This is a genomic window from Streptomyces cellostaticus (genome assembly GCF_001513965.1).
In the GTDB taxonomy this organism is placed as follows: domain Bacteria; phylum Actinomycetota; class Actinomycetes; order Streptomycetales; family Streptomycetaceae; genus Streptomyces; species Streptomyces cellostaticus.
In genome coordinates, this window is the sequence record NZ_KQ948022.1 from 194,850 (window position 1) to 252,520 (window position 57,671).

Here is a 57,671-nt window from a genome sequence, read left to right on the forward strand (position 1 = left end):
TCTTTGTGGTGATGGCCGGTGCCTGGGTGCTTCGTGCTGGGCGGCCCGGAGGAGTTGGGCTCGGGTGGGGGGGGGTGTCCTGGCGGGATGGGCTCGGTCAGGGCTGGCGCAGGGCCGACGGCAGGCCGGGGATGTCCGCCGCCGGGCCATATCGGTCCCGGCTACGACCTTGGCTGTCTGGCCGCCGCCTCTGCCAGGACCTCCCCGGCGACTGGCAACGCCTCGGTGCGGTCTTTGGGGACGAGGCCGATGCGGGTGCGTCGGTCGAGGAGGTCTGAGGTGTCGAGGGCGCCTTCGTGCCGGGCGGCCCAGAGGAGTTCGGCCCGGGTGACCGGGTGTCCCGGCAGGACCGGCTCGGCCAGGGCGGGATCCCGCTCGGCCAGGGCGTGGACGGCCGGGGCCTCGGTGCCGTAGCGGCGGACCAGACGGCGGGGTGCGGGCAGGGCGCGCAGCCGTTCGGGTGAGGCGGCACCGACCAGCGGCAGGGCGGCGGTGGGGGAGGGGTGTGTGGGCAGGCCACGGGCCTCGACGGCGGCGTCGACGGCGTCCTGCGCCATCCGCCGGTAGGTGGTGAGCTTGCCGCCGACGATCGTGGTCACGCCGTCGGCCGAGGTCAGCACCGCGTGCCGGCGCGAGATGTCGGAGGTGCGGGCCGGTGTGTCACCTGTGCCGTCGTGCCCGCTGGTGTCCAGCAGGGGGCGCAGCCCGGCGAAGGCGCCGACGACCTCGTCCCGGCGTACCGGCGTGTCCAGTGCGGAGCCGAGCACGTCCAGCAGGAAGCCGATGTCGGTCTCGGGTACCTCCGGCACCTCGGGGACCGGGCCGTCGACCGGCTCGTCGGTGAGACCGACGTAGACCCGGCCGTCGCCCTGGGGCAGGACCAGGACGAAGCGGTTGGTCTCGCCGGGGATCGGGATGTGCAGACCGGCCGGCAGCGTGCCGAGCCGTTCCGAGCGCAGCACCAGGTGGGTGCCGCGGGAAGGACGGATGCGGATGCCGCCGACGAGGTCGCCCGCCCACACCCCGGTGGCGTTGATCACGGCGCGGGCGCGGATCTCGCCCTCCTCGCCGGTGAGTTCGTCGCGGATCCGCGCGCCCGTCCCGGTCAGCTCCAGCACCCTGACCCGGGTCAGCACCCGGGCGCCGTGCGCGGCCGCGGTCCGCGCGAGGGCGGTCACCAGCCGGGCGTCGTCGGTCACCCGGCCGTCCCAGGACAGCAGCCCGCCGCGCAGCCCGTCCGTACGTACCGAGGGCGCCAGGTGCCGGGCCTCCGTCGCCGACAGCCGGCGCGGGGCGGGCAGGATCTGCCGCGGCGTCCGGGCGGCGAGCCGCAGCATGTCGCCGGCCCGGAACCCGGCCCAGGCCAGCGAGGCCTGAGCCCGTGACACCAGCGGGGTCAGCGGCAGCACGAACGGCTGCGCGGCCACCAGGTGCGGGGCGGTACGGGTCATCAGCACCCCGCGTTCGACCGCGCTCTCGTGCGCCACGTCGAACTGCGCGGAAGCCAGGTAGCGCAGCCCGCCGTGGATGAGCTTGGAACTCCAGCGGGAGGTGCCGAAGGCCAGGTCATGGGCGTCGACCGCGACGACGTCAAGACCGCGGGCGGCCGCGTCCAGGGCGGCTCCGGCTCCGGTGGCACCGAGCCCGACGACCAGCACGTCGGCCACCGTGCCGTCCGTCGCCTCGGTCAGTTCCCGGGTACGCCGGCCCGCGCTGAGCGACGAGTCTCGTACGGCCTTGGTGTGGCTCATGGCGTCAGGGTCCTCTCCAGAAGGGCGCGCAACTCGCCGAGGAAGGCCGGGGAGTCGAGGTCGGGGTCGTCCTCGTCGGTCATCGTGCGCAGGGACAGGGTGAAGGACTGCACGAGCAGCAGCAGGGCGCGGGCCTGCCGCTCGGTGTGGGCGGTGCGCACCGATCCGTCCGCGTGGCCCTCGCGCAGCGCTCCGGCCAGCAGGGCCAGCAGCGCCTCCTGGCTCGCCCCGCGCCGGTCGAGCACGTAGGGGAGCAGCAGTTCGGGATCGACGTCGACGATCTTGCGGAAGAGGGGGTGCGCACGGAACGCCTCCACGCCCGCCACCAGCCCCTCCACGATGCGGGCCCGCGTGTCCGTGCCGGGCGTGGGCTCCGGTATCGCGCGGGTGGCCACGTCGATCCACTCACGGGTCATCAGATCGCCCACCAGCGTGCGCAGGTCGGGCCAGCGCCGGTACAGCGTCATCCGGGACACGCCGGCGCGGCGGGCCACGTCGGCGAGGGTGGTGCGGCGGACCCCGACGGCCAGTACGCAGTCGCGCACCGCGTCGAGCACGTGATCACTGCCCGAGCTGTCGGGACCGTTGTGACGAATAGGCGTCATGTGTCACAGTGTAACGCCCCGGGGGCCGGGCGGAGACGCCGCCGCGCGAACCGAGCACACCGACCTGTGAGGACGACCCTTCGATGGACATGCTGTGGAACGGCTGGGGTGACCCGGCCAAGGCGGCACCGCTGCCCGACTCGGTGACCGGACTGCTGCGCGACCTGCTCGGCGTCAAGCCGCGCAGCACGCCGGCCCTGGCCCTGGAGGACATCCGCCTGCCCGGGGCCACGGCGGGTCCCGTGGCCCTGAAGGCGCTCGCCCTGGCCGCCGGCGGCGAGGAGCACGTCCGCACGGACGCGGAGAGCCGCATCCGGCACACCCGCGGCAAGTCCACACCCGACCTGCTGCGCCTGCGCGCCGGCGACCTCTCCGACGTCCCGCAGGCCGTGGTCCTGCCCGCCTCCCACGACGAGGTACTCGCCGTGCTGCGGGCCTGCGCCGCACACGGCCTGGCCGTCGTGCCGTTCGGCGGCGGCACCTCCGTCGTGGGCGGACTCGCCCCCGAACGGCGCGCCTTCGTCGCCCTGGACCTGCGCCGGATGAACGGCCTGCTCGACCTGGACCCGGTCTCCCGCACCGCCGTCCTCCAGCCCGGCCTGCGCGCCCCCGAGGCCGAAGCCCTGCTCGCCGCACAGGGCTTCACCCTCGGCCACTTCCCGCAGTCCTTCGAATGGGCCACCATCGGCGGCTTCGCCGCCGCCCGCTCCAGCGGCCAGGCCTCCGCCGGCTACGGCCGCTTCGACGAGATGGTGCTCGGCCTCACCCTCGCCACCCCCGAGGGAACCATCGAGGCGGGCCGCGCCCCCCGCTCCGCCGCCGGACCGGACCTGCGCCAGCTGATCCTCGGCTCCGAGGGCGCCTTCGGCGTCATCACCTCCGTCACCGTACGGATCCGCCCGCTGCCCGAGGTGCGCGTCTACGAGGGCTGGCGGTTCGCCTCCTTCGAGGCGGGAGCCGCGGCGCTGCGCCGGCTCGCCCAGGACGGGCCGCGGCCGACCGTGCTGCGCCTGTCCGACGAGACCGAGACGCTCATCGGCCTCGCTCAACCCGACGCGATCGGCGCCGGGTTGGCGCAGAGCGACGCCGGATGCCAGGCGATCACCGGCTACGAGGGCACGGCCGAGGACATCGCCCGGCGCCGCGAGCAGGCGGCGGCCGTCCTGCGGGCCGCCGGCGGAACGCTGCTCGGAGCCGAACCGGGCGAACGCTGGGCCCACGGCCGCTACTCCGCGCCCTATCTGCGCGACGCCCTCCTCGACGCGGGAGCCCTGGCCGAAACGCTGGAGACCGCCGCCTTCTGGTCGCGCATCCCCGACCTGTACACGGCCGTGCGCACCGCACTGACCGACACCCTCACCCAGGCCGGCACCCCGCCCCTGGTGATGTGCCACATCTCCCACGTGTACGAGAACGGCGCCTCGCTGTACTTCACCGTCGTCAGCGCCCAGGGCGAGGACGCCGTCGCACACTGGACCCGCGCCAAGCACGCCGCCAACGACGCCGTACTCGCCGCCGGGGGCACCATCACCCACCACCACGGAGTGGGCACCGACCACCGCGACTGGTATGTCAGGGAGGCCGGACCGCTGGGTATCGAGGCCCTGCGTGCCGTCAAGCGCCGCCTGGACCCCGAGGGACTCCTCAACCCCGGCGTCCTGCTGCCCACCGACTGATCCGCCCCGCCAGCCCGTCTCTCCCGTCACCGCCCGGAGGCACACCGATGCGACAGTTCACCGCCGTCGTCAACCCGACCGCGGGCGACGCGACCGGGGCGGCGTCGCTGCTCCACCTGGCCCGTCTGCTCCGCGAAGCCGGGGCCGAGCTGGAGACGGAGTACAGCCACAGCCTCGCCCACGCCCAGGACATCGCCCGGCAGGCCGGGGAACGCGGCCGGGTGGTCCTGGCGGTCGGCGGCGACGGCATGGCCGGCGGCATCGGCGGCGCGCTCAGCGGCACCGGCACCGTCCTCGGCCTGGTACCCGCCGGACGCGGCAACGACTTCGCCCGCGCCCTGAACCTGCCGACCGACCCGGCCGGCCTCGCCGACATCCTGCTGAACGCCGAGCCCGGACGCGTCGACACCATCGAGGTGGAGTCGGCCGTCCACCGGCGCACCGTGGTCCTGGGCAGCGTCTACGCCGGAGTCGACGCGCTGGCCAACCGGCACGCGAACCACGCCCGTCTGCTGCGCGGCGCCGCCTCCTACTACGCGGGCGGCCTGCGCGCCGTCACCACGTGGCGGGCGGCGGACTACCGCGTCACCGTCGACGGCACGGAACACGCCCACCGCGGCTACACCGTCGTAGCCGCCAACTCCCCCTACTACGGCTCCGGCCGGCTCATCGCCCCCGGCGCACGGGTCGACGACGGACTGCTCGACGTCGTCATGATCCGCGACGCGCCGCGCCGGCTGTTCTTCACCCTCATGAACGAGCTGAAGACCGGCGCCCACATCCACCGCCCCGAAGTGCAGGTCCTGCGCGGCAAGGAACTGCGCATCGAGGCCTCCCGACCCGTCCCCTACGGCGCCGACGGCGAGGTGGAGGCGACCTTGCCGGTGACGGTCCGGGTACGGCCCGGCGACCTGCCCGTGCTGTACCGCCCGGCCGGCGCCGAGGGGCACTGAGGCGCCGTACCGGGCCGCATGGCCCGGTGCTTCACCGGTCGTACGGGCGGTTCCTGCGACGGCTGCGGGGGAGCGCGACGGCTGATGCGCACGGGGGATCTCCCCTGTCGTGCGCTGGGGTTGCCCCTACCCGCGAACCGGCGGCCAGCAGGAGTGATCCGGCCGCGGCGCGTGCCTAGCGTTGTTGCGCATGGCGACCTTCCTCACCCCCTCCACGCTGGGCAGACGGGCATGCGTGGCGGCCCTGTTGGCGGCGTTCGTCGTGCCGTCCGCTGCGGCGGCCGCCGCCGAGCCGCCGCCCGATGCCCGACAGCACGCCCCCTGCGGAGCCCACAGCGAGCTGCGCCGGTCGCTGCGCACGCTCACCGACCGCGATGGTCTCGCCGGCGCGGCGGTTCTGGTCACCGAGGCCGGCGGCGGACCGTGCGGGCGCTGGACCGAAACGGCGGGTACGGCGGACCTGCGCAGCGGCCGCCCGATGAACACGACCGACCGGCTGCGCGCAGGCAGTGTCACGAAGATGTTCACCGCGACGGTCGTGCTCCAGCTCGCCGCCGAACACCGCCTTTCGCTCGACGCCCCCGTCGACCGCTACCTTCCCGGAGTGGTCCGCAAGAACGGCTACGACGGCCGCCGGATCACCGTACGGCAACTACTGCAGCACACCAGCGGGTTGCCGGACTACCTCGACGCTCCCGAGTGGGAGCACCCGGAGCGCCTGCGGTACCGCCACTTCACACCGCGCGAGCTCGTCGCCCGCGCACTGGACCTGCCGCGCCCGCGTGGCGGCTGGCACTACGCCACCACCAACTACCTCCTCGCCGGCCTGATCGTCCGCGAAGTCACCGGGCACTCTCCTGAGGGGGAGATCACCCGTAGGCTGATCCGGCCCCTCGGGCTGCGCGACACGTACTGGCCCGGAGACCACACCCGCATCCGGGGACCGCACTCCCGCAGCTACTTCGCCGCGGGCGACGGGCACCGCGTCGACGGCACCGCCTGGAACACGACCTTCGGCGGGGTCGGCGGCGCCCTGGTCTCCACACCCGGAGACCTGACACGGTTCACCACCGCTCTCCTCGGCGGCCGGCTGCTGCCCCCGGCCCAACTCGCCGAGATGCGGCGGACGGTGGCGGCCGACCCCGACCGGCTCTGGCCCGGCGCCCGTTACGGACTGGGCCTGATCGCCTCCCCGCTGCGCTGCGGCGGCATGTGGTGGGGCCATGCCGGGACCGTGCCGGGAGGCCACCGGGCGCTGACCGCCACCGGCCCCGGCGGGCGGAGCGTCGCCCTCGCCCTCAACCAGGTACCGGCCACGCTCCAGGCCGAACAGGACTTCCTGGACGTCGTCGAGACCGCGTTCTGCGAAGGCCGGTCTTCCGCAGAAACAGCAACCGCAGAAGGGACGAACCCATGAACCGCTTGGCAACCTCCTTACAGCCGGGCAGGGCACCAAGGGCAAAGAGGGCCGCCCTGGGCCTGGCCGCCACCGCCCTCGCCCTGACCGCGCTGCCCGCCACCGCCGTTTCGGCCCAGGCAGCGGCCTCCGACCCTCTCGCCCGCTACCACCACCAGCACCTCACCTGGAAGAGCTGCCTGCTCGGCCCCGATGACGCAACCGGAAAGGAACTGGAACAGGCGGGCGCCCGGTGCGCCGACGTGACCGTACCGCTGGACTACGCCGCTCCGGGCGGCCCTACGATCACGGTTGCCGTCTCCCGGATCCGCGCGACCGACACCGCCCACCGCGTCGGCCCGCTCCTGCTGAACGGCGGCGGCCCCGGCGGCCAGACGATCGGTGACCCGCCGTGGGTGCACAAGGCCATGAAGGATGTCGGCCGACGGTACGACGTGGTGGGCATGGACCCCCGTTTCGTCGGCCGCAGCACACCGCTGGACTGCCACTGGCCGACCGGGTCCGCGTTTCGCGGAGCGGGCGGCGACCGCGCCGGCTTCGACCGCATCGCGACCTTCTCCGAAGACCTGGCCCGGCGCTGCCGGACGCATGCGGGCGATGTGCTGCCCTACGCCACCACGCGAAACACCGCGCGCGACATGGACGTCATCCGCGCCGCGCTCGGCGAGCGGCGGATCTCCTACCTGGGCTATTCGTACGGCAGTTACCTCGGCCAGGTGTACGCCACGATGTTCTCCGGCCGCACCGACCGGGTCGTGCTGGACGGGGTGATCGACCCGCACCGCTACGGTCCCCGGCTGCTGCGCGGGGTCGGGGCGGCCAACCGGCACGCCCTGGAAGGCTGGGCTTCATGGGCCGCCGCCCGCGACACGACGTACGGTCTGGGCCGCACCCGTGGGGCGGTGCTGGCGACCGTGGACCGTGTCCAGGCCGCGGCCGCCCGCACACCGCTGCGGCTCGGTGCCTACCGGGTGGACGAGCACATGGCGCCCATCGTCCTCTTCAACGGCCTCTCGCAGGACAACGACAGCGCCTACGGGGACTTCGCACAGGGGATACAGGACATGCGGCGCGCGGCGGACGGGCAGCGGGTCACCCCGTCCCCGTGGCTTGCCGGCGTGCTGGAGTTCGAGCTCACCGGGGCCGAGTCGCAGTACGGCAGTGTGCAGACGTCGATCCTGTGCGGCGACGCCGCCGCTCCCCACGACCCGGAGGTCTACTGGCGCGACGTCCAACGCGCCCGTACGCAGGACCCGTTGTTCGGCCCCGTCACGAACAACCTCAACCCCTGTGCCTTCTGGGACCGGCCCCGTGAGCGCCCGACCACCGTCCGCGGCGACCTGCCCGCGCTGCTCGTCAATGCCACGGGAGACCCGCGCACCTCCTACGAGGGTGCCACCGCCGTACACCGCAAGTGGCACTCCTCCCGCCTGGTGACCCTGCGCGGTGCCGACCAGCACGCGGTGTACGGCGTGTACGGCAGCCGCTGCGCCGACGACACGGTCAACGCCTACCTCGCCACCGGCCGCCTCCCGGCCACGGACATCACCTGCAGGGCGCGCGGACCGCAGGACACCTTCAGCGCCCCAGGAGCAGTCCCGTCCCCGTGACGTCCACGTGAATGCCCGCCTTGTCCACCGTCACACCCTGTAGGCGCAGAGTGCCCGCAGACGGCTTCGGGATCTGGAAGGAAAAGGAGAACCGGTCGGCGATCTGCGGGCGGGTGAGCTTGGTCAGGGCCGTGAGAAGGGACAGGTCCAGGCCCATCCGCTCGAGGAGCCTCGGGTGGGCGAGCGCCGCGTCCACGAGGTTCACGCGGGTCAGGTCGTGCAGGAAGCGGGGCGCGCCGGTGAGGCGGTGGAGCTCGTCCTCGTCGTTCAGCGCGGCGCGCACCGCGCTGTCGGGCACGCCCAGGCGGTGCACGATCTCCGGGACGGCCAGGAAGGCCTTGATCTTCTCCGTCTCCCGGGTGAGCCGACGTGCTGAGGCGCGGGTCAGATGGAGGCCTTCTGTGGGCCTGGTGCCGGGCCGGTACGTCGCGAGGTCACCGATGGCGAGCTGTATGCCGTCCACGGAGGTGGCGATGCCGCGCTCCCCGTCGCGGCGTATCCGGGCGTCGGCCTGCAGACGCAGGTCGTGCCCCGCGAGGCGAAGGGCGCCGTGGGCCTGGATGCGGCCGGGCCCGTGGGCGGTGAAGGCCACCTGGGAGGCGCCGAGTTCGCGGTTCATGTCGGCGAAGGACAGCAGGACCTGCCCGTGCACCTGCCGGACGAGTGCGCCGCTCACGGCGGTGAGTCCGTCGCCGTCGATGCGTATCTCGTCTGCCGTGGCGGTGACCTGGGTGAGAGTGACCCGGTGGGCCGGGATGTCCGGGACGGTGACGCGCACCGAGTCCAGGCGCCGTGCAGCCACCTGGGTGAGAAAGGGAAAGCCGCCGATCCGTACCTCGGGGGCCGCCGTGAGGTGCAGTTCGTCCTTGAGTCGTTCGGAGGCCTTGTGCTCGGCGTAGAGGAGTGCCCAGCGGTCGGCGAGGGCGACGAGGCAGGTGAGGGTGAGCACCCAGGCGAGGCCTCTGACCACGGTGGGCAGGCCGGTGGCGCGGTTGCGACGGCGGCTGCCGCGCCTGTGGTTGGGCGGCGACCAGGGCTTGTCGGCGTCGTCGTCCTGCAGGCTCGGCGTGCTGTCCTCGGTGAGGAAGTCGTCCAGCGGATGGTCTGCCAGCGATGCCAGTTCGTCGTACGGATTACGGCCGCGTGGAACCCTTTCGGTGGGAGGTCCGTCCGACTGAGCAGGATGATGCGTCTGTATGTGGGGGGTACGCATCGGGAGATTTGATCACATAACCCCACCCGCCCTGCAAGCCCTACCCGAAGTAAGGCGCGAAATCAGTCACTTCGTCATCCGCCGTTCCGGCCGCGCCCGAGGATCGCACCTCGAGCGCGGCGAAACGCGAGCTCATCGCTGCCTGGCGGTGTGATCAGAAGCGGGGCGCACCCGGTGCCTGCTGCGGCGCCGGAACGATGCGCTGGTTCACGCCCTCGTTCTGGCGAGCGGGCGCCTTGCAGGTGACGTCCTGTGCCGGAAGTTTTCCGGTGCTCAGGTAGGCGTTGACGGTGCGGTTGGCGCACCAGCGCGGGTCGTCGGAGTAGACGCCGTGACCCTCGCCGCCCTTGACGTACACCATGCGCGAGCCCTTCAGGGCGTGGTGCATGCCGAGGCCGCTGGTCAGGGGTGTCTGGGAGTCCCACTGGTTCTGGACGGTGAGCAGGCCGACGTTGTTGTCCACCGTCGTGACGGGCTCGGCCGTCCTGCTCCAGAACGCGCAGGGCGTGATGTTGGAGCCGAAGTCGCCGTACAGCGGGTACTTGGCCTTGTTCCGGATCGCGTCACGTCGGTACTGGTCGGGGTCGCGCGGCCAGGCCGCGGTGTCGCCGCAGACCACGGTCCAGAAGGCGGCTGAGCTGTTGTCGTCCGGCGGCTGCGCGGCGGGAGCCGCGAAGCGGCGCGGTCCCTGTTCGTCGTCCGGCGCGGCGATGCGGGGCGAGGCCGGTGTGCCGTCGGCGGCCTTCTTCAGCTCGACGACGTTCTCGGCCGCGTTCCTGGGGCTGAAGAACTCGGCGCGCAGGGCGGCCCGGATGTCGTCCCCGGTGAGCTTCTCGCCACCGGACTCGATCGGATCGCGGTCGGCCCGGGCGATCAGGTCCCAGAACGTCTTCTTCACCTTGGCCGGGGTGTCGCCGAGCTGGTAGGTGCGGTGGTGCTGGGCGGTCCACTTCGTCCAGCGGGTGAACGCGGGCTCGGTGCCCTCGGCCCACACCTGGAGCATGCCCCGCCAGACCCGGGCCGGGTCGACGGCGCTGTCCAGCACGAAGCGATCGGTCCGCTCGGGGAACATCTGCGCGTAGACGGCGCCCAGATACGTGCCGTACGAGTAGCCCAGGTAGGAGATCTTCTTCTCGCCCAGTACGGCGCGGATGACGTCCATGTCGCGGGCGGTGTTGCGGGTGGTGATGTGCGCAAGCGTGTCGCCGTTCTTGGCACGGCATTTCCCGGCGACGGTTCGGGCCCACTTGACGTCACGGTCGAACGTCTTCGGCCTGTAGGCGTGTTCGATGTTCTGCTCCGCGGTCGTCAGACCGCAGGTGACCGGGCTGCTGCGCCCCACGCCGCGCGGATCGAACCCGATGAGGTCGTACTGCTCGCGGACCTTCTTGGGCATCGTGTCCTTCATCATGACCGGCATGTCCAGGCCCTCGCCGCCGGGACCACCGGGGTTGAAGAGGATCGCGCCGTGCCGCTTGCCGGGGACACTGGTCTTCATTCGGGAGACGGCCAGCTTGAGCGTCTTGGCGGTGGGCCGGCTGTAGTCGACCGGGACCTTGATCGTCGCGCACTGGAATGCGGCGGGCATCGACCTGTCGCAACGGTGCCACGAGGGCTTCTGGTTCTCGAATCTCTTCAGGGGTTCCGCCGCGGATGCCTGCGTCGGGGCGAGGGCGGGGACCAGCGTTGCCGTGATCCCCACCGCGAGCAAGGGCGCCATGCGTCCTATCCGCACGATGGGCCGTTCCTTTCGATCAACTTCCAGGACGGAACGACCTTTTCGTGCCTGCGGACGTGGGCGAATCCATCTACAGGGCGGTCTTGCTACGACTCCCGGCGGACACAGAAAGAGACGTGCGGAGGAGAACCCGACCGGGCTGATTGCCGTCCGCACTTACTGGAGGGGCCGACGTGACTGTCACCTGGCGCAGCGCCGACTGGTTCAGCAGCCGCGGACCGGGCGGCAGTCGGGTCTCAGATGCGCCGCTCTTCAACAGCGCCCTCGTGCCCGCCCTGAGGGGCGGGTGGCGGGGCCGTGGTGGCTCGTGGGATCAAGTGCGTGGGCAGGACGACGTGGCGCGTGTGGTCGGCGTCGGAGTCCTGGATGAGCTGCAGGGCCAGTTCGCCGGCCAGGCGGCCCATGTCCGAGGGTGACTGGGCGACCGTGGACAGGTCCGTCCACTCGGCCATCTGGTGGTCGTCGAAACCGATGACGGAAATCCGCTCGGGCACCTGGATCTGTGCCTTGCGCAGGAAGTAGATGATGGAGATGGCCAGCTCGTCCGTCTCGGCGAAGATCGCGGTGGGCGGCTCCCGCAGGCTGAGCAGTTTTCCGACCCCCTGCGTGATGTCACGCTTGTCGTCGGACGACATGGTGACCACCAGGTCGTCGTCGAGAGGGATGCCCGCCTCGGTGAGCGCCTGTTGGTAGCCGAGCAGACGTTCGCGCGAGCTGAAGCAGAAGCCGGTGGCGCCCAGGGTCGGCGCGAAGGCGATCCGGCGGTGCCCGAGGTTGAGCAGGTGGCGGGTGGCCTTGCGGGCTCCGTCCGCGTCGTCGACGTACACGCTGGGGCGGCCGTCCGCGTGCTGGCTGACGTAGATGACCGGCATCCCGAGGTCGTCCAGCCGTACGGTCTCCTCGTCGGTGAGGTCGAACCCGAACACCGCCAGCGCGTCGGCGTTCCGCCGGGCCGGGAGGCGCTCGAAGAACGCGGTGCGCTCGCTCATGTCGGGTATCACGTAGACGGTCAGTTCCATGCCGGCCGCGCGCAGCAGCGGACCCAGGCTGGACAGCGCCGACCCCATGAACCACGAGTTGAGCGTGGGCACGAGCGCCGCCACGACCCCGGTCTTGCCGGTGACCAGGCTCGCGGCTTGTCGCGAGACCGCGAAGTTCAGCTCGCGAGCGGCCTCTTCGACCCGGGCGCGGACGTCCGGCGAGACGGTCGGCAGGCCGCGCAGGGTGCGGGACACGGTGGACGGGGAGACCCCTGCCCGTTCGGCGACGTCGGCCATCGTGGGGAGCCGTTGAGCTGATGACATGAGCGGAAGTTAGCACAGCTCCGCTTTCCTGCCTGCCCTCTCGTGACAGCGCTGTCACGATCTTCGAGAGCGGGCATTTTCATCCAATTTGCCCACAAATAAAGTGTGCACTCCATCTAAACTCGTCCGTACTACCGGCAAGTTACGCATTGACTTCCCGTAGGTGCACTCCTAGCGTGCAAGCGTTGTCTCGACGGGGTCACACCCGCTTCCGGGTACTCGCCATTTGGCCCTTTGAACTGCGCTTTTCATGCACGCAATGCCGTGACAGCACTGTCAGCCGCGCTTCGGTTCCGCACGACCCAGGAGAAAGACAGTGAAGACCAGGACCACCAGAGCCCTTCAGTGTTCGGCGACACTCGTCGCCGCCGGACTCCTCGTCACCGCCTGCGGCTCGTCCGGAGGCAGTGGCTCGGGGGAACCGGCCGCAAGCACGTCGTTCCAGGGCCGTGGCCCCATCACGTACGTGGCCGGCAAGGACACGTCCGGCGTCGTCCCGAAGGTCATCGACCGGTGGAACACGCTGCACCCGAAGGAGAAGGTCACCTTCATCCAGCTGCCGACGGATGCGGACTCGCAGCGCCAGCAGATGATCCAGAACGCGGAGACGAAGTCCGACGCCTACACGGTGCTCTCCCTCGACGTCGTGTGGACGTCGGAGTTCGCCGCCCACCAGTGGATCGACCGCCTGCCCGAGAAGCAGTTCCCGCTGCAGAACATGCTGAAGCCCGTGGTGGAGACGGCGAAGTACCGCGGCAACCTGTACGCGGCCCCGGCCAGTTCGGACGGCGGAGTGCTGTACTACCGCACCGACCTGTTGAAGAAGGCCGGCGTGACCAAGCCTCCGGCCACCTGGTCGGAGATGACGGCCGACTGCGCCAAGGTGAAGAAGCTGCCCGAGGCCGAGGGCATGTCCTGCTACGCCGGTCAGTTCCAGAAGTACGAGGGCCTGACGGTGAACTTCGCCGAGGCCGTGAACTCCGCGGGCGGTGTCGTCACCGACGCGAACGGCAAGCCGGACGTCGACACCCCCGAGGCGCAGAAGGGCCTGGACTTCCTCGCCGGTTCCTTCAAGGACGGGGCGATCCCCAAGGAGGCCATCACCTACCAGGAGGAGGACGGCCGTCAGGCGTTCCAGTCCGGGAAGCTGATATTCCTGCGCAACTGGCCGTACGTGTACGCCCTGGCCGAGAAGTCCAAGGTGGCGGGCAGGTTCGCGGCCGCTCCTCTGCCCGGCCTGAGCGGACCCGGCTCCTCCAGCCTGGGGGGTCACAACCTGGCCCTGTCGTCCTTCGCCAGGAACAAGGCCACGGCCCTGGACTTCATGAAGTTCTTCAGCAGCGAGGACAGCGCGAGCACGTTCCTCAAGGACGCCTCCCTCGCCCCGCCGTACGCGGACCTGTACGACGACGCGTCGCTGGTCAAGCAGTACCCGTACCTGCCCGTCCTCAAGCAGTCCATCCTGCGGGCGGTGCCGCGTCCGCGGGTCGTGCAGTACGGCGACGTGACATCGGCGATCCAGCAGGAGGCCTACGCCGCTCTGACCGGCAGCAAGAGCAGCGCGCAGGCGCTGAAGGACCTGCAGAGCGAGCTGCAGAAGTCCACGGCGCAGTGAGGAGCCGGCTCATGGCCGACATCAAGACTCCGCCCGGAACGGCGGTGGACGAACCCGGCAGGGCAGCCGACCGCCGTCCAGGGCAGCCCTTCCCCGAGGCGGGCCTCAGGCGAACGCGGACCAGGGCGACAGCGGGCTCGGGGCGGATGGCGACACTGCTGGTGTCCCCGACGCTCCTGGTCCTCTCGGTCGTCGTGCTCTATCCGACGATCATGGCGCTGAAGGAGTCGCTGTACGGGACCAAGGGGCTGGACCCGAAGACCGGCTTCATCCGCACCACCGAGCCCTTCGTGGGGCTGAGGAACTACACCGGCATCTTCGGCGCAGCCGGGGACCGGTTCTGGAACGCCTTCTGGAACACCACCTTCTTCACCGTCGTCACGGTGGGGCTGGAGACGCTGATCGGTGTGGCGATGGCCCTGATCATGCACAAGGCGTTCCGGGGCCGGGCCCTGGTACGAGCCGGCATCCTCGTGCCCTGGGCCGTCCCCACGGCCATCTCCGCCCTGCTGTGGCGCTGGATCTTCAACAGCAACGGCATTGCCAACGCCGTCATCGGTCACCAGATCCTGTGGACCACCGAAGGCTTCCACGCCAAGGTCGCGGTGATCATCGCCGAGGTGTGGAAGACCGCCCCCTTCATCGGACTGCTGGTCCTGGCCGGCCTCCAGGTGATCCCCAAGGAGGTCTACGAGGCGGCCCGGATCGACGGGGCGAGCGCCCTGGGCCAGTTCTGGCACATCACCCTGCCCCTGGTGAAACCCGCACTGCTGGTGGCGGTGCTGTTCCGGTGCCTGGATGCGCTGCGCATGTTCGACCTGCCGTACATCCTCGTCGGCGCACAGAAGAACTCGGTGGAAACCCTGTCCATGCTCGCGCAGAACGAGGCGTCCAACGTCCGCTTCGGACCGGCCTCCGCCTACGCGGTGCTCCTCTTCCTGTACGTCCTCCTCATCGCGCTCGCCTTCGTCCGCGTGCTCGGCGCCGACCTCGTCGGCGACGGCGGCGCCACAGGCAGAAGTGCGGGCAGGAGACGCCGACGTATCACGGCGCTGCGCCGTGCGGAGGTGACGGCATGACCATCACGGCGAAATGGCGGGGGCGGCTGCTGTACGTGGGCGTCGCCGCGGTGGTGGCCTACTGCCTGGCCCCGTTCTACTGGATGCTGGTCTCCAGCCTGCGGCGCACCTCGGACATCTTCGACACCTCGCTGCTTCCCTCCACGGTGTCGTTCGAGAACTACCGGGCGGTGTTCAGCCCGTCCCAGGGCTTCACGCGTGCGCTGCTCAACAGCCTGATCGTCGCCGGCATCACCACCGCACTGGCGCTGCTGCTGGCCACGTTCACCGCCTACGCGATGGCCCGGCTCGAGTTCCGGTTCAAGCGGCTGATCCTCACGTTGATCATCGCCACCTCGATGTTCCCGGTGGTGTCGATCGTGGTCCCGCTGCTGAAGCTGTTCACGGACATCGGCTGGATCAACACCTACCAGTCCATGATCGTGCCGAGCATGTCGTTCGCCCTGCCGCTGGCGGTGTGGAACCTGACCACGTTCTTCCGGCAGATGCCCGACGAGCTGGAGCACGCCGCCATGATCGACGGCTGCACCCGCGGCCAGGCCTTCCGCAAGATCATCATCCCCCTGGCGGCACCCGGCATCTTCACCACGGCGATCATCACCTTCATCGCCGCCTGGAACGAGTTCCTCATCGCCCTGTCGATGACGAACAAGCCCGCCATGCAGACGGCACCGGTCGCCATCTCCAAGTTCTCCGGCGCCACCCAGTTCGAGACCCCGTTCGGCAGCCAGATGGCAGCAGGAGTCCTGGTCACCATCCCTCTGGTGGTCATGGTGCTGCTCTTCCAGCGCCGGATCGTCGCCGGACTCACCGCCGGCGCAGCCAAGTAGACACCACACCGTCCCAGACTCTCGAAGGGCCCATTTCACGCCATGCCCCGCACCGCACCGTGGTGGCGCAGCGCCGTCATCTACCAGGTCTACATCCGCAGTTTCGCCGACGCGAACGGTGACGGCGTCGGCGACATCGCCGGCATCCGTTCCCGGCTGCCGTACCTCGCATCGCTCGGTGTCGACGCCATCTGGATCAACCCGTGGTACAAGTCGCCGATGGCGGACCACGGTTACGACGTGGCGGACTACCGCGCGATCGACCCGCTGTTCGGCACCGTGGCCGAGGCCGAGCAACTCATCGAGGAGGCGCACCGGCACGGGATCCGGGTCATCCCCGACGTCGTGCCCAACCACACCTCCGACCAGCACCCCTGGTTCGCGGCCGCCCTGGCGGCCGGACCCGGCAGCCCGGAACGTGAGCGGTACGTCTTCCGGCCCGGCCGCGGACCCGACGGCGCCGAAGCGCCCAACGACTGGGTCTCCTGCTTCGGCGGCCCGGCCTGGACCCGGCTGCCCGACGGCGAGTGGTATCTGCACCTGTTCGCACCGCAGCAACCCGACCTCAACTGGGAACACCCCGACGTGCAGGAGGAGTTCGAGTCGGTCCTGCGTTTCTGGTTCGGCCGGGGCGTGGACGGGTTCCGTATCGACGTCGCCCACGGGCTCGTCAAACACCCCGAACTGCCCGACCTGCCGCCTCGCCAGGACCCGGCGGTGCTCGGTCCCCTCGTCTCCCGGGATTCCGTGGACAAGCAGCCCCGGCAGCACGTCGATCACCCCCACTGGGACCGTGACGAGGTCCACGACATCTACCGCGCCTGGCGCAGGGTGGCCGACGAGTTCCCCGGCGACCGGTCGTTCGTCGCCGAGGCCTGGGCCGACACGCCCGAACGGCTCGCCGCGTACGTCCGTGCGGACGGCCTGCACACGGCATTCAACTTCGACTTCCTGATGTCCAGCTGGGACGCGAAGGACCTGCGCGCGGTCATCGACGACTCCCTCGCCATGCTCGGCGCCGTGGGCGCGCCCGCCACCTGGGTGCTGTCCAACCACGACGTCATGCGCCACCCGAGCCGCTACGGCCGCCGGAGGGTGAAGCGGTGGACCGCCAACGAGCCGTACCGTCCAGAGGGCCCTGCCGACCTGGAACTGGGCACCCGGCGAGCCCGCGCGGCCGCCCTGCTCATGCTCGCCCTGCCCGGCGGAGCCTACATCTACCAGGGTGAGGAGCTGGGCCTGCCGGAGGTCGAGGACCTGCCCGAGGACGTGCTCCAGGACCCCGTCTGGGAGCGGTCCGGACACACCGACCGGGGCCGCGACGGCTGCCGCGTGCCCATCCCGTGGTCCGGAAAGGCCGCACCGTACGGATTCAGCCCCGAGGATGCCGCGGCAGCGCCCTGGCTGCCGCAGCCCTCCGAGTGGGGCGAGCTGAGTGTGGAGGCCCAGACCGGGGACAGGACATCGATGCTGGAGCTGTACCGCAGCGCCCTGCGCCTGCGCCGTGAGCACCCCGCGCTCGGCGACGGCCCCCTCACCTGGCTGGACACCACCGGGGCAGTCCTCGCCTTCGTCCGCGACCCCGGCTTCGTCTGCGTGGTCAACCTCTCGGCCGAGGCGTACCGGTTGCCTGCCCACACCTCGGTCCTGCTGTCGAGCGGCCCCGTCGAGAACGGCCTGCTCGCGCCCGACCACGCGGCCTGGCTCACGGTGTAGGCGCACCCTGATGCCGTGGTCGTCCTCGGCGCGGCCGACAGGGAGAGTCGTGGCGCGGTGCCGGTACCCGGCGCAGCGCCGGAGAGTCAGACGCGGGTGACCGTGGTGAGTTCCGCCCGGGCTCGGGACGCCGCGCCGACGGCCACGGCGTCGCTGCCCAGGTGGGCGGGCAGCACCCGGATCGGCTGTCCGCTCACCGGGGGGTCGGCGGTCAGCGTGCGCCGGACCGACGGCTCCAGGAGCGCCCACGCCCGGCTGACGCCCCCGCCGATCACGAAGGTGGTGATGTCCAGCAGGCCCGCGGTGACGAGGATCGCGCGGGCCACGGCGGCGCCGGCCGTCTCGTACACGGCGCACGCGTCCGGGTCGCCGAGCGCCGCCGCCTCGGCGACCCGCCGGGCGGTGGCCCTGCGCCCGGTCCGCTCGGCGTAGCGGGCGGCGATCGACCGGCCGGACGCCAGGGTTTCCAGGTGGCCGCGGCCCCCGCAGGTGCACCGCAGGTCACCGAAGCCGGGCACATGGCCGATCTCGCCGGCCGCGCCGTGCGGACCGTCGTACAGCCCGCCGTCCAGCCACAGCGCGCCGCCGACTCCGGTGCCGAGGGTCATCCCGAACGCGTGCCGCTCGCCGGCGACCGCGCCCCGCGCGACCTCACCGCGCAGGAACGCGTTGACGTCGTTGTCCAGGTACGCCGGTACGCCCAGCGCCTCCTCGACCGTGGCCGTCACCGGGAAACCCGCCCAGTCACGGAAGGAGTCGCTGGCCACCAGGATCCACCCGGCCCTCGCGTCCACCACACCCGCCGCACCGACCCCGACGCCGAGCAGCCGCCCCGGTGTGCGGTCGAGGAGCAGGCGCAGGGTGTCGAGCGCGGCTGCCACCATCGCCGCTCCGCCGCCGTCCGCCGGGGTGGGCACGGCGAGCCGGTCGATCACGCCGAGGTCCGCTGTGCACAGCACCACCTCGGTGGCCGTCCCTCCGATGTCGACACCGGCGAGCACTTCGGGAGTCGCCGTCACGTGGTGGCCTCCGCTGCGAGGGCGGACCGGCGTCGGCGTTGCAGCACGGGGTCCGGCACGGGCACCGCGGCGATGAGCCGGCGTGTGTACTCCGTCTCCGGGCGCAGCAGCGTGGTCATGGTCGGCCCCTCCTCCTCGACGGCCCCGGCCCGCAGGACGACGACCCGCTGCGCGAACTCCTGCACCACGGCCAGGTCATGGGAGACGAACAGGCACGCGAAGCCCAGCTCGCCCTGCAACTCGGCGATCACCTCGAGCACCGTCCGCTGCACACTCACGTCCAGCGCGCTGGTCGGCTCGTCCGCCACCAGCAGCCGCGGCTGAAGGACCAGAGCCCGAGCGAGGCTCACCCGCTGCCGCTGCCCGCCGGACAGCTCGCGCGGCCCGCGTTTCGCCAACCCATCGGAGAGTCTTACGAGTTCGAGCGCCTCGGCGACCCGTGCCCGCCGCTGAGGAGCGGACATGCCCCGTTGGTGCACCCGCAGCGGCTCGGCCACGCACTCCGCGACGCTCATCCGTGCGTCCAGCGAGGCCACCGGATCCTGTAGCACCACGCCCACACCGGACAGCAGCGAGCGCCGCGGCCGCCCGCGTGTCCGGGCGAGGTCGCTGCCGAAGAGCGTCACCGAGCCGGAGTCCGGGCGGACGAGTCCCAGTGCGACCCGGGCCGCCGTCGACTTGCCGGAGGCGGACTCGCCGACGAGGCCGACCGTCTCGCCGGCGCGGACGGTGAGGGACACGTCCGTGAGCGCCTTGACGGTACGGTGCCCGCGGCCGAAGCGCACCGAGACGTCCCGGAGCTCCACGACCGGCGCCGAGCCGGCCGGCTCTTTCGCGGAACCGGCACGCTCCGGCTTTTCGGCGTATTTGGCCCGCTCCGGCTCGGCGACCGTCAGCCGCGGCACGGCGGCCAGCAGGTGCCTGGTGTACTCGTGCCCCGGCCGCAGCAGAACCTCCTCCACCGGCCCGGTCTCCACGACCTCGCCCTCCAGCATCACCGCGACCCGGTCGGCGAAGTCCGCGACCACCCCCATGTTGTGCGTGACCAGCAGCACGCCCGTGCCCGAGTCGGCGGCCGACGCCCGAAGCAGGTCCAGGATCTCGGCCTGCACGGTGACGTCCAGGGCGGTCGTCGGCTCGTCGGCGATCAGCAGGCCGGGCGAGTTGGCGATCGCCATGGCGATGACCACCCGCTGCCGCTGTCCGCCCGACAGCTGGAACGGAAACGCCGACGCCCGACGCTCCGGCTCCGCAACGCCGACCCTGCGCAGCAGTTCGACCGCCGCACGGGCGGCCTCGGCGCGGGACACCCGCCGGTGGTTCCGGACGACCTCCGCGATCTGCGCGCCGACCCGGCTCAGCGGATCCAGCGCGGTGGCCGGCTCCTGGAACACCATGGAGACCGTACGGCCACGCAGCCTGGCCAGCGCGGACTCGTCGGCGCCGACGACCTCGGTGCCGTCCACCGAGATCCGGCCCGACACACGGGCGTTCTGCGCAAGCAGCCCCGTCGCGGCGAGCGCCACGGTCGACTTCCCGGAGCCCGACTCGCCGACCAGCGCCAGTGTCTCGCCCGGCCGGACGCGCAGGGACACGTCCCGTACGGCGGGCACGTCGCCCGTGTCGGTCGAGAAGGTCACCGCGAGGTTCTCGATACTCAGGACGGTCATCCGCGCCCCCTCACGTCGAAGGCGTCGCGCAGCCCGTCGCCGATCGCGTTGAACGCACAGACCACGAGGATGATCGCGAGGCCCGGCGGAACGATCAGCCACCAGCGTCCGGAGTACGCGGCCGTCAGACCGGCCGACAGCATGCCGCCCCAGTCGGTCGACGGTGGCTGGACGCCCAGGCCGAGATAGGACACGTAGGCCACGAGCAGGATCGCGTCGGCGACCTGGAACGTCGCCGCGACCACGATCGTGGACACCGAGTTGGGCAGGATGTGCCGCCCGATCGCCCGGCCGTGGGTGCCGCCGATGGCGCGCAGCGTCAGGACGTAGTCCCTGCTCTTCAGCGTGAGCGTCTCCGCCCGCACCAGCCGGGACGGCACCAGCCACGACACCAGCCCGAGCACGACGATCAGGCCGAGCGTGTCCGGGGTGGTGATGGCGGAGACCACGAGCAGGATGAACAGCGCCGGGATGGCGATGCCCGCGTCGACGATCCGCATCATCACCGCGTCCAGCCAGCCGCCGGCGTAGCCCGCGACCGCGCCCCACACCGTGCCGACGACGGTGGCGAGGACCCCGGAGGCGAGCCCGACGAGCAGCGAGACCTTCCCGCCGTACATGAGCCGCCCGAACTCGTCGTGCCCGACGGCGTCCGTGCCCAGCAGCCGCGCGCCGCCCGGCGCGAGGTTGACCTGGGTCAGGTCGGTGTGCGTCTGGTCCGTCGGGTGGATCAGTGGGCCGACGAAGCAGAAGAGCAGGAAGAGCACCACCACCGCGAGTCCGGCGACGGCCGGCCTGTTGTGGGCGAACCGGCGCAGCGGCAGGCGGTAGCCCGCCACCGGCTCGAGGGCCGAAGAGGCCCGGAGTACGGCAGTCATGTCCGTTCCGCCTTCACTCGGGGGTCTACGATCCGCTGCACGACGTCGGCCAGCAGCGTGCCGATCACTGTGGCGACGGAGATGACGAGGACGCAGCCGAGCAGCACCGGATAGTCGGAGGACTGCGCGGCGCTCCAGAACAGCAGTCCCATGCCCGGATAGTTGAAGAGCTGTTCGACGACGAGGGCGCCGCCGAAGAGCACGGGCACGTAGTAACCGAGCATGGCGATCACGGGCGTCAGGGAGTTGCGGAAGACGTGCTTCCACAGGATTGCCGCCGGCCGGGAGCCGCCGGCGCGGGCGGTGCGTACGTAGTCCTCGGCGAGGTTCTCGAGCGTCGCGGCCCGCATGTACCGGCTGAACACGGCGACCATGGACGCGGCCCCGGTGAGCACCGGCAGGACGAGTGCCACCGGGTCCGCGAACACCTGGGACAGCGTGTCGCCCTGGGGCGCCTGCGAGGGGAACCAGCGCAGGGTCTGGGTGAACACCAGGATCAGCAGCAGCCCCAGGAAGTACACCGGCGTCGAGTACGCGACGAAGCCGAGCGCCGTGACGACGTGGTCGGCCGGCTTGTTGCGCCGCACCGCCTGCCACATCCCGAGCGGGATCGCCGGCGCCAGACCGGCCAGCGCGGACAGCACGGTCAGCACCAGGGTCTTCGGCAGACGCTGTTCGATGAGCCGGGAGACGGCGTCGTTGAGGGTGTACGAGGTACCGAGGTCGCCGTGCAGGAGGGTGCGCAGGTAGTAGACGTACTGGACGGGGAGCGGCCGGTCCAGGCCCTGTTCGTGGTTGAACGCGGCGATCTGCTGGGCCGTGGCCTGCGGGCCGAGGATCCCGCGTGCGGGCCCTCCGGGCAGGGCGTGCAGCAGGCAGAAGACCACGACCGTGACGATGAGGATCACGGCCAGAGCCTGCAGGAGCCGCCGGGCGAGGTACAGCGTGGTCTCCATGCTCAGCTGCTCCACTTCCACTGCGCCGGATGGAAGTTGGCGAGGGAGTCCTGGGAGAAGCCCCCGAGGCCCTTGCGGATGACGGAGATCTGGTAGACGGGCTCCGGCAGCCAGATCACCGGCAGGTCCCGGGCGAGGGCCGCGCTGTAGTCCTGGACCGCTCTGTTCGAACTCGACGTCGTGGACCGGGAGATGAGCCTGTCGACCTCGGGGCTGGAGTACGTGCCGAAGTTCGAGCCGCCCTTGGACTGAAACAGCGAGTCGCCGGTCGGGAACGCGGGGAAGTACCAGCTGCCCGCGGTCCCGAAGAAGGACAGCTGCCACGTGCAGATCGACTGCCCGGCGGTGCACTGCGGGGTCTGGGAGAGCACCGAGTTCACCGGCGCGGTCCTGATGGAGAACTTGATCCCGGTCTTCGCGAGCGAGGACTGGATGGCGCTCATCATGTTGTCGGTCACCGTCGATCCGGACTGCGACATCACCCGCATCGCGAACTCGGTGCCCCGGGCGACCCCCGCACCGCACTGCGTGGCGCCGGTACCGGGGTCCGTACAGGTCATGACCCCGCCCTGCTCGGTCCAGCCGTGGCCGGTGAGCAGTGCACGGGCGGCCGAGGTCGAGAACGGGTACGGGTTCTTCTTCTGCGCCGGTGAGACGAACACGGACGCCTGGCCCTGGGGGATCGGACCGTAGCCGGGCACCGCCGTGCCATTGAAGATCACCTTCGCCAGGCTGGTCTGGTCGATCGACCGCTGCACGGCCTGGCGGGCGTAGAGCTGCCTGAACACGGCGCCCATGGCCGGGTTGTTGAAGTTGTACGGCATGTACGTGATCGCCCAGCCGGACCACGGCTGCACCGAGTAACCCTGGGCGGTGAACCGATCCTTCTGATCGAGGTCCGTCGCCTCGATGTAGCCGTAGTCGACGGTTCCCGAGCGCAGCGCGTTCTTCTCGGCGTCCGCCGTGGTGAACGGGAGCAGGTTCACCGTCGGGATGCCGGGCTTCTCACCGCCGTCGTACGTCCTGTTGGCGGTCAGGACCACCTTGCCGGCGGTGGAGAAGGACCGGACCGCGTACGGGCCGCTGATGGTCCTCCACAGGGCGTCCTTCTCGTAACCGGCGATGTTCTTCGCCGCGTTGTTGAGGTACGTCCACACCTGCCTGGCGCCCGCGGCGGTGCGGTCGCCGTCGGACACCCGCGCCGAGGCGCCCGTCCTGTCCCAGGCATGCTGCGGCAGCGGGGTGATGCTGCTCAGCTCGTTGGCCAGCATCCACTGAGAGTTGTAGGTCCCGTCGAAGGTGAGGGTGAAGTGGCGGGCGTCCTGCGTCTTGAACGACGTCCAGTTGTCGGGCGCCTTGCCGGGGTTGTAGCCCGCCCACTCGGCCTTGTTCGCCTTGATGAGGTTGAACCAGAACTCGACGTCCCGTGACGTGACGGGTTTGCCGTCGCTCCAGTGCCGGTCGCCCAGTGTGATCCGCACGCTCTTGCCGTCGGCGGCGAAGTCGGCGGCGGTGGCGACGGAACCGGCCTTGTTCCAGGCGATCCGGCCGGTGGAGCCGTCGTAGGCGACGAGCGGTTCCCACAACGTGTTCGCGATGGAGATGTTGTTGGTGTTCAGATGCGCGGCGGTGCCGATCGGGAGGATCCAGTTCGGGGTGAAGTTCGCGGGCAGCGCGTAGTCGATCGAGTCACGGGATGCGGACGACGTTCCGCTCGTCCCGGAACAGCCCGCGAGCAGCAGCGTGCCCGCGGACAGTGCGGAGGCGAGGAGCCTCGTGCGAGCAGGGGACATGGTTCACCTCGGGGGAGTGGGAGGGGCCGGAGGTGGGCGGGAAGCCAGTCAACGACCGTCATGCCCGAAGAAACAGACGCACTGCTGTAAAAAGCCTGTTACTGCTGTTCTGGGAAAAGTGAAGCGGGGCGGTCGCGGGCATACGCTCGATGCCTCGACCGTCGATGCCGGAAGTGGTTTCGCCCATGACCGAAAAAAGTCCGCCGCGCAGGAAACACACCTCGGGAGTCTCGTCGTTGGCCGAGCGAGTGCTCGAACTCCTCGCCTCCGGGCAGGCGTCGACGCGTACGGAGCTCGCGGGACTGCTCGCAGCCGCCCCGTCGACGATCTCGTTCACGGTGAGCCAGCTGCTGGCCCTCGGACTGGTCGCCGAAGAGGGCACGGTGACCTCGACCGGTGGGCGGCCGCGCAAGGCCCTGCGTCTCGGCGGCAGCGACGGCTTCGCGGTGGCGGCCGAACTCGGCGGCAGACACGCCCACATCGGGGTGGTGCTGGCCGGCGGCGGGCTCACCGACGTGTCCACCGTGCCGTTCGCGACGGACGAAGGCCCCGAGGCCGCACTGCCCGGACTCGCCGCGACTCTGGAGACGCTCGCCGAGCAGCACGGCCGGCACGTGCTGAAAGGCGTCGGCCTCTCGCTCCCCGGGCCGGTCGACCTCGCCTCCGGTGTCGTCACGCTCCCGTCCCGGATGCCCGGCTGGAACCGCTTCCCCGTCCGCGCCTGGCTCGAGGACCGCTTCGGCGTCCCCGCCGCCATCGAGAACGACGCCAACTGCATGGCCGTCGGCGAGCACATCGTGCAGCCGGCCGAGCGCCGGCAGTCGATCATGGTGAAAGCCGGTACGGCGATCGGGGCGGGCGTCATCGCCGACGGGCGGCTCTACCGTGGAGGCTCGGGCGTCGCCGGTGAGATCACTCACGTCCGGGTCGAGGCCGCCCACGACATACCCTGCTCCTGCGGCAACACCGGCTGTCTGGAGACCGTGGCCTCGGGCGCGGCGCTCGTCCGGATCTTGCGCGAGCGGGGTCTGGGGGTGACGTCCACCGAGGACGTCGTACGGCTTGCCTCGGACGCCGACCCCGAAACCACGCGTGCGGTCCGGCAGGCCGGGCGCTACCTCGGCATGGTGCTGGCCGCCAACGTCAACTTCTTCAACCCGGACGCGGTGTATCTCGGCGGGATCCTGTCCACGCTCGAGCCCTTCGTCGCCGCCGTACGGAGCCAGTTGTACGAGGGCTGCCATCCGCTGGTGACCGAGCACCTGGCGATCGAGAGGGCGAGTCTCGGCGCCGACGCGGGGCTGGTCGGCGCGGGCCAGTTCGCGCTGCAACGGGCGCTCGCCGAGGCATTGCGCGCGGTCACCGGCAACCACCACCCCTGACACCGGGCACGGGCAGCCGCCTTCGGAGGGCCCCGGCCACCACCCCCAGTCAACTCACGGAGAAGCCATGTCAGCACCCCGTCCCGTGATCGCCGTCGCCGGTCTCGGCATCGAGTCGTCCACCTTCTCCCCGGCCCGCACCGAGGCCGCCGCCTTCCACCCGGAGCGCGGCGCCGAAGTCCTCACCCGCTACCCGTTCCTGGCGCCCGGAAAGCCGCTGCGCGCCGCCGCCGACTGGCGCGGGGTCCTGGTCGGCAAGGCCCTGCCCGGCGGCACGGTGACGGCATCCGCGTACGCCGACCTGTCCGGCGAACTCATCGCGAGACTAGGTGAGTTGGGGCCGATCGACGGCCTCTGGTACGACATCCACGGCGCGATGACCGTCGAAGGCCTGGACGACGCGGAGGCGGAACTGCTGGCCCGCATCCGCGAGACCGTCGGCCCGGACGTGATCGTCTCGGCCTCCATGGACCTGCACGGCAACGTCTCCCGCGCCCTGGTCCACCTCACTGACCTGATCACCTGCTACCGCACGGCCCCGCACGAGGACGCCATGGAGACCAAGGAGCGCGCCGCCCGCAACCTCGTCGGCCAGTTGGCGGGCGGCGGACCCCGCCCTGTGAAGGCGTGGATCCCGGTGCCGGTACTGCTGGCAGGCGAGCAGACCTCGACCCGGATCGAGCCCGCCAAGAGCGTGTATGCGGCCGTCGAGGAGGTGGCGGCCGCCGAGGGGGTGACGGACGCGGCGATCTGGGTCGGCTACGCGTGGGCGGACGAACCGCGCAACCGGGCTGCCGTGGTGGTCACCGGTCCCGACGAGGCCGCCGTCACCGCCGGCGCCGAGCGTCTGGCCCACGGCTTCTGGGACGCGCGGCACGCATTCGCCTTCGTCGCCCCCACCGGCGCCCTGGACGACTGCCTCGACGAGGCACTCGCCTCCCTGGCGCGGCCCTACTTCGTCAGCGACACCGGCGACAACCCGACGGCCGGTGGCGCGGGCGACGTGACGTGGGGGCTTCGCCAGGTGTTGGCCCGCCCGGAGTTCCAGGACCCGTCCGGCCCGACCGTGCTGTACGCCTCGCTGCCGGGTCCGGCCGCGGTCGACAGGGCTGTGCGGGCGGGCGTCGGCGCCACGGTCACCGTCACCGCGGGCGCGGAGGTCGACGACCGGCACGCCGGGCCGCTCACCATGACCGGCGTGGTGCACGCGGTACGGCACGGTGACCGGGACGCACAGACGGAGGTCGTGCTGCGGGTCGGCAGCATCTACGTGATCCTGACCCGGCTCCGCAAGCCGTACCACCACGAACACGACTTCACCGACCTCGAGTTGAACCCGCGTACGGCCGATATCGTCATCGTCAAGATCGGCTACCTGGAACCGGAGCTCTTCGCCATGGCCGCCGGCTGGAAGATGGCACTCACGCCGGGCGGCGTCGACCAGGACCTGCTGCGACTCCGCCACCACCGCATCCGTCGGCCGATGTTCCCCTTCGACCCGAAGATGCCCGCCCCGGACCTCACGGCCCGGATCGTCGCCTCCTCGAACGGGCCGCTCACCGGGCCCGAGGAGTGAGACGGTGTCGGTCGCATGAACCAGAACCGCTGCTGCACGGCCTGTCAGTAGGCGGAGTTGACGTTGTCGATGGAGCCGTAGCGGTGGGCGGCGTAGTTGGCCGCTGCGGTGATGTTGGCCACGGGGTCGGTGACGCTGTGGGCGGTGCCGGCGACGTGGTACGCGTTGAAGGTGGGGTCGATGACCTGGAGGAGGCCCTTGGAGGGAGTGCCGTTCTGGGCGTTGACGTCCCAGTTGTTCTGGGCGTTGGGGTTGCCGCCGGACTCGCGCATGATGTTGCGGCGGACGCCTTCGTAGCTGCCGGGGATGCCCTTGGCCTTCATGATGTCGAGGGACTGCTTGATCCACCCGTCGAGGGTGTTGGCGTAGCCGGCGCCGGCCTTGGGGGTGGTGTGGCTGTCGTTGGTGGAGGCGGTGGCCACGGCGGAGGTGCTCACGTGGGTCGCTTCGGCGGCCTGTGCGGAGGCGGGCATCAGGGTGAGGGCGGCGGCTGCGGCGCCGGTGGTGGCGATGCCGGTGAGGGTGAGGGTGCGCAGGCGGGCGATGCGGTGGGTGCGGGTGCTCATGGCCATGGGGAAGAGGTTCTCCTGTGGGGGGTGTCGGGGGGTGCCGGCCGGGCCGGTGTGGGGCGGCGCGGTGGCGTTGGGGCGGGGCCCCGTGCTGCGGGGCGGAGCGGGCGTGTGCGGCGATGTCCGTCCGGTCCGTCTCGTGGCTCCCGGCAACGACAGCCATGGTGAGCGGCGGGCGGGGTGGAGCGCAATGATGTGACGTACTACCCGGTTACGGAGTAATGCCCGAAATATTCCTATCTGTGCGCTTTTCGCGCTGTTCGGGGGCGGTGTCGTTCTACGATCCGGGATAGGACGTGACCTGCGTCCTGTGGGTGGCGTCACGCCGTCGGGGCCCACATCCTCGAAGATCTCTAGCCGCAGTCGAAGAGATGGGGCAGGCCGGACCGGTATCTGATCTCGTCGAGCCGGTGGAGCAACGCCAGCTCCGGTGGACGGTAGAGCCGCCGGATCCGGCAGCGGGGTGCTGTCGAGCCGTCCGCGTCCAGCAGGGCGTTGACTGCTTGCCGCGCCGACTCGTTGGCGCCCTCCATCGTCGCGAGATCGATGTCGGTGGCAACGTAGTCTCCGGCCAGGAACAGGTTCGGCACCGCAGTGCGGCTCGACGGCCGGTCGTACCAGGTGCCCACGGGGTGGATGAGCAGCTGCTCACGGTTGGACGGTGAAGGCCCACCGAGGCCGGTCACCGCCGGGTCCATGAACCACGAGTGCAGGTCCGTGTCGGTGAGCACGCGCTGCCCGGCACCGTTCAGTCCCGCCTTGAGCTGTGCCCAGACCTCCTGGCGAACCTCGTCCGGCGTGCACTTGACCCCGGGCTTTCCGTAGAGAATTCCCGGCTTGTCCCATGCCGAGACGTCCACGGAGAGACAGTCGGCCACCTCTCCGTCCCCGTAGGTGGAGTGGAAGTCACGCCCCTTCCAGAACTGCGCCTGGCTGACCGAGGTGAGTGCCCACGGCGAGTCCACGTGGATCACGTGCCCATGCACCAGGGGCATGCGGGTACGCAGGTAGAACTGCACGCCGACCATCCAGGCCGTCCTGAGCCGGTCGCAGCGCTCCAGCTGGGGGTCGGCGGCGCGAAGATCCACGCCCCAGGCGGCCCGGGCGTCCTGGACGGGCATGGCGCTGATGTAGTGGTCGGCGACCGCGGTACGGGACGCCGGGCCTCTCGTGGACCTCACCTGGACGCCGGTGATCCTGCCACCGTCGTAGACGAACTCCTCGACTTCGGTGGCGAACTCGAACTCGACACCGAGGCCGCGGAGATGATCCTCCCAGGGGGTGATCCATGCCTCGCTGGTCGGCGCGTTGAGCACCCGGTCGATCTCACCGTCGTTGCCGCGACCGAGCAGGTTGTAGATGAACGCCTGGATGAGGCGGCCGACGGTGCGCGTGCTCGCCACCTCGGCCCGGACGGCGACAAGGTCCCGGGTGATCCCGACGCCGAGCAGCTGCTGATACTCCCGGGACATGGCGTCGGCTCGGATGAATTCCCACCACGGCACCCTCTCCCACTGCTCGATCCGTCGGAGCTCGCAGCTGGTGATGTGGACGAGCAGACGGCCGAGGAAGTGGACGATCTCGGAGGGCGGCAGGTTCAGCGCGGTGTCCAGAAGTCCGGCCACACTTTCCACCAGGGCGCTGGGAAGGAGTGACTCCGGAACCGGTAACGACAACAGCGTACGGACCGGAAACCGTAGGTTCGGACGGCCGCAGTCACGGGCTACGAGGCACTCGGTGGCGTTCACCAGATTTCCGTGGACGCTGCCCGACTTGTTCGGATACGGGATGCGGCGCAGCGTGTCCGGAAGGTTGCGATAGAACCCCGGGAAGAAGCGGAAGCCGTGCTCGCCGGGCAACGGGAGACGCCCACCGGTGCCGGTGCCCGGCACGTCCATGCTCCGGGCCTTGCCGCCCGGCGTGTCGTTGCGCTCGTACACCGTGACGCGGTAACCGCGTTCGGCGAGTTCGTGTGCCGCGGTCAGCCCCGCGACGCCGCCGCCCAGCACGGCCACGGACCCGAGACCAGGGCTCATGGACACAGCGATGCTCCTTCCCGTCATGGTTGTGGTCGTGCTCATGGGCGCGTCCGCCGGGACGCCGGACGCGCATGCATCACTGAACGCCTTGTCGGTCTTTGGCCGGTAGACGGGTCCGGGCCCGGCGGCGAGCCGGAGGCGGTCAGTGAGGGTCCCTGACGTACAGCTCGACCGGGTTGAGAGGGCTGGGGCCGGGCGAAGATGTCACCATGCGAGCCAGTGAGCCGCGGCCGCCCGCTCGAGGACGTCGCCCATGCCGGACGGCGCCCGCCGGCGGCAGGCGCTGTCAGCCCGCCGGCGACGGTACGCGCGCTCAGCCGCGGCGCACGCTTCGTCCAACTGCCGCCGGTCGCACCGCGGCGCTTGCGCGAAGACCTCACCTGTCGCGGGGTTGACGACGTCGAAGGCCGCGCCGGAGCCGGTATCCGCCCGACCGTCGATGGTCATCGCATGACTGTCCACGTACATGTCCTCCCGCAGCCGACCGACGTCGCACACCAGGCGCGCGGGTCCACATCACCAGCCGCACGGTCTTGCCGAAAAGAGCGCGCTCCAGCCAATCCCCTCGCACGGCACGGGCTGGGCGGTCGCCGAGGGCGACGTACGGTTCCTTGTCGTCCTCGCCGTCCCAGCCGCGTCCGATGCAGACGGAGCCGTGGCGGCGGCCCTCGGGTGACCCCGGCTGGGGCACAGCGGTTCAGGTCGGCTGTACGAGGCCCGTGTCGTAGGCGAAGATCACGGCCTGGACGCGGTCGCGGGCGTCGATCTTGGTGAGGATGCGGTTGATGTGGGACTTGACGGTCGATTCGGCGAGGTGGAGGCGTTCGGCGATCTCACCGTCGGTCCAGCCGCCGGCGACGTCGGTGAGGACCTGGCGTTCCCGGTCGGTGAGGTCGGTGAGGTCGGTGAGGTCGGTGAGGTCGGTGAGGTCGGCGAGGCGGCGCTGCTGCTCGGGGGAGTGGCCGGGCAGGCGGTCGCTGAAGGCGTCGATGAGTTTGCGGGTGAGGCCGGGGGAGATGACCGCGTCTCCGGCTGCCACCGCGCGGACACCGGCGACGAGTTCCTCGGGCAGGGCGTCCTTGAGCAGGAAGCCGCTGGCGCCGGCACGCAGGGCGTCGTAGGCGTATTCGTCGAGGTCGAAGGTGGTCAGGACGAGGATGCGGGAGCGGCCGCCGGACTCGATGATGCGGCGGGTGGCCTCGATGCCGTCCATGCCGGGCATGCGGACGTCCATCAGGACGACGTCGAGGCGCAGTCCGGCGGTCATACGGACCGCTTCGCTGCCGCCCGCGGCCTCGCCGACGACCATCATGTCGGGGTGCTGTTCCATGAGCATGCTGAAGCCCATTGCGCTGCAGGGCCTGGTCGTCGACGATCAGGACGGTGGTCATGCGGGGTTCTTCTCCGGGGGGTTGGCGGGTCGGGTGGGGAGGGGGGCGCGGACGGTCCAGCCGCCCTGGGCGTTGGGGCCGGCGGTGAGGTTGCCCTGGTAGAGAGCGGCGCGTTCGCGCATGCCCGGCAGGCCCCGGCCGCCGCCGGTTGAGGGACGGCGTGATGTCGGGTTGCGGGACTGGCCCGGTGTCCTCGACGGCGACGCGCACGGCATCGGGGTCGGCTGTGAGGGACACGCGGATCGATGTGTCGGAGGCGGCGTACTTGACGGCGTTGGCCAAGGCCTCCTGGACGATGCGGTGGACGGAGAGCTGGAGACCTGGGGGCAGACCGGTGAGGTCGCCCTGGGTCTCGAAGGTGACGCCGGGACCGGCGCTGCGGATCCGCTCCGGGAGAGGGCCGAGGTCGGCGAGGCCGGGCTGCGGGGCGAGCGGCGCGTCGTGTGCTCGGTCGGCGTCCTTGCCGTTGTCGCCGTCGTCGCCGATGACGGCGAGGAGGCCGCGCGCAGTTCGGCCAGGGCGTCGCGGCCGCTGTCGCTGATGATGCGGAGCGTTTGGGCGCCGCGTTCGGGTTTGCTCTCGGTGAGTCCGGCGGCGCCGTCGGCGAGGCCGACGATGACGGCGAGGGTGTGGCCGAGGACGGGCTTCACGGCCTGCGGTGTCACGAGCTCGCCCACCCGCCGCGATCAGCGAGGGATGCTGACGAGCACGTGGCCGCGTGCACCGGCGCCGCCCCGGAAGCCGCCGACCACCGGCCGGACGGCTGTCCTGCCGTCGGGACCATGGAGACGACAGGGGCGAGCTGCAACTCGCCGACGCTGTCGAGTTGAGGGCCGGTGCCATGACCCATCGGACCGCCCGGCGGAGGAGGCGCACCACGCAGCGGTCCGGCCCGTCGGCGTAGGCGACCAACCCGTGGTACGGACGCCGCGCGAGCGCCTCCGGCGTCCGCACGCTGGGCAGACCGAGGCGAGGGTCGGCCTCGGCCGTGTACCGCAGGATGACGTCCGTGATGGGCAGTCGGCCGGCCTCCCGTGTCTCCTCGTTCACCGCCGCGTGGGCGCGAGGGCGATTCATGCGGCGGCAGGGGTAGCGGGTCGAGCAGCGCAGAGCGGCCTGCGGGCCAGGGGAGGCCCATGAGGCTGTGGAACAGACGGCGCAGGAGCGTAAGCGACCCTCCCGGTGCCGAACTGGTCTGACACGAGAACCCCCGTGTGGCGGCCGGATCCAGCCATTCCTTCCCGGGAACCCGTGCCAAGTCGCTCGGATGATCTCTACGGTTGTTCTCGTCCGCAGGTGAGAAGCGACCGGAACGTGGGGGAGAACGGTGGAAGCCGAGATGATGGCTCTGGCGGCCATGTGCGCCAGCAGCCTCACGGGACTGGCCCTGCAGGAGCTGTGGACATGGGGCAAGAAGCGGTTTGCCGTGTTCCTTGGCCGAGGCGCTCCCGCCGGGCAAGCGGCTGCGGAAGAGGAGCTGGAACGCCTGCGGCGTCAGCTGCTCGACGCCCGCCGCACCGGTGACGAGGACGCGGAGGCGACCGTGGAAGAGGCGTGGACGCAACTCTTCCAGAGCCGCCTTGCCGAGCGGCCCGAAATCGCCGAACGGATGCGGGTGATCGTAGGAGAGGTGGTCGAGCGGAGCCCCGCGCCTGTCGCGTTCGCCAACATCCTCCACTACGTCAACAACTCCGTCGTGCTCCAGGCGATGAACGACTACTGGGCACAGTGCACTGCGGCGAGCAAAATGACGACGATGTTCCTGTGCGGTATGCCGGGAGTGGGCAAGCGCACCACGGCTCGCCACTGGCGGCAGTCCCAGCAGGACACCCTGCCCAAGGGTCTCCTCCACGCCGACCTGGCCCCGGACGAGCGGGGACGCCCCGCCGACCTGGCAGCAATCCTGGAGCGCTGGCTGGACCAGCTGGGCGCCCCCCGAGAAGACCGCCCCGCAGACCTCGAGCAGAAGGCGGCGGAAGTCCGACGACAGCTGCGCGGCCGGCCCATGGTCGTCCTGCTCGAAAACGTCACCAGACTCGCCCAAGTCCGCCCTCTGCACCCGGATTCACCCCAATGCGTCCTCCTGATGACCGGCCAGCAGGTGCCGGCAGGACTTGGGACGCTGCTGGATTTCGAAGCTGTCGAGGTCGAGCCCCTGAAGGACGAACATGCCCTCGAACTGCTCGTGAAGGTCAGCCGCAGTACCGAGCACCGCGAGCGGCTTCAGCCCCTCGTCCGTCAGTTGGGCGGCCTGCCGCTGGCCGTGCGCCTGATCGCCGGGCAGCTGAAGTCACCGGTACCGGGAGCCCTGGAGGACATCACCGCCCTCCTCGCCGACCGAGCCTCGCGACAGGAGCTGCTGACCGTGGACGACGCACACGACCTGCCCAGGGCACTTGACATCAGTTACGGATATCTCGTCCCGCAAGCGGCCCAGCTCTACCGGTGCCTCGGCATCCTGCCCCGCGTGGACTTCCAGATGGACACCGTGTACGCGCTCACCCCGGACGGGGAGCCTGCTGCGGCGCGGCGCGCTCTCCAGGCGCTGATCTCGGCGCGGCTGGTGGAGCGTGGGGGCGTGGACACCTACCGCCTGCACCCACTTGTCCACGACCATGCCGCGACCGTCGCGGAACAGCAGGAGACCGAGACCGAGCGCAACGCCGTACGCGACCGCATCGTTCGCTATTACCTTCGTACGGCCGAGTCCGGCGAGGCGACGCTGTCCTCTCGCTGGCGGCACGACCCGATGAACGTGTATGCACGCGGCGCGCGCCCGACGGCCGAACGGGAGACGTACACGGAACGGGAACTCGGCCGGCGGCGCGCGGGACTCCTCACCGCTGTGCACCTCGCCCACGACAGCGGGCTGCACATGGAGGCATGGCGGCTGTGCCAGGGTCTGTGGACCTTTTACCTGCGCACCGCGAGTCACGCGGAGTGGATCGAAACCCACGAGGTCGGTCTCGCCTCGGCCCAGGCGTGCGGGGACCGGCTGGCGGTGGTGCGCATGCACTACCAACTGGGCTTTGCGCACCTGGACCGCTGGAGCGTCGAGGAGGACGACCCGCGCCGGGCGCGCAGCCATCTCGAGGCGGCGCTCGACCTCGTTCGTCCCGGAACGCCTGACCGGAGCGACGGGGAGTGGCGTACGGAGTCCAGCGCGTTGGAGGGTCTGGGCCTCCTGGAACACAAGCTCAAGCGCCCGCAGCACGCCCTCGCATGCTACGACCAGGCCGAGGCCGCGCTCGACGGGGTCGACCATCCTCGCGGCCTCGCCCTGCTCGCGTACCACCGGGCTGCCGCGTACACGGCGTTGCGCCGTCACGACGATGCCGAGCGGGCCTTGGAGGAAGCGCGTGAGGGCTTCAAGAGGCTCGGCGAGGGCAAGGACATCGCCCTCAACATCGGCAAATCCTGGGTGCGGTATGCGCAGGACCGGCAAGCCTGTGGCCGGACCGACCATGCCGTTGGGGCCTTGGATTCGGCGATCGCCGAATTGGCGAAGGCCGACTCCGCGTACGCCCTCGCGGTCGCTCACCTCCTCCGGGGCGACATGCACCGGGACCTGGGCGACGAGGGCCGGGCGGTCGCCGATTGGGAGTGTGCGCGGGAGTTGTTCACGGCCGTCCGCAGCAACCGGGCGGACGAGGCGCGAGAACGGCTGGCCGGCTCAGCCGACGGGGACGAACTCCACTAGGGCCGGCGCGAGCCGGTGGCCTGCGCGGACTGTGATCCGGATCGAGTCCCGTGGGCGGTCTCGCACGGGGCACATCCGTGCCCAGGCGTGAATGGCCGACGCGGCGAGGGCGAACGACGCCCAAGCAGGACGGTCGACCCAGCGCGCGCGAAGTCGCGTGTCGTCGTCGAACAGCACGGTGCAGCCCTGGTCGGCCTCTTCGACTGCGATCAGACCGCACCCCGGGAAGCGAGCGGTGAAGTGGGACCACTTCACCGCGTCCGGCTCCGGATACCTCTCGCGCGGAAGCAGGAGCACATCGGCTGACCGGGGCCAACGGAGGTCGGGGTCGTCCGGGTCCGCGGCGAGATGGGCATCGCTGAGATGGCTCCTCCACGAGCGCTGGAGAGCACCGGGAAAGCGTTCCAGGGAGACGCTCGGTCCCAGGCTGCTGTCGCTCACCGTCGCGGAGACCAGCTTGGCATGCAGATGGGGAAGCCGACGACCGTGCGTGGACGGGGCGGACGGAATGGGTACCGCTCGGGTTGTCGCGGGATGCGATGGCTCCGGCAGCTGCAGCCAGGAGTAGAGAAGCCGGCGAATGAGGGCAGCGGACTTGCCGGGTTCCGATGTCACGCTCCGTCTCAGCCCGGCCAGCTTCGGGTCGTTGTGCTGGGTTTCGGCGGCGTGCGCAAGCTGGGCGGGGAGCGGTTGCGTTCGAGAAAGCCGGGGGACGAGTTCACCCAGTCGCTGCATGGGGGATCCGGGAGCAACGACGGAATCCCGGAAAGCGCCGAGAATGCAGGGAATTCCGAGTGCGACTCCGTACATGGTCAATGATCCATGGTCGCCTATCAGGAAATCAGCCGCGCACAGTGCGGATTTCCATACTTCCGTTTCGGGAGGTGGGAGGATGAGTCCTGCATCGATGAGCGGAGCCAGCCAGGTGCGCACTTGCCAAGCGCCATGTCCGTACCAGGCGTTGGGGTGTACGGCCGCCAATACGCGGAACTCGTCGGCGGGTAGCTCCGCGAGTGCTCGTCGCAACACGTCGGCCTGTGGTGAACCCAGGACGGAGCCTTTGCCCCAGGTCGAGGAGACGACCACCAGGCGCTGGCCGGGTAGCAGTCCGAGAGCCTGCTGATACGTCGAGCGGAAGGCGAGACCTGCGTTCAACTGGTCGAGACACGGGTCGCCTGCGACGTGGGCAACAGGCAGAGCCTGAGGGCAGCCGTCGGCAAGCCGATCGAGCTGTTCCGCATGGGACAACACGAGTGCCGAGGGAATCAGTCGCCCATCATGCACAAGCCATTCGTCCGTCAGGCCAAAGGCTCCCGGCTCCCGGCTCCCGGCTCCCGGCTCCCGGCGCAATTTTTTATTGTAGCCAGCTCCGTGGGGTGTACATATCAGCGGGAACCCTATCTTGTGGAGGTCTCCGCCCCGACTTGTGGCAACGGCAATATCGAAAGGGTGAGACACTGCCTCGTTCCACGGAAGGTGGAGCATGCCCCGCGAGGTAAGGAAGTCCCTCGTCCCTTCGTCGAGCGCAGACGAATCAGTGCATGAAAAGAACACCTGTACCCGCTCGTCACTCTCGAAGACAGACAGCAGATCCAACAACCGCGTGGCAGAGGTGACGTTGTGCACGACTCCCAGAACGCTGCGCTCAGCGAGTACCGTGCTCCAACGCCGCCCGTCACCGCGCAACGCAACTGGCAGCCGCCCTGCCTCGCCCACGCGCGCACCTCACATGATCGTCCAGCCCGTCGGGTTACACGATAGCCATGAGGAGTTCGTGGCACCGTTGCTCGGCAGTGTGCAGTCGACGGTTTTACGCGGAGGAAGGACCCGGCCGACCGGGACCCCGACGAGCACCTCGCACACGGCAGCACGCAGTCCGCTGAATGCCCCGAGCCCCCGAAGCAACGAAGCACCACTAGGCCCCCGCCGAGCGGCGACCCAGGACGGGCTCGGCCAGCAGCCTTGCCGTCCAGCAGAGGGTTTGGCCGTGCTGGGCGAAGAGTTCGTCGCGTGAGTCGAAGTGGCCGAGGTCCGCCAGGACGTGGGCCGAGAGGTCGCACCCGGCGCCGGTGGCCGGGCAGACCGTCACGCCGTCCCAGTCGATCGCTGTCCTGGACAACGCCTCGAAGAGCGTCTCCGTGCCTGCGTTGGTGAAGCCACCACCGTGCCCCTCGCTCAACTCGTCCAGATCACCGAAGAGTTCCGAGACGGTCAACCAGGGCGCGGTGGGGTGGTCGGTCCGCGAGAGACCCTCGAGGCGGAATTCCGGCCAGGCGAGCACAACCTGGTGCGGGACGATCCGACGCAGGCGAGGGAAACGCGGGTACCAGAACGCCCCGTCCACCAGCAGGCCACGCACCCGAGTGGCCACCCCGGATGCCCGCGCGACGGACTCCAGGACGGCCAGCCGCTGGCTGCACGAGCCGCGGCCGCGGCGAAGCACCTCCGATACGGGCCGCTCGTCCTGCACCGAGTACACCGGCTGCACAGCTGCGGAGATGTATCGGTGGGCCTGACGCAGGGCCGCTGTCCGGTGGGCGGGACCTGAGGTGTCTGCCGAGCCCGCCGTCATGTCGATCCGTTGGAGCAGCGACGCAACATTCGGATGCTGCCAGTCGAGGATCTGCGTCTGGGCCGTGCTCCCTGCCGCCGTCGCCCGGCCGGCCGTGCCCGTGCGGACACGGCCTTGCGGTGCGAGAAGCGAGCTCGTCATGACCGTGGTCCTCTCGTCCAGCGCTCTCCGGTGGCACGACGTATCGTGACAGAGGATTTGAACGCGTTCAACCGTGGGCCGCTCGGCCGCGAAGCAAAAAGGCGCGCTCCGGAATCGGCCCGTCCCTAGCATGTCGTGGCATGACACATACGCCTCGTCGTCCCGACGTGCCCGAGAAGCCCTCCCTCGACGGGCTGGAAGAGAAGTGGTCGCGGCGCTGGGATGAGACCGGCGTATACGCCTTCGACCGGAGCCGGCCACGCCGGGAGGTCTTCTCCATCGACACTCCGCCGCCCACGGTCAGCGGCTCGCTGCACGTCGGCCACGTCTTCTCGTACACCCATACCGACGCCGTCGCCCGCTACCAACGGATGCGCGGCAAGGCCGTCTTCTATCCCATGGGGTGGGACGACAACGGCTTGCCCACCGAGCGGCGGGTGCAGAACTACTTCGGGGTGCGCTGCGACCCCTCGCTGCCCTACGACCCGGACTTCGCCCCACCCGAGTCCCCCGGGGCGCAGCAGATCGCGGTCTCCCGGCGCAATTTCATCGAGCTGTGCGAGCGGCTCACGACGGAGGACGAGCAGGCCTTCGAAGAGCTGTGGCGCAGGCTCGGTCTCTCGGTGGACTGGTCGATGACCTACCGGACCATCGACGACGCGGCGCGTGCCACCGCCCAGCGGGCTTTCCTGCGCAACCTGGCCCGCGGCGAGGCGTACCTCGCCGAGGCCCCCACCCTGTGGGACGTCACCTTCCGCACTGCTGTCGCCCAAGCCGAGCTGGAGGACCGGGAACGTCCTGGCGCCCACCACCATCTGGTGTTCCGCGCCCCGGACGGGCAGCAACTGGAGATCGCCACGACCCGCCCCGAGCTGCTCCCGGCCTGTGTCGCGCTGGTCGCCCACCCGGATGACGAGCGCTACCAGGTCCATTTCGGGCAGGCTGCCGCCAGCCCGCTCTTCGGCGTCCAGGTGCCGGTGGTGGCGCACCGGCTGGCCGACCCGGAAAAGGGCACGGGCTTGGCCATGGTGTGCACCTTCGGCGACACCACCGATGTGGTGTGGTGGCGTGAGCTGCGGCTGGCCACCCGGCCGGTGATCGGCTGGGACGGGCGGTTCCTGCCCGAGCCTCCGCCCGGCCTGGACGGCGATGCGGCCCGCGCGGCGTACGCGCTGCTGGCAGGAGCCACCCCCCACACCGCTCGGGAGCGAGTCGTCTCGCTGCTGCGGGAACGCGGTGAGCTGCTGGGCGAGCCCAGGCCCCTCGTGCACGCCGTGAAGTTCTACGAGAAGGGCGACAAGCCCTTGGAAATCGTCACCACCCGGCAGTGGTACCTCCGCAACGGCGGCCGGGACGAACAACTGTGCGGTCGGCTGCTGGAGCGCGGCGCGGACCTGGTGTGGCATCCCCCGCACATGAAGACCAGGTACGACAGCTGGGTGGGCGGCCTCAACGGCGACTGGCTGGTGAGCCGGCAGCGGTACTTCGGTGTGCCGGTTCCGGTCTGGTACGCGCTGGACGACACGGGCAACCCGCGCTGGGACCAGCCGCTGGTGCCCACCGAGAACCGGCTGCCGGTCGACCCCGGCACCGACACCCCCGACGGCTACAGCCCTGAGCAGCGCGGGGCGCCGGGCGGGTTCATCGGTGACACCGACGTGCTGGACACCTGGGCCACCTCCTCACTGACCCCGCAGATCGCCGGCCGCTGGGGACGGGACGACGACCTTTTCCAACGGGTGTTCCCCATGGATCTGCGGCCTCAGGCCCACGAGATCATCCGTACCTGGCTGTTCTCCACCGTGGTCCGCGCGGACAGCGAGCACGGCGTGCTGCCATGGCGCCATGCGGCGATCTCCGGCTGGATCCTGGACCCGGACCGCAAGAAGATGTCCAAGTCCAAGGGCAATGTGGTCACCCCGACCGACCTGCTCGTGCAGCACGGCTCCGACGCGGTCCGTTACTGGGCGGCCGGCGCCCGACCGGGCACCGACACCGCCTTCGACACCGGGCAGATGCGGATCGGCCGCCGACTGGCCATCAAACTGCTCAACGCCAGCAAGTTCGTGCTGGGTATCGGCGATCCCGACTCGGCCGGGAGAAAGGCCGACGAGCCGCTCGACCAGGCGATGCTGGCCCAGCTTGCCGAGACCGTCCAGGACGCCACCGAGGCCTTGGAGGACTTCGACTACGCGCGGGCGCTGGAGCGGACCGAGGCGTTCTTCTGGCGCTTCTGTGACGACTACCTGGAGCTGGTCAAGGTCCGGGCCTACGGCGAGCACGCGGCGGACGGCGCCGACTCGGCCCGGGTGGCTCTGCGCACCGCGCTCTCGGTGCTGGTGCGGCTGTTCGCGCCGTTCCTGCCCTTCGCCACCGAAGAGGTGTGGTCCTGGTGGCAGGACGGCTCGGTGCACCGGGAGCCCTGGCCCGACGCGGCCGAGCTGCGCGAGCAGGCCGGGGCGGCGGATCCGTCGGTGCTCGAGGTGGCCTCGGAGGTGATCGCCGCCGTGCGCAAGGCCAAGTCCGAAGCGCAGGTGTCCATGCGCACCGAGGTGGCTTCGGCCAGGATCAGCGCCTCCCCGGCCGTCTGGGAGCGGGTGGCCCTGGCGGCGGGTGATCTGCGCGCGGCCGGCCGAATCGCCGAGGTGGAGTCCGCTGTCCGCGAGGGCGCCGGACTGGCGGTAACGGTCAGGCTCTGACTGTGCCGCGATCCAGGGCGAAGAGCCGCCGTCCGCGTTCCTGATGCCTGAGCGCGCACCGATCTCAGTCTGGCCGAGTTGTTCGGCGGCGACGTCCCGGTCCGCCGAACGGACGAAGCAAGCCTGTTCTTGAGCGGAGAGGGCCATCCCTGCCTGTCGCGAGGCTGACGTGCCTTCGGCAGGCAGGCAGGGATGGGTGGGAGGGGTTCACAGGCGGGATGTACTGCCTGGTAACTTCTGCGGATGATCTTTCCGCACCGCTTAAACCGCCCGGCGCCCGCCGCACTGATATCCGCCTTCGCCCTGGCCGTGCTGCCCGCCGCACCCGCCACCGCCGCCGATTCGGCGACCCCGCATCTCGACGCCGTGGAAAGCACCTTGCGCGAGGTCTCGCCCGGCCTCGAAGGGCGCGTGTGGGAGCGGACGAGCGGCAACCGGCTCGACGCCGCGCCCGACGACCCCACCGGCTGGCTGCTCCAGACGCCCGGCTGCTGGGGCGACGCCGGCTGCAAGGACCGCGCCGGCACCAAGCGACTGCTGGCCAAGATGACCGAGAACATCTCCCGGGCGACCCGGACCGTCGACATCTCCAGTCTGGCCCCCTTCCCGGACGGCGCCTTCCAGGACGCCATCGTCGCGGGCCTGAAATCCTCCGTGGCCTTGGGCCACCAGCTCAAGGTCCGAGTCCTCGTCGGGGCCGCGCCCGTCTACCACATGACCGTGCTGCCCTCGAAGTACCGGGACGACCTGCGCAGCAAGCTCGGCCCGGCGGCCGATGCCGTCACGCTCGACGTCGCCTCGATGACGACGTCGAAGACCGCCTTCTCGTGGAACCACTCCAAGCTCCTGGTCGTCGACGGGGAGACCGCGGTCACCGGCGGTATCAACGACTGGAAGGGCGACTACCTCGACACCGCCCACCCGGTCACCGACGTCGACCTCGCACTGACCGGCCCCGCCGCCGGCACAGCCGGCCGGTACCTGGACCAGCTGTGGACCTGGACCTGCCGCAACAGGAGCAACATCGCCCGCGTCTGGTACGCCACCTCCGGCGGAGCGGACTGCATGGCCACCATGGAGCGGGACACCAACCCCCGTGCCGTCCCGGCCACCGGCGATGTGCCGGTGATCGCCGTCGGCGGGCTCGGCGTGGGCATCGAGGACGCCGATCCCGCCTCCGCCTGGCACCCGACCCTGCCGGACACGTCCGGCACCCGGTGCGTGATCGGGCTGCACGACAACACCAATGGGGACCGCGACTACGACACGGTCAACCCCGAGGAGAGCGCCCTGCGTTCACTGATCTCCAGCGCCACCAGCCACATCGAGATCTCGCAGCAGGACCTCAACGCGACCTGCCCGCCGCTGCCCCGCTACGACACCCGCGTCTACGACGCCCTCGCAGCGAAGCTCGCCGCCGGCGTCAAGGTGCGCATCGTCGTCAGCGACCCCGCCAACCGCGGTGCCGTCGGCAGCGGAGGCTACTCGCAGATCAAGTCCCTCTCCGAGATCAGCGACGTACTGCGCAGCCGGCTCGCCCGGATCACCGGCGACGAGGGCAGCGCCACGGCGGCGCTCTGCTCCAACCTGCAGCTCGCTGCCTTCCGCAGCTCCCCGGGCTCGAGGTGGGCCGACGGACACCCCTACGCCCAGCACCACAAGCTGGTCTCGGTCGACGGCTCCGCGTTCTACATCGGATCGAAGAACCTCTACCCGGCGTGGTTGCAGGACTTCGGGTACATCGTGGAGAGCCCCGGCGCAGCCCGGCAGCTCGACGCCCAGCTGCTGAGCCCCCAGTGGACCCATTCCAAGGAGTCCGCCACGATCGACTACGAGCGGGGCCTGTGCCAGATGTGAAATCCCGCTGTCCGCAGGTGAGTCCATGGACAGACAGCGCCCCCGTCAGCCGGGCGGGACCAGCATGTATTGCCTGCCGAGCTTCGAGGCCGACGAGTCCCCGTACATCGTGAGTTCTCCGTCGGACCAGCGGACGACGAGGTCGTCCGGCCAGGAGTTGCCGCCGTAACTGCCCGCCGAGACGACTCTGGCGTGGTCGCGCCACAGGGCGTTCGGGGCAAGCACCTGGTTCTCGGCGCCGAGGCCGCTGATACCGAGGTCCTTGTAGACGGTCAGCTCGCCGTCGGTCCAGCGGACGATCAGGTCGTTGTTGTCGGCGCCGCCGAAATCGCCGGTGGTGAGGGAGCGGGCGTGCTTCCAGACGGAGCCGGGGTTCGCGAGCTTCTGCTCCTCGTGGACCCCGGACGCGTTCACGTCCCAGTAGAGGGTGGCCTCGCCGTCGTCCCAGGTGACGACGAGGTCGTCAGGCCACTTGTTGCCGCCGAACGCACCTGTCGCGAGCGCGGTGGCGTGCTTCCACAGGGCGTTGGGCTGCTGGAGGGTGATCTCCGGAACGTTCTGGATCGATCCCGAGTCGTAGTCGACGTCCTTGTAGAGGGAGACTTCACCGTCCACCCACAGGACCATCAGGTCGTACTGGGCACCGCCCGTGAAGTCGCCCGCGGTGATCGCCTTGGCGTTCTTCCAGGTGCTGTTGGGCCCGATGAGCCTGCGGTCCTTCTCGAACCCGAAGGTGCCGTCGCCCTCGTACAGGGACAACTCGCCGTCGTCCCACAGGACGATCATGTCCTGGGTCCCGGTCCGGCGGACATCCGTGCCACGCCGGGCCACCGCGCGCGCGGGGCCGAAGGCGGCGGGGTCGTAGAAGGTGCCGGAGGTGATGGCTTTGGCATGCTTCCACGTGGCGCCGCCGCCGAGGGCGGACGCCTTGTCCGGCTCGTAGTCGTTGACCGCCTGCACGTACAGGCGTTTGATGTCGGCGTCGAACTGCGAGGAGTACGAGGTGTCGGCGGTCGGGCCGCCGGTCTTGTAGCCGCCGATGACACCGAACACGTCACCGCGTCTGCCGTCCCATTCGGCGAGGAACGGGGAGCCGGAGGTGCCGGGCGTGTAGCCGTCGCAGTCGATCTGCAGGAAACGGTCGTTGAACTTCCGCGTGGTGGCCTTGCAGTCCCGGGGCCGCTTGGCGCCGCCGGGATAGCCGATCAGATGGGCGTCCTTCTGCGCGAAGTCGCCGGGGCCGACGAACTTGAGCCTGTTGCCGCCGCCGACGGCGGTCGCGAGCACCTGGTTCTTCTCGTTGCGCTGCACGCGCACGAAGGCGAAGTCGAGGTCGTTGCCCCTGGCCGCGCCGAGCTGGAGGTAGCGGCCGTCGAGGTAGACGCGGTTCTTCTCGGCGCGGAAGATGCCGTACGGCTTGGGGTTCGAGGTGTCGTTGTACTTCGGGACGAAACCGAAGTTCTCGAAGCGGTCGGTGTCCGAGAGGCAGTGTGCCGCGGAGATGACGAGGTTCATCGACGGCGAGTCCACGACGGATGCCGTGCAGAAGCGGTCTTCTTTGCCGCCGGCCCGCGTGACGACGAAGACGCCGATGGTGTCGAAGCCGCCGGCCACCTCATGGCTGGGCGCCCGCAGCGCGGATCCCTTGCCATGCACGTCACCCAGCGGCGTGCCGTCCGGGTCGTCCAGGGGGCGCGCGTTGCGCAGCCGCTGGGGTGTCCAGTACGCGTCGAGCGCCTGGGCCTCCTTGAGCTCCTCGGCATCAAGGGGCGCCGGGGGGCGGGGAGTCGGGTCGATGCCCAGCGACCGGTAGTACTCCTCGTCGGGCATGCGGGAGGAGGCGGAGGGCTCCGGGCTTGCCTCGGACGTCGCGACCGGCGGCTTCGGCGGTGTGGTGGACGGGCCGGGCGTCGCACTCGACGTCGGGCTCGGAGTCGTTGCGGAAGGGCCGGCCGTGGCGGCCGAAGTCGGGCTCGGACGGGGCGAGTCGACTGGTCCGGGGGTGCTTCCCGGAGTCGCCGTCGCCGCGGGCGTGGGCGTGGGTGATGCCGGTGCGGCCACTGCGGGAGCGGCCAGAAGTCCGGAGCACAGTCCGAGCGCGGCAGCGCTCAGCAGAATGCGTCTCATGGGTGCCTTGCGTCGTTACTTGTTCATACCCGAACCAAAGATGGGCAATGGTCAGGTAAAGTGCGGGTGTCACTAGATCACTTACTGGGAGCTTTTGCAATGTTTCGTGCCACCCGCCCGGCGTTCGCGGGTTGTGCAGCCGTGGCCGTTCTGACCCTCGGGGTGTGGGCACCGTCCGCGGCGGCCTCACCCACGCCACCTGCGGAGTACGCGCCCTCGGCCACACTCTCCGTTGCCGCCGGTGCTCCCGGGCAGGAGGTTGAGGCACTGTGGCTCGACGAATGGCGGGACGAGGGCGAGAAGGCGGTGAAGGTCACCTCGCCCGCGTTCGAGGCACCCGCCACGCTGACCTTCACCGGACGCCAGTACGAGGGCAAGGTGCACCTGCGCCGGGATGCACAACCCGGCCAGGCACAGGCACGGGTGATCACCCACCGGGGCCAGGCGGTCAAGAAGACGGTGTTCTGGATCGAATCGGCGAAGCCGACGGACGAGGGGTCAAATCCCCTGGTGTGGCTGGGCGTCGGCGCGCTCGCCGCAGTCGGTGCAGGAACTGCGGGCGCATGGGCCATGCGGCGGCGCAGAAGGCTCTCGACGCGGTGACGCGTGGCGGCACGCTGTGGGAACGAGGGGATCGGCGTGAGGACGCGTCGCACCGGTGGCGCTGGATTTCGAGCGCTGAAGTCGCCGCCCGGGCACAGTCGTTGTGTCCTGGCCGCTGCGGCAGAGGCTCACCGGCCGGGTCACGGCCCCGAGAGTGGTCACCGGCTGCGCGGCGACAGCACCGGCCCGGCCCTCGTGCCATCGGGTCCGACAGGCCCGACCGTGAGTGGTTGCCGGAGATACGTTGGCGCCGAACACCCGGTTCTCGTGCGGTAGTTGGACCGATGAGTCGCGTCATGTAGCCGTGAGAGTGGTTTAGTGTGCTTGTCCGTGTGAACGCACTGGTTCTGCGCCGCTTGTACGCCAGTGTGATGAGCGATGAATACACACGACATGGGCACTCCAGAAGTGAACACTCCGAGCACGAAGACCACGGACGCATCGTGCGAGGAGCAACTCGCCTCGGATGCTTCACTCGCCTCGCCCCCCTCGCCTCGGTCGCACGGCGTGCAGCCCTCACGGCGGGCCGTGGTCACAGCGACCGGTGCCTCGGCGCTCGCTGCCGGACTCACCGCCGCCTCCGTCGCGCCCGCGACCGCGCTGAGCCCCGCCACCGCACCCTCGACCGCGCCGGCCACGGTGCCGCCCGGCGTCGACCCCACGGCGTACACCACGGTCGCCCGCGCCATCGTCGTCTACGACGAGCACGACAAACCCCTCGTACCGGGCTACCTGAAGGCCGTCGAGCAGGGTCTGCCCGCCAGCCGTGCGAAGGCAACGAAGCGCGTCCTGATCGTCGGGGCCGGACCGGCCGGCCTGCTCGCCGCCAACCTGCTCCACCGGGCAGGCCACGATGTCGTCGTGATCGAGGCCAACGGCAACCGCGTCGGCGGCCGTATCAAGACGTTCCGCAAGGGCGGCCACGAGAACGGGGAGCAGCCCTTCGCCGACCCCGGGCAGTACGCCGAAGCCGGGGCCATGCGGCTGCCCGAGAGCCACCCCCTCCTCATGGCGCTGATCAAGAAGCTCGGCCTCGCGCTCCAGGAGTTCTACCTGGTGGATGTGGAGGTCGACGACCCGACGAAGAAGGCCAACCGCGCCTGGATCCACGTCAATGGCATCCACATGCGCCGGGCCGACTACGAAACGAACCCTGAAAGGATCAACGACACCTTCGGTGTCACGGGCGAGAACCGCACGAAGACCGCATCCGCAATCCTCGCGCAAGCCCTCGAACCCGCGCACCGGCTCATCCGGGGCAAGGAAGGGACAGCCCTCGTCAACGGATGGGTCGAGGTCCTCGAGAGGTACGGCCACTGGTCCATGTACCGGTACCTCACCGAAGTCGCCGGACTCGACACCAGGACCATCGACCTGATCGGCACGATCCAGAACCTGACCTCACGGCTGCACCTCTCCTTCACGCACAGCTTCCTGTCCGCAGCGCTGATCGACCCCAAGACCAAGTTCTGGGAGATCAAGGGCGGCACCGCGCGCCTCGCCGACGCGCTGTACACACCGGTGAAGGCGAAGGTGAAGCTCGACAGGCGCGCCGTACGCATCGAACACCACGCCGGCAAGGTCAGGGTGCACACCGTTTCCGAGGCCTGCCAGACCGGCAAGGGCGGTGTCACGGAGGTGTTCGAGGGCGACGAGGCGATCATCACCGTCCCCTTCTCCGGTCTGCGCCACGTGACCTTCGACCCTCCGCTCACCTACGGCAAACGCCGGGCCATCACGGAACTGCACTACGACGCCGCGACCAAGGTGCTGCTGGAGTTCTCCCGGCGCTGGTGGGAGTTCACCGAGGAGCAGTGGAAGGAGGCGCTGAACTCCATCGAGGACAAGCTCTACGACAAGTACAAGTCGGGCGGGGTCCACCATGGCAAGTACCTCGGCGCGCACAAGTCCGTGAAGGACCTGGGGGTGACGATCCCCGACGAACTCAAGACGTGCTTCTCCGTCTTCCGGCCCGTCACGAGCGGCGAACCGGATGCCGCTCATATCCGTGGCGGCGGCAACGTGAGCGACAACGCCAACCGCTTCATGTACTTCGAGCACGCACACCCTCTGCAGGGCAGCGACGGAGGCATCATGCTCGCCTCCTACAGCTGGTCCGACGACGCCCTCAAGTGGGATGCCTTCGCCGACGACGAGCGGTATCTGCGCGCGCTGGCCGGAGTACAGGCTGTCTTCGGCCGCCGGTGCGAGGTCTTCTTCACCAACAAGTGCAAGACCCAGTCGTGGATGCGCGACCACTACGCCTACGGTGAGGCTTCGGTTCTCTTCCCCGGCCAGCACGCAGAACTGTTCCCTGACGTCCCCACATCCGAGGGGCCGCTGCACTTTGCGGGGGACCACACGTCCATCAAGCCCGCCTGGATCGAAGGCGCACTCGAGTCCGCTGTCCGGACGGCACTGAAGGTCCATACGGGCTGACAGGGGGACGGTGAGACACCCCGGTCCGGCGCCCCGCTCACCGGGACACCGGACCGGGCTCCCCGTCCACTCAGCCGCTACGCTCCCGCCTCCGTCACCGGCAACGCAAGCCTGGCCGGCCGCAGCCTGGAGGCCTTCGCGGTGAGCGTCACGCGCCCCGGCCTCTTCGCCGGACGGAGGATCGCGAGCGCCTCGCCGTGCCAGGTGTGGCGGCGCGGCTGCTGGAAACGGTCCACGTTGTGCGGGTTGCCGTCGGCGACGCCGGCGAGTTCTCCGGCGCCCTCGATCTCGAAGGTCACCCGGACCGTCGGAATGCCGAACAGACCTCAGGATTCCTTCGGGCGGGCCAAGGCCGTGACCTCGGTCGCGCTCAGCGTTCTGCCGTAGACCCGGAAGTCGTCTACGGCCGCCTTCAGATACGGGTCGGAGTACTGGGACCTGCCGATGTACGCGGCCCTGATGTGGTTGCCGAAGTAGCGGGGCTCCACGGTGACCGCCGTGTTCCGGCCCGCCTCCTGGCCGTCGACGTGTGGCACGGCGGTGCCGGCTCCGTAGGTCACGGCCACATGGACCCAGTGGTCCGTCGGCAGCGGGTCGGCGTTGATGCGCTGCTCCGCGCCCCCGCCTGACGCGGTGATCGCGTACCGCAGGGTTCCGGCGTCGCTCAGGGGGGTCAGGAACATGTTGGCGCTGACCCCGGTGCCGAAGTCGAAGATCCGGCTCCAGGCGGCCGGCTGTCCGGCCAGTTTCACCCAGGTCGCCACCGAGTAGGCGGACGCACCCGCCAACAGGTCCTCTGCGAGGGCGACATGACCGTCCTCCCCGTCCAGGGCCACGGCGCCGCCCATGTGTCCCTGGGTCCAGGAGGCGCCGCCCGCGAGAGTGGCCGTGCTGCCGTTGCCGCTGGCGTCCGCAGCCGTCGTGCCGGAGGTCTCGTCGAAGGGGTACCAGGCGGCGAACTGCGGGGGAGGGGACGGGGGCTGACCGGTCAGCCAGTAGACGTTGTAGTACTGGTGGTGGACGCGGGCGATGGGCAGCAGTGTGATCGCCTTGCCGTCGGCGGTCGCGGTGAACCGCAGCGGAGCGGCCGACGTCTGCCGGAGGGTGGAGGTGTCCAGGCGGGGCATCCAGGTGCTCGCCGTGTCGCCGTACGCCCCGGCCAGCACGACCGGTCCGTGCAGTACGGCCTTCACGTCCGGGTCGTCGGGGGTGGCCTCCATGGTCGTACGCATCGGCAGGGAGACCTCGACGCGGTCGCCACGGCGCCAGGTGCGGTCCAGGGTCAGCCAGGCGCCGGCCGCCGGACGGTTCGACAGGGTACGGCCGTTGAGCTTGACACGGGCTCCGGCGGCCCAGCCGGGGATGCGGACGAGCAGTTGGTGGGCGGCGCCGCCGGCGGTGACGGTGAGCACCGTCGAGGAGGCGTCGGGCAGGGTGGTGGTCTGCCGCCAGGTGATGTTCTTCTCCTGCCAGTTCACCTCGGACGGGATGAACAGGTTGACCAGCAGCCGCTGTTCGTCGTGCGTGTAGATCGTGTCGGCGAACTTCGCGTGCGTCTCCATGCCGGTTCCGTGGTCGCAGGAGAAGTTGTCGTAGTCGGTGGAGTAGGCGTTCGGGTCCGTGCCCATGAAGGACGGCTGCTGTTTGAAGGAGCCGGGGCCGAGGCCGGTGTAGTAGATGTCGAAGCCGTGCGCGGAGTCCGGGTCCTGCTCGCCGAGCATCTGGTTGAACAGGGTGCGCTCGTAGTAGTCGAGCAGGTCGGTGCGGTCCGGGTCCTCGAAGTGCAGCAGCCGGGTCAGCTTGAGCATGTTGTAGCTGTTGCAGTTCTCGCAGGTGCCGTTGGACAACTGGCCCGCGACGACGTCCGGTTCGTGGAAGGCCTCGCCGTTGCTGTTGCCGCCGATGACGTAGGAGTGGTGGTCGGTGACGAGCTGCCAGAAGTTCCGGGCGATCGTGCGGTAGCGGTCGGGCAGGCTCTCCTGCCACAGCCGTATCGCCCCGACCATCTTCGGGATCTGGGTGTTGGCGTGCAGTCCCGCGAGCCGGTCCTCGCCCGCTGCCAGGGGGTCGAAGACGCGGGCGTGGGTGAAGCGCTGGGCGACGTCCAGCCAGACGGCTTCGCCGGTGATCGCGTGCAGGTCGGCGAGGACGTCGTTCATGCCGCCGAACTCGGTCTCCAGGACCCGTTGCATCTGCTCGTAACTCAGCTTGCCCGTACGGAGGTTCACCCACTCGCCCAGGTGCAGCACCACGTCGAGGGCCTGCTCGTTCCCGGCCAGCCGGTACTGGTCGACCAGCCCCGCCATGATCTTGTGCAGGGTGTAGTACGGCGCCCAGACGCCCGTCCCGGCCTCCAGCCGGTGGAAGAAGCTCTCCGGGAAGGCCGATAGATACCCCTTGCCGTATCCGGCCGACGGGGACGCGGCCTGGCAGGCGGCCAGGGCCGCGACAAGCCGGCGGCCCTTGTCGTGCAGCGCGGTGTCACCGGTGGCAGCGAACGTGAGGGCGAGGCCGGACAGGAGGTGTCCGGTGGAGTGGCCGCGCAGTTCGACGGTCGGGCCCTCCCAGCCGCCGCACGGCTGGGCGGTACTGGGCAGGCCGGCGTTGAGGCGGAAGGTGTGCAGTAACCGGTTGATGTCGACGAAGCGCAGATAGGCGGTGTTGCGGCTCTGGTTGTCCTGGAACGGGCCGGCCAGCAAGGACACCGCGGTGAGCGGGAACGGCCTTGCCCGGGTGGCCTGTTGACGAGGTGAACCGGCGGGGCGTGGCGTGGCCTGGGCTGCCGGGCCGTCCGTCACGGTCAGGGCCGCTGCGGCCGCGCCGGCCGCGGTGAGGAAGTGCCGTCTGCCGAGGGGTGGGGTCACGAAGTCCTCCGCATGTCGAGGGTGTGGGGCGGAGAGTCCCGTTCCCGCCCCACTGGCTGTTGTTCGAGATATCGAAGACTGTGCGACATGCTGTGCGGGGATCTACGGTAGAGGACCGACTCCTGATGTCAATGACACGGGGGGAGAGTGCGCGACCTGGTCGCGGGAGCGCTCCCATGGCACCATGGCGCGGCTCCATCAGGGATGCGGAGCGGAGCCGTTGCATCGAACGGACGGCCGAGGCGGCGAGGGCGACGTCAACCCGTCGTACGGCGCGTTCACCGACCAGGAACTCGCCATCACCATCTGAGGTCAGGGTGAGGGGACTCAGTCCTCTCCGTGCCTGCCGTGCTGTCTCTCCTTGCCCTGCCGGTGGCGCTCCTGGGCGGGCCTCTTCGTGTCGGCGCCCTCGCGGTGCTCCGCCGGTGGGGAAGGGGCGGTCGCCGACGGCACGTCGGACAGTGGAGTCCCGCCGACGGGAGTCGAGCCGGAGGGAGCGGGTGATGACGGGGTGCCGTCGGGGGAGTTCAGGTTCGCGCCGACAGCCGCAGCCACCGCGAACAGCAGCACGCCCGCCCCGCCCAGCACGGCCCGCGTGGCCCGGCTGCGGTGATTCCTCCCACGGGAGCGTGCGGACCGTGCGCCGCCGACGGCGCGGTGCGCAGGCGGCGGAGGCTCCACAGCCGACGGGGGCGCAGTGGCCTGTGGCCGCTCCTCGTACCGGGCCCCGGCCAGCCAGGCCGCCGCCTGCTCCGCGGTGGGGCGGTGCGCGGGGTCCTTGGCCAGCATGCCGAGGACGTAGTCGGCCAACGGGGCCGGTATCCCGGCGCGCAGGTGCGAGGGCGGTACGGGCACGGCGTCGACCTGCTGATGCACCACCGCCAGAGCGGTCGCGCCGCGGAACGGCGGTCGGCCGGTGAGCAGTTCGTACAGCACGCAGCCGAGCGCATAGACGTCGGAGGCCGGCTGCGCGGGGCGCCCGAGGGCCCGTTCGGGAGCCAGGTAGTCGGCGGTGCCGACGACCCTCCCGGTGGCCGTCAGGTTACCGGCGACGTCGTCGGCGAAGCGGGCGATGCCGAAGTCCGTGATCTTCGCGGTGCGGTCGGTGGTCAGCATCACGTTGGCCGGTTTGACGTCCCGGTGGACCACCCCCTGGGCGTGTGCGGCGGACAGCCCCGCCGCGATCTGCGCCGCGACGGCCGCCGCCTCCTGCGGGGGCAGGGTGCCGCGCAGGGAGCGCTCCTGGGCCAGGGGCCAGCCGTCGATGAGCTCCATGACCAGGTAGAGCCGGCCCTGGTGGGAGCCGAAGTCGTACACGCCCACCACATGAGGGTGGTTGAGGCGGCCCGCAGTCTGTGCCTCCAGCCGGAAGCGCTCGGTGTCCGCCGCCTCTTCCGTGCGCAGGAGCTTCACCGCCACCGCACGATCCAGCGTGCGGTCCGTGGCTCGCCACACCTCACCCATGGCGCCGCGTCCCAGCGGCTCGTCCAAGTGGTAGCGATCCGCCAGCAGCAGTCCCACCTGCGTCCCTTCACGCTCGACGACAACCTGCGCCGTGACAGCCAATGACCGACCATGCGGACGCAATGGTGGCGCTACAAGATCATCTTATCGAAGTGACGGGTGCCCATGCGTCGGGCGGCCCGGCGTGCGGAGCCGTCCGTACCGGGCGCTCACCCGGGGTGGGCACACGTGCCGGCAGCCGCCGCGTTCGCACTGCTCGCCTCGCTGAAGCCCGCCGGGCTCGTGCGCTCGCGCCGCGAGGGCCGCCGGCAGGTCTGCTCCGTCGACGGCCCCGACGTCGTGACCGTCGTCCGGGTGATGATCGGCCGGCTGACCGTCCTCTCGCAGCGCGCGGCGATCATGGCAGGGATGCCGGGCGCGCATCGGTGTCCGGCGTACCCATGGTCTGCGGGCACACGGCCGCTCGCTGAAGCCCTGGCGGTCATCCGGCAGCTGACCGAAGGCGGCGTCGGCCGGCGGCCTTCCCGCATCGCACGCATTCGGCCTGGTCCTCGGCCGGCACGTGAAGCGCGGCCGGGGGCGACCGGGCGGGCTGGGGAACCGCCGTCTGAGCTGCGGCTTGTCTTGCCTGGGCCGGGCCGCGAGGGCCGACGGCAGGTCTGCTCCGTCGACGGCCCCGACGTCGTGGCCGTCGTCCGGGTGATGACCGGCCGGCTGACCGTCCTCTCGCAGCACGCGGCGATCATGGCAGGGATGCCGGGCGCGCACCGGTGTCCGGCGTACCCATGCTCTGCGGGCACACGGCCGCTCGCTGAAGCCCTGGCGGTCATCCGGCAGCTGACCGAAGGCGGCGTCGGCCGGCGGCCTTCCCGCATCGCACGCATTCGGCCTGGTCCTCGGCCGGCACGTGAAGCGCGGCCGGGGGCGACCGGGCGGGCTGGGGAACCGCCGTCTGAGCTGCGGCTTGTCTTGCCTGGGCCGGGCGCGCGGGGCAGGCTGTTCGTATGGGTGCCCCCGACAGCCCCACGCTCATCACGTCCGTACAGCGGGCCTTCCGCCTGCTGGAGGCGGTGAGCGCGCACGCGAACGGCGCGCCGGCGAAGCAGCTGGCACGGGAGACGGGCCTGCCTCTGGCCACCGCGTATCACCTGTTGCGGACGCTGGTCCACGACGGATACGTGCGGAAGCTGGCCGACGGCGGATTCGTCCTGGGCGACAAGTTGCAGACGCTGCACGCCGAAGGCCGCGCGCAGGTCCTGCTGAGCCGGGTCCGTCCGGCGCTCGCCGCGCTGCGGGACGAGCTCGCCGCAGCGACCTACCTCACCTTCTACGAGGAGGGCGAGATCAGGGTCGCCGAGATCGTCGACAGCCCCCGTACGCCCCGGGTCGACCTCTGGGTGGGAATGGAGGACGCGGGACACGCCACCGCGCTGGGCAAGTCCGTGCTGCGCGAACTGGATGACGACTCCCGCCGGGACTACCTCTCCCGGCACCACCTGGCCGACCTCACGCCACGCACCATCACCAGTCTCCCGGAACTGCTCCGAAGACTGGACTCGCCCCCCATGGCCCCGGCCGTCACGGACCTCGAGGAGTACGCCCTCGGCACGGTGTGCGTCGCGGTGCCCGTCTACCGCGGGGACACGCTCGGCTCGCTCGGTGTCTCGGTGCCGGCCGAGCGGCTCTCACGGCTCCAGGAGATCCGGGAGCGGCTGATCCCGATCGCGAACCGGGTGACCAGGAGCCTCTCGCTCACTATCTGAAATCCCTCTCCTTGAGGCTGCCTCGCCGAGCCGCTTTCCTGGATGAAACGGACATGCCGGGAGCGGCGCTCTGTACAGGTGAGGACTGTGGACGAACATGAGTCAGGCCCGAGACCATGGTGACGGCCACCGGCCCAAGCGGCCGTACAGGAACCGAGCGGCGGGCCGCGCCGCCGCGCAGCTGGCCGCTGGGATACCCGTGCTGCCGGTGCTGATCGTCGCCGTGATCGTGCTCGTCGACGTCGTCGGCGGCGCGGGGACGATGTGGCTGCCGCTGCTGGCGGCCGGGCCCGCGCTGGCCGCCACCACCAACGGGCCCCGCGGTGTCCTCTGTGTCGGTCTCCTCGCCACGGTGCTCGGCGCGGCGCTGGGGAGCAGGCATGCGGTTCCGGGCGGTGAGCTGGCGGCCGTACTGTCGGCCCTGATGGCCGTCACTTTGGCGAGTGGCCTGGCCAGCGCGCTGCGCGGCCGGCGTGAGCGGGTGCTCGCGGCCGTGCGCTCGGTGGCGGAGGCCGCCCAGCACGCCGTGCTCCAGCCCGTCCCGGAGACCGTCGGCCCGTTCCAGGTGGCGGTCCGCTACAGCGCCGCGGCGGCGGAGGCCCGTATCGGCGGGGATCTCTACGCCCTGGTGCCCACCCCGCACGGGATCAGGCTGATCGTCGGCGACGTGCGCGGCAAGGGGCTGCCGGCCGTCGGGACCGCCGCGCTCGTGCTCGGTGTCTTCCGCGAGGCCGCCTACGACGAGCCCGATCTCCTCTCCGTCGTGGAGCGGATCGAGCGGAGCCTGGCGCGCAACCTCGGGCCCGACGACTTCGTCACTGCCGTGGTCGTCGGATACGCGCGGCCGGGGGAGCTGGAAGTGGTCAACTGCGGACACGCGCCTCCGCTGCTCATCTCCGCCTCCGGAAGCGTCGTGGCCGTGGAGCCCACCCATCCCGCTCCGCCCCTCGGGCTGCGTGCCCTCTCGGCCGAGGAGCCCCGCCTCCAGTGCCTGCCCTTCGCGGCGGGAGAGCAGCTGCTGCTCTACACCGACGGGGTCATCGAGGCCCGCGATCACACGCGCGAGTTCTACCCGCTGGCCGAAGGCGTGGCGCGCCATGTGACCGACGAGCCGGCACGTACGCTCACCGGGCTCCATGACGAACTGCTGGCGCATGTGGGCGGCCGGCTGCACGACGACGCGGCCCTGCTTCTGCTCCGTCGGCAGACCGTGGACGAACCGGCCGCGTCCGAGTCGGCGGCACGCGCACCGGCCGTCCCGGAGCCACTGTCCGACGCCGGTCGCGAAGCCGCCTCCGTGTTGTCCCGGCCCCGGTCCGCGGTCGAGGGCCGGGGCGGTGGGCGACAGGACCGCCAGGAGACCGCAGCCGTGGGGAACCCGGGACGCCCCAGCTCGGCCCGCGCACCGGTGGAGGCCTCTCGACGGCAGGGCAAGGGCCTGTGCCGTCCCTTGCCCGAGCGGGCCTGACCTCAGCCCGGCAGCGGGAGTCTCCCGCAGCGGACCACGCAGGTCCGGGTCCGGGGACGGGCGGGTGCGTGCCGCTTCACGCGGCGACCAGATCGGCCCACCGGGTGACCCCGCCACCATGGACGTGGATGCCGTGCCGATCGGCCAGCGCATGGACGATCCCCTCGCCCCGCCCGTGCTCGTCCGGGTCGATCCCCGCGCGTGCGTGTCCGCCCGCGAGCGCGGGTCCCCCGTCGGTGACCTCGATGCGCAGGGTGCCGGGCCCGTCGCACCGGACCCACGACAGCCGCAGCACCGCCGGGGGCAGGGCATGGACGATCGCGTTGGTGAGCAACTCCGACACCACCAGCAGCGAGTCCTCGACGATCGTCGGGCACACGTTCCAGTCGGCCAGGACCAGCCGCGCACGCCGGCGTGCGGCCGAGACGGCGCCGGCGACGGGCGGCATGGGACAGATGTCCTCGCGTGCCTCCCGAAGCAGCGTGTTGAGCTGTACCGCCATCTTGTCTCCTGACGTGAGCGCTGCCGGACAGGCGCCGGGCCTCAGCGCGTTGCCGGGCTTCGCAGCACGTTAGGAAGCCGGACCGGGCCGGTCAATGAACCCCGGTCGGCATTACCGAACGCGGATGCCCGTCGCCGCCCGGGCGCCGCCTGCACACAGGGCAAAACGCCCATGTCGGTAATAGGCTCGCTTCATGGCCGGCCCAGTTCAGTCGATCGAACGGGCGGCGGCGATCCTGCGCCTGCTCGCCGCTGGGCCCCGCCGACTCGGACTCGGCGAGGTGGCGGCCTCGCTCGGGCTGGCGAAAGGAACCGCCCACGGCATCCTGCGCACCCTCCAGCACGTGGATTTCGTCGAGCAGGACGCCGCGACCGGAAAGTACCAGCTCGGAGCCGCCCTCCTGCACCTCGGCACGAGCTACCTCGACGTCAACGAGCTGCGGTCGCGCTCCATCAACTGGGCCGACGCCCTGGCCGCCCGGAGCGGGGAAGCGGTGCGCCTGGGCACCCCTCTGGAAGGCAAGGTCCTCGTCGTGCACCACGTCTTCCGGCCCGACGACACGCTCCAGACCCTGGACGTGGGCGCGCTGCTGCCCCTGCACGCCTCCTCGCTCGGCAAGGTGCTGCTGGCCTACGGGACCACACCTCTCGACGCGGCCCTGGAGTCGGGGCTGGACGCCTACACCCGGCACACCCTGGTCGCCCCGGAGCAGCTCACCCAGGCGCTCGCCGAGGTCAGGGAAGTCGGATGGGCTGCCGAGGTCCAGGAAATGAGCATGGGCGAGGCCGGGCTCTCCGCGCCGATCCGCGGACATGGCGGCCTCGTCGTCGGTGCCATCGGGCTGTCCGGCCCGGTCGAGAGGATCTGCGACAGCCAAGGCAGACCCAGGCCGAGCCTGATCACCCTGATCCGTGAGGCCGCGCGGGCGATCTCCAGAGACCTGGGGGCCGCGCGCTGGTAGGCCCCTCCCGCCCCCTCGACCCATCGGAAGGCGGACCATGGTTGAACGGTATGTCATGTCCATCGATCAGGGCACCAACTCCACCCGATGCATCCTGTTCGACCACGGCGGACGGCTGGCGGCGGTCGCCCAGCGGGAGCACCAGCAGCACTTCCCCAAACCCGGATGGGTCGAGCACGACGCCGTCGAGATCTGGCACAACCTGCGCCGCGTCATACCCGAGGCCCTGTCCGGCGCGAACCTCGCCGCCGAACAGGTCGCCGCCGCCGGTGTGGCCAACCAACGGGAGACCACGGTGCTCTGGGACCGGCACACGGGCACCCCCTTGGGCAGGGCGATCGTCTGGCAGGACACCCGCACGGCGCCGCTCGTCGAGGACCTCAGGCGCCGGCCCGGAGAGGAGTTCTTCCTGGAGCGGTGCGGGCTGCCGCCCTCGACGTACTTCTCGGCGCTGCGGATCCGCTGGCTGTTCGACCACGTCAAGGGGCTGGAGCAGCGCGCGAAGGACGGCGAGGTGCTGTTCGGCACGATGGAGAGCTGGCTGATCTGGAACCTCACCGGGGGCGCCGACGGCGGCCTGCACATCACCGACCCCACCAACGCCAGCCGCACCATGCTGATGAACATCCGCACGCTCACCTGGGACGAGGAACTGCTGGCGTTCTTCGGCGTGCCCCGTTTGATGCTGCCCGAGATCAGATCCTCCGCCGAGACCTACGGCGAGGCCCGCACGCTGCTGCCTGGCCTGCGCCTCACGGCCGCCCTCGGCGATCAGCAGGCCGCCCTGTTCGGCCAGACCTGCTTCTCCCCGGGCGAGGCGAAGTGCACCTACGGGACGGGCAGCTTTCTGCTGCTCAACACCGGCACCGATGTCGTACGGTCCCGGCACGGCCTCCTCACGACCGTCGCCTACAAGATCGGGGACCAGCAGCCTGTCTACGCCCTGGAGGGGTCGATCGCCGTCACCGGCTCACTGGTCCAGTGGTTCCGCGACCGCCTGGGGCTGATCAGCAGCGCCCCGGAGATCGAGACCCTCGCACGGACGGTCGAGGACAACGGCGGGTGCTACATCGTTCCCGCCTTCTCCGGTCTGTTCGCGCCCCGCTGGCGCAGCGACGCACGCGGTGTCATCGTCGGCCTCACCTCCTACATCACCCGAGGGCACCTGGCCCGGGCCGTCCTGGAGGCCACCGGCTGGCAGACGCGCGAGGTCGTCGACGCGATGAACGCCGACTCCTCGGTGGCGCTGAAGGAGCTGAAGGTGGACGGCGGCATGACGGCGGACAACCTGCTCATGCAGTTCGTGGCCGATGTGCTCGACGTGCCCGTGGTACGGCCCATGGTCGCCGAGACGGTCTCCCTCGGCGCCGCCTACGCCGCCGGACTGGCCGCCGGTTACTGGCCGGACCTGGAAGTCCTGCGCCGCAACTGGCACCCGGCCGCCCGGTGGCTGCCCGACATGGACCCCGGCCGGCGGGATGCGGAGTACGACAACTGGCAGCGAGCCGTCGAACGGTCCCTGGGGTGGATCAGACCGCCCCGGTCCTGACCGGGCGGCTGTCCCCGCTCATCGCCGCCAGGTCTCCCGCGAGGTCACGGAGCCAGACCTGCACATCGACCAGGGCGGGCAGGAGAGGTGCGGGGACTGCGGAGAGGACGGCGTCAGGTACGGGAGCCGCCCGGACCCGCACACCGCCCGGCGGAAAGCCGGCCGCCCGGACCAAGGCGGTG

40 protein-coding genes and 4 pseudogenes (1 of these 44 only partly in view) are annotated in these 57,671 nt (G+C 70.6%); 20 read left to right on the plus strand and 24 right to left on the minus strand.

Going from position 1 to position 57,671, the window contains the following annotated elements; genetic code table 11:
* Nucleotides 1-161 precede the first annotated feature (161 nt).
* Nucleotides 162-1,751 carry a glycerol-3-phosphate dehydrogenase/oxidase gene (locus AQI88_RS17610; RefSeq protein WP_066999639.1) on the minus strand — a complete coding sequence of 530 codons (1,590 nt, stop codon included), beginning with the start codon at nucleotides 1,749-1,751 and terminating at the stop codon, nucleotides 162-164.
* Nucleotides 1,748-2,356 (minus strand): TetR/AcrR family transcriptional regulator, encoded by a 609-nt coding sequence (locus AQI88_RS17615; RefSeq protein WP_066999642.1) that lies wholly within the window; start codon nucleotides 2,354-2,356, stop codon nucleotides 1,748-1,750. The genes AQI88_RS17610 and AQI88_RS17615 overlap by 4 nt, the downstream gene beginning before the upstream one ends.
* A gap of 83 nt (nucleotides 2,357-2,439) precedes the next feature.
* Here AQI88_RS17615 and AQI88_RS17620 point away from each other — a divergent pair, with 83 nt between their 5' ends.
* From AQI88_RS17620 to AQI88_RS17635, 4 genes are all read left to right on the plus strand, one after another.
* Nucleotides 2,440-4,032 (plus strand): FAD-binding oxidoreductase, encoded by a 1,593-nt coding sequence (locus tag AQI88_RS17620; RefSeq protein ID WP_066999644.1) that lies wholly within the window; start codon nucleotides 2,440-2,442, stop codon nucleotides 4,030-4,032.
* A gap of 47 nt (nucleotides 4,033-4,079) precedes the next feature.
* Nucleotides 4,080-4,985: a diacylglycerol kinase family protein gene (locus AQI88_RS17625; protein ID WP_066999647.1), complete on the plus strand. Its 906-nt coding sequence runs from the start codon at nucleotides 4,080-4,082 to the stop codon at nucleotides 4,983-4,985.
* A 190-nt stretch (nucleotides 4,986-5,175) separates the two neighbouring features.
* Entirely contained in the window at nucleotides 5,176-6,402 is a 1,227-nt protein-coding gene (locus AQI88_RS17630; protein WP_066999649.1) for a serine hydrolase domain-containing protein, read from the plus strand.
* Nucleotides 6,399-8,012, plus strand: a complete 1,614-nt coding sequence (locus AQI88_RS17635) for an alpha/beta hydrolase (RefSeq protein ID WP_066999652.1) — start codon at nucleotides 6,399-6,401, stop codon at nucleotides 8,010-8,012. The genes AQI88_RS17630 and AQI88_RS17635 overlap by 4 nt, the downstream gene beginning before the upstream one ends.
* Here AQI88_RS17635 and AQI88_RS17640 read toward each other — a convergent pair.
* From AQI88_RS17640 to AQI88_RS17650, 3 genes are all read right to left on the minus strand, one after another.
* Nucleotides 7,981-9,225, minus strand: coding sequence for an LmeA family phospholipid-binding protein (locus tag AQI88_RS17640; protein WP_066999655.1), 1,245 nt, complete (start codon nucleotides 9,223-9,225; stop codon nucleotides 7,981-7,983). The genes AQI88_RS17635 and AQI88_RS17640 overlap by 32 nt on opposite strands.
* 154 nt (nucleotides 9,226-9,379) lie before the next feature.
* Nucleotides 9,380-10,960 (minus strand): alpha/beta fold hydrolase, encoded by a 1,581-nt coding sequence (locus tag AQI88_RS17645; protein WP_066999657.1) that lies wholly within the window; start codon nucleotides 10,958-10,960, stop codon nucleotides 9,380-9,382.
* A 239-nt stretch (nucleotides 10,961-11,199) separates the two neighbouring features.
* Complete coding sequence (locus AQI88_RS17650; protein WP_317931001.1) at nucleotides 11,200-12,267, minus strand: LacI family DNA-binding transcriptional regulator; 1,068 nt, start codon at nucleotides 12,265-12,267, stop codon at nucleotides 11,200-11,202.
* A gap of 316 nt (nucleotides 12,268-12,583) precedes the next feature.
* On the opposite strand from AQI88_RS17650, the gene AQI88_RS17655 reads away from it, so the two are divergent.
* From AQI88_RS17655 to AQI88_RS17670, 4 genes are read left to right on the plus strand one after another with little or no spacing between them, the layout of a single operon-like run.
* Nucleotides 12,584-13,882: an ABC transporter substrate-binding protein gene (locus tag AQI88_RS17655; protein WP_066999664.1), complete on the plus strand. Its 1,299-nt coding sequence runs from the start codon at nucleotides 12,584-12,586 to the stop codon at nucleotides 13,880-13,882.
* An 11-nt stretch (nucleotides 13,883-13,893) separates the two neighbouring features.
* Entirely contained in the window at nucleotides 13,894-14,961 is a 1,068-nt protein-coding gene (locus tag AQI88_RS17660) for a carbohydrate ABC transporter permease (RefSeq protein ID WP_079057630.1), read from the plus strand.
* The gene (locus AQI88_RS17665; protein ID WP_066999669.1) at nucleotides 14,958-15,791 is read left to right on the plus strand and encodes a carbohydrate ABC transporter permease; all 834 of its coding nucleotides are present in this window, start codon (nucleotides 14,958-14,960) and stop codon (nucleotides 15,789-15,791) included. Before AQI88_RS17660 ends, AQI88_RS17665 begins: the two co-directional genes overlap by 4 nt.
* Nucleotides 15,792-15,833: 42 nt before the next feature.
* Nucleotides 15,834-17,507, plus strand: a complete 1,674-nt coding sequence (locus AQI88_RS17670; RefSeq protein WP_066999672.1) for a glycoside hydrolase family 13 protein — start codon at nucleotides 15,834-15,836, stop codon at nucleotides 17,505-17,507.
* An 86-nt stretch (nucleotides 17,508-17,593) separates the two neighbouring features.
* On the opposite strand, the gene AQI88_RS17675 is transcribed toward AQI88_RS17670, so the two are convergent.
* The 5 genes from AQI88_RS17675 to AQI88_RS17695 are packed head-to-tail and all read right to left on the minus strand — an operon-like array spanning nucleotide 17,594 to nucleotide 23,823.
* Nucleotides 17,594-18,526, minus strand: a complete 933-nt coding sequence (locus AQI88_RS17675; protein WP_208615818.1) for an ROK family protein — start codon at nucleotides 18,524-18,526, stop codon at nucleotides 17,594-17,596.
* The gene (locus AQI88_RS17680) at nucleotides 18,523-20,196 is read right to left on the minus strand and encodes a dipeptide ABC transporter ATP-binding protein (protein ID WP_066999674.1); all 1,674 of its coding nucleotides are present in this window, start codon (nucleotides 20,194-20,196) and stop codon (nucleotides 18,523-18,525) included. The genes AQI88_RS17675 and AQI88_RS17680 overlap by 4 nt, the downstream gene beginning before the upstream one ends.
* On the minus strand, nucleotides 20,193-21,074 hold the full coding sequence (locus tag AQI88_RS17685; RefSeq protein ID WP_066999677.1) for an ABC transporter permease: 882 nt from the start codon (nucleotides 21,072-21,074) through the stop codon (nucleotides 20,193-20,195). The genes AQI88_RS17680 and AQI88_RS17685 overlap by 4 nt, the downstream gene beginning before the upstream one ends.
* Nucleotides 21,071-22,030, minus strand: coding sequence for an ABC transporter permease (locus AQI88_RS17690; protein ID WP_066999680.1), 960 nt, complete (start codon nucleotides 22,028-22,030; stop codon nucleotides 21,071-21,073). The genes AQI88_RS17685 and AQI88_RS17690 overlap by 4 nt, the downstream gene beginning before the upstream one ends.
* Before the next feature lie 2 nt (nucleotides 22,031-22,032).
* Nucleotides 22,033-23,823, minus strand: coding sequence for a peptide ABC transporter substrate-binding protein (locus AQI88_RS17695; RefSeq protein WP_066999683.1), 1,791 nt, complete (start codon nucleotides 23,821-23,823; stop codon nucleotides 22,033-22,035).
* A gap of 185 nt (nucleotides 23,824-24,008) precedes the next feature.
* On the opposite strand from AQI88_RS17695, the gene AQI88_RS17700 reads away from it, so the two are divergent.
* Both AQI88_RS17700 and AQI88_RS17705 read left to right on the plus strand, forming a co-directional pair.
* Nucleotides 24,009-25,205 carry an ROK family transcriptional regulator gene (locus AQI88_RS17700; protein WP_066999686.1) on the plus strand — a complete coding sequence of 399 codons (1,197 nt, stop codon included), beginning with the start codon at nucleotides 24,009-24,011 and terminating at the stop codon, nucleotides 25,203-25,205.
* A gap of 67 nt (nucleotides 25,206-25,272) precedes the next feature.
* The gene (locus AQI88_RS17705) at nucleotides 25,273-26,781 is read left to right on the plus strand and encodes a M81 family metallopeptidase (RefSeq protein ID WP_066999688.1); all 1,509 of its coding nucleotides are present in this window, start codon (nucleotides 25,273-25,275) and stop codon (nucleotides 26,779-26,781) included.
* A gap of 44 nt (nucleotides 26,782-26,825) precedes the next feature.
* Here the strand turns inward: AQI88_RS17705 and AQI88_RS17710 are convergent, their stop codons facing one another.
* From AQI88_RS17710 to AQI88_RS48820, 6 genes and pseudogenes are all read right to left on the minus strand, one after another.
* Nucleotides 26,826-27,353, minus strand: a complete 528-nt coding sequence (locus tag AQI88_RS17710; protein ID WP_066999691.1) for a transglycosylase SLT domain-containing protein — start codon at nucleotides 27,351-27,353, stop codon at nucleotides 26,826-26,828.
* Nucleotides 27,354-27,703: 350 nt separating this feature from the next.
* Nucleotides 27,704-29,386: a hydroxysqualene dehydroxylase gene (locus tag AQI88_RS17715; protein ID WP_244184190.1), complete on the minus strand. Its 1,683-nt coding sequence runs from the start codon at nucleotides 29,384-29,386 to the stop codon at nucleotides 27,704-27,706.
* 207 nt (nucleotides 29,387-29,593) lie between these two features.
* A complete protein-coding gene (locus tag AQI88_RS17720) occupies nucleotides 29,594-29,836 on the minus strand; it encodes an aldehyde dehydrogenase family protein (protein WP_208615819.1) in 243 nt (80 codons plus the stop codon).
* A gap of 250 nt (nucleotides 29,837-30,086) precedes the next feature.
* Nucleotides 30,087-30,780 (minus strand): annotated as a pseudogene (locus tag AQI88_RS17725) (response regulator).
* A complete protein-coding gene (locus AQI88_RS48505; protein WP_279616556.1) occupies nucleotides 30,777-30,902 on the minus strand; it encodes a hypothetical protein in 126 nt (41 codons plus the stop codon). The pseudogene AQI88_RS17725 and the gene AQI88_RS48505 overlap by 4 nt, the downstream one beginning before the upstream one ends.
* Nucleotides 30,903-30,996: 94 nt before the next feature.
* Nucleotides 30,997-32,139, minus strand: a pseudogene (locus AQI88_RS48820) (hypothetical protein); the annotation flags it as partial.
* Between AQI88_RS48820 and AQI88_RS17735 the strand changes: the two are divergent.
* On the plus strand, nucleotides 32,108-34,480 hold the full coding sequence (locus tag AQI88_RS17735; protein ID WP_159050353.1) for a tetratricopeptide repeat protein: 2,373 nt from the start codon (nucleotides 32,108-32,110) through the stop codon (nucleotides 34,478-34,480). The pseudogene AQI88_RS48820 and the gene AQI88_RS17735 sit on opposite strands and share 32 nt — an antisense overlap.
* On the opposite strand, the gene AQI88_RS45965 is transcribed toward AQI88_RS17735, so the two are convergent.
* Nucleotides 34,454-36,106, minus strand: coding sequence for a hypothetical protein (locus tag AQI88_RS45965; RefSeq protein WP_159050354.1), 1,653 nt, complete (start codon nucleotides 36,104-36,106; stop codon nucleotides 34,454-34,456). The two genes, AQI88_RS17735 and AQI88_RS45965, sit on opposite strands and share 27 nt — an antisense overlap.
* Nucleotides 36,107-36,395: 289 nt before the next feature.
* Nucleotides 36,396-37,193, minus strand: coding sequence for a transglutaminase domain-containing protein (locus AQI88_RS17745; RefSeq protein ID WP_066999707.1), 798 nt, complete (start codon nucleotides 37,191-37,193; stop codon nucleotides 36,396-36,398).
* Nucleotides 37,194-37,333: 140 nt separating this feature from the next.
* Between AQI88_RS17745 and valS the strand changes: the two genes are divergently transcribed.
* Both valS and AQI88_RS17755 read left to right on the plus strand, forming a co-directional pair.
* Nucleotides 37,334-39,892, plus strand: a complete 2,559-nt coding sequence (gene valS, locus AQI88_RS17750; RefSeq protein ID WP_066999710.1) for a valine--tRNA ligase — start codon at nucleotides 37,334-37,336, stop codon at nucleotides 39,890-39,892.
* Nucleotides 39,893-40,135: 243 nt separating this feature from the next.
* Nucleotides 40,136-41,749, plus strand: coding sequence for a phospholipase D-like domain-containing protein (locus AQI88_RS17755; RefSeq protein WP_066999713.1), 1,614 nt, complete (start codon nucleotides 40,136-40,138; stop codon nucleotides 41,747-41,749).
* Nucleotides 41,750-41,794: 45 nt separating this feature from the next.
* Here the strand turns inward: AQI88_RS17755 and AQI88_RS17760 are convergent, their stop codons facing one another.
* Nucleotides 41,795-43,579: a trypsin-like serine peptidase gene (locus AQI88_RS17760; RefSeq protein WP_066999716.1), complete on the minus strand. Its 1,785-nt coding sequence runs from the start codon at nucleotides 43,577-43,579 to the stop codon at nucleotides 41,795-41,797.
* A gap of 438 nt (nucleotides 43,580-44,017) precedes the next feature.
* On the opposite strand from AQI88_RS17760, the gene AQI88_RS17765 reads away from it, so the two are divergent.
* Nucleotides 44,018-44,479 carry a hypothetical protein gene (locus AQI88_RS17765; protein ID WP_066999719.1) on the plus strand — a complete coding sequence of 154 codons (462 nt, stop codon included), beginning with the start codon at nucleotides 44,018-44,020 and terminating at the stop codon, nucleotides 44,477-44,479.
* A 378-nt stretch (nucleotides 44,480-44,857) separates the two neighbouring features.
* On the plus strand, nucleotides 44,858-46,918 hold the full coding sequence (locus AQI88_RS17770; RefSeq protein WP_066999721.1) for an FAD-dependent oxidoreductase: 2,061 nt from the start codon (nucleotides 44,858-44,860) through the stop codon (nucleotides 46,916-46,918).
* A 77-nt stretch (nucleotides 46,919-46,995) separates the two neighbouring features.
* Here the strand turns inward: AQI88_RS17770 and AQI88_RS17775 are convergent, their stop codons facing one another.
* The 3 genes from AQI88_RS17775 to AQI88_RS17785 form a co-directional block, all read right to left on the minus strand.
* Complete coding sequence (locus AQI88_RS17775; RefSeq protein WP_066999724.1) at nucleotides 46,996-47,217, minus strand: hypothetical protein; 222 nt, start codon at nucleotides 47,215-47,217, stop codon at nucleotides 46,996-46,998.
* A 27-nt stretch (nucleotides 47,218-47,244) separates the two neighbouring features.
* Complete coding sequence (locus AQI88_RS17780) at nucleotides 47,245-49,782, minus strand: beta-L-arabinofuranosidase domain-containing protein (protein WP_066999727.1); 2,538 nt, start codon at nucleotides 49,780-49,782, stop codon at nucleotides 47,245-47,247.
* A 327-nt stretch (nucleotides 49,783-50,109) separates the two neighbouring features.
* Nucleotides 50,110-51,348: a serine/threonine-protein kinase gene (locus tag AQI88_RS17785; protein WP_279616554.1), complete on the minus strand. Its 1,239-nt coding sequence runs from the start codon at nucleotides 51,346-51,348 to the stop codon at nucleotides 50,110-50,112.
* 153 nt (nucleotides 51,349-51,501) lie between these two features.
* On the opposite strand from AQI88_RS17785, the pseudogene AQI88_RS47745 reads away from it, so the two are divergent.
* The 3 genes and pseudogenes from AQI88_RS47745 to AQI88_RS17800 all read left to right on the plus strand — a co-directional run.
* Nucleotides 51,502-51,642: pseudogene (locus AQI88_RS47745) on the plus strand (transcriptional regulator); the annotation flags it as partial.
* Between the two features lie 608 nt (nucleotides 51,643-52,250).
* The gene (locus AQI88_RS17795; protein ID WP_066999736.1) at nucleotides 52,251-53,009 is read left to right on the plus strand and encodes an IclR family transcriptional regulator; all 759 of its coding nucleotides are present in this window, start codon (nucleotides 52,251-52,253) and stop codon (nucleotides 53,007-53,009) included.
* Between the two features lie 97 nt (nucleotides 53,010-53,106).
* Nucleotides 53,107-54,249 (plus strand): annotated as a pseudogene (locus AQI88_RS17800) (PP2C family protein-serine/threonine phosphatase); the annotation flags it as partial.
* Nucleotides 54,250-54,553: 304 nt separating this feature from the next.
* Here the strand turns inward: AQI88_RS17800 and AQI88_RS17805 are convergent.
* Nucleotides 54,554-54,979 carry an ATP-binding protein gene (locus tag AQI88_RS17805; protein ID WP_066999738.1) on the minus strand — a complete coding sequence of 142 codons (426 nt, stop codon included), beginning with the start codon at nucleotides 54,977-54,979 and terminating at the stop codon, nucleotides 54,554-54,556.
* Between the two features lie 193 nt (nucleotides 54,980-55,172).
* On the opposite strand from AQI88_RS17805, the gene AQI88_RS17810 reads away from it, so the two are divergent.
* Both AQI88_RS17810 and glpK read left to right on the plus strand, forming a co-directional pair.
* Nucleotides 55,173-55,940 carry an IclR family transcriptional regulator gene (locus AQI88_RS17810; RefSeq protein ID WP_066999740.1) on the plus strand — a complete coding sequence of 256 codons (768 nt, stop codon included), beginning with the start codon at nucleotides 55,173-55,175 and terminating at the stop codon, nucleotides 55,938-55,940.
* A 37-nt stretch (nucleotides 55,941-55,977) separates the two neighbouring features.
* The gene (gene glpK / locus AQI88_RS17815) at nucleotides 55,978-57,489 is read left to right on the plus strand and encodes a glycerol kinase GlpK (RefSeq protein WP_066999744.1); all 1,512 of its coding nucleotides are present in this window, start codon (nucleotides 55,978-55,980) and stop codon (nucleotides 57,487-57,489) included.
* On the opposite strand, the gene AQI88_RS17820 is transcribed toward glpK, so the two are convergent.
* Nucleotides 57,470-57,671, minus strand: partial view of an FUSC family protein gene (locus tag AQI88_RS17820; RefSeq protein WP_066999746.1) — the 3' end only. It continues 1,910 nt past the right edge of the window; 202 of the gene's 2,112 nt are visible here — the last part of the coding sequence; the start codon falls outside the window, past its right edge; the stop codon is at nucleotides 57,470-57,472. The genes glpK and AQI88_RS17820 overlap by 20 nt on opposite strands.

Coding starts and splice junctions, on each gene's coding strand:
- AQI88_RS17610 (WP_066999639.1), bottom strand. CDS start 1,751: ATGAGCCACACCAAGGCCGTACGAGACTCGTCGCTCAGCGCGGGCCGG.
- AQI88_RS17615 (WP_066999642.1), bottom strand. CDS start 2,356: ATGACGCCTATTCGTCACAACGGTCCCGACAGCTCGGGCAGTGATCAC.
- AQI88_RS17620 (WP_066999644.1), top strand. CDS start 2,440: ATGGACATGCTGTGGAACGGCTGGGGTGACCCGGCCAAGGCGGCACCG.
- AQI88_RS17625 (WP_066999647.1), top strand. CDS start 4,080: ATGCGACAGTTCACCGCCGTCGTCAACCCGACCGCGGGCGACGCGACC.
- AQI88_RS17630 (WP_066999649.1), top strand. CDS start 5,176: ATGGCGACCTTCCTCACCCCCTCCACGCTGGGCAGACGGGCATGCGTG.
- AQI88_RS17635 (WP_066999652.1), top strand. CDS start 6,399: ATGAACCGCTTGGCAACCTCCTTACAGCCGGGCAGGGCACCAAGGGCA.
- AQI88_RS17640 (WP_066999655.1), bottom strand. CDS start 9,225: ATGCGTACCCCCCACATACAGACGCATCATCCTGCTCAGTCGGACGGA.
- AQI88_RS17650 (WP_317931001.1), bottom strand. CDS start 12,267: ATGTCATCAGCTCAACGGCTCCCCACGATGGCCGACGTCGCCGAACGG.
- AQI88_RS17660 (WP_079057630.1), top strand. CDS start 13,894: ATGGCCGACATCAAGACTCCGCCCGGAACGGCGGTGGACGAACCCGGC.
- AQI88_RS17665 (WP_066999669.1), top strand. CDS start 14,958: ATGACCATCACGGCGAAATGGCGGGGGCGGCTGCTGTACGTGGGCGTC.
- AQI88_RS17670 (WP_066999672.1), top strand. CDS start 15,834: ATGCCCCGCACCGCACCGTGGTGGCGCAGCGCCGTCATCTACCAGGTC.
- AQI88_RS17680 (WP_066999674.1), bottom strand. CDS start 20,196: ATGACCGTCCTGAGTATCGAGAACCTCGCGGTGACCTTCTCGACCGAC.
- AQI88_RS17685 (WP_066999677.1), bottom strand. CDS start 21,074: ATGACTGCCGTACTCCGGGCCTCTTCGGCCCTCGAGCCGGTGGCGGGC.
- AQI88_RS17690 (WP_066999680.1), bottom strand. CDS start 22,030: ATGGAGACCACGCTGTACCTCGCCCGGCGGCTCCTGCAGGCTCTGGCC.
- AQI88_RS17695 (WP_066999683.1), bottom strand. CDS start 23,823: ATGTCCCCTGCTCGCACGAGGCTCCTCGCCTCCGCACTGTCCGCGGGC.
- AQI88_RS17700 (WP_066999686.1), top strand. CDS start 24,009: ATGACCGAAAAAAGTCCGCCGCGCAGGAAACACACCTCGGGAGTCTCG.
- AQI88_RS17705 (WP_066999688.1), top strand. CDS start 25,273: ATGTCAGCACCCCGTCCCGTGATCGCCGTCGCCGGTCTCGGCATCGAG.
- AQI88_RS17710 (WP_066999691.1), bottom strand. CDS start 27,353: ATGGCCATGAGCACCCGCACCCACCGCATCGCCCGCCTGCGCACCCTC.
- AQI88_RS17715 (WP_244184190.1), bottom strand. CDS start 29,386: ATGAGCCCTGGTCTCGGGTCCGTGGCCGTGCTGGGCGGCGGCGTCGCG.
- AQI88_RS17720 (WP_208615819.1), bottom strand. CDS start 29,836: ATGACCATCGACGGTCGGGCGGATACCGGCTCCGGCGCGGCCTTCGAC.
- AQI88_RS48505 (WP_279616556.1), bottom strand. CDS start 30,902: ATGCGCGAACGCGCCGCTCTCTACCAGGGCAACCTCACCGCCGGCCCC.
- AQI88_RS17745 (WP_066999707.1), bottom strand. CDS start 37,193: ATGACGAGCTCGCTTCTCGCACCGCAAGGCCGTGTCCGCACGGGCACG.
- valS (WP_066999710.1), top strand. CDS start 37,334: ATGACACATACGCCTCGTCGTCCCGACGTGCCCGAGAAGCCCTCCCTC.
- AQI88_RS17755 (WP_066999713.1), top strand. CDS start 40,136: ATGATCTTTCCGCACCGCTTAAACCGCCCGGCGCCCGCCGCACTGATA.
- AQI88_RS17760 (WP_066999716.1), bottom strand. CDS start 43,579: ATGCCCGACGAGGAGTACTACCGGTCGCTGGGCATCGACCCGACTCCC.
- AQI88_RS17770 (WP_066999721.1), top strand. CDS start 44,858: ATGAATACACACGACATGGGCACTCCAGAAGTGAACACTCCGAGCACG.
- AQI88_RS17795 (WP_066999736.1), top strand. CDS start 52,251: ATGGGTGCCCCCGACAGCCCCACGCTCATCACGTCCGTACAGCGGGCC.
- AQI88_RS17805 (WP_066999738.1), bottom strand. CDS start 54,979: ATGGCGGTACAGCTCAACACGCTGCTTCGGGAGGCACGCGAGGACATC.
- AQI88_RS17810 (WP_066999740.1), top strand. CDS start 55,173: ATGGCCGGCCCAGTTCAGTCGATCGAACGGGCGGCGGCGATCCTGCGC.
- glpK (WP_066999744.1), top strand. CDS start 55,978: ATGGTTGAACGGTATGTCATGTCCATCGATCAGGGCACCAACTCCACC.